The sequence below is a fragment of the Albimonas sp. genome (assembly GCF_055129145.1).
Genome location: NZ_JBSRTQ010000005.1, coordinates 1 through 57,671 on the forward strand (window position 1 = coordinate 1; position 57,671 = coordinate 57,671).

Below are 57,671 nucleotides of genomic sequence, written 5' to 3' on the forward strand. Positions count from 1 at the left end.
GTCGCCGGGGGCGGCCCGCGCGGCCCCCGGCGCTCCATCTCCGGCGATTTTCCTTGGCATACGCGCGGCGCACGTCCGGCGCACGGATGTCACCCCCCCATTTTCCGGCCCCGGCTTCGCCTTGACGCAGACGCCCCCCCGTGCAATCGGGGCGCCGCTGGTTGCAACGGAAGGGCGGATCATGGGTTTCAAATGCGGTATCGTCGGCATGCCGAACGTGGGCAAGTCGACGCTGTTCAACGCGCTGACCCGGACCGCCGCGGCCCAGGCCGCCAACTTCCCCTTCTGCACCATCGAGCCGAACGTGGGCGAGGTCGCGGTCCCCGACGCGCGCCTCAACGCCTTGGCCGAAATCGCGAAATCGAAAGAGATCATCCCCACGAGGCTGACCTTCGTCGACATCGCCGGCCTGGTGAAGGGCGCCTCGAAGGGCGAGGGGCTCGGCAACCAGTTCCTCGCCAACATCCGCGAGACCGACGCCGTCGCCCATGTGCTGCGCTGTTTCGAGGACGATGACGTCACCCATGTCGAGGGCCGCGTCGATCCGCTCTCCGACGCCGAGATCATCGAAACCGAGCTGATGCTGGCCGATCTCGAGTCCATCGAGCGTCGCCTGACCAACCTCTCCCGCAAGCTCCGCTCCGGCGACCGCGAGGCCATCGCCCAGGACCGCCTCCTGCGCGCCGCCAAGGAGGCGCTCGACGACGGCCGCCCCGCCCGCACGCTCGACATCGACGCCGAGGACGCGAAGGTCTGGGAGGGGCTGCAGCTCCTGACCTCCAAGCCGGTGCTATATGTCTGCAATGTCGAGGAATCCTCGGCCGCCACAGGCAACGCCCTGTCCGCGCGGGTGGCCGAGCTCGCCAAGGCGCAGGGCGCGCTTTCGGTGGTGATCTCGGCCGCGATCGAGGAGGAGATCGCCCAGCTCACCGACGAGGAGCGGGCCGAGTTCCTCGACGATCTGGGGCTGGAGGAGCCGGGCCTCGACCGACTGATTCGCGCCGGCTACGAGCTGCTCGGCCTGCGCACCTATTTCACCGTCGGCCCGAAGGAGGCCCGCGCCTGGACCATCCCCGCAGGCGCCCTCGCGCCGCAGGCCGCCGGGGTCATTCATGGTGATTTCGAGCGAGGCTTCATCCGGGCCGAGACCATCGCCTTCGACGACTTCATCGCCTGCAAGGGCGAGGCCGGCGCCAAGGAAGCCGGGAAAATGCGCGTCGAGGGAAAGACTTACCGCGTCGCGGACGGCGACGTGCTGCATTTCCTGTTCAACGCCTGACGCCGGCGACGCGCGCCCGGCTGCGGTGGCGGTCCGCCTGCATTAACAGGCCTTAAACCTCTGGAGACGATCCTGACTGCGGGTGAAGAGCAGGGGATCGGAACATGAGGACATCGAGCGTGGGACCCATGGCGATAGGTCTGGCGACGGGCGTGGGAGGCGCCGCGGCCGCAACGGCGTTCGGGGCGTCGGTGCTGGCCGCCTTCCTGGCCTACAGTCTGTGCGGGGCTCTGGGCGTCATGGTCTCGGGGCTGGCGCATGCCCGGATGGCGCAGGGCGCCCGCACGTCCGAGCCGCAGGACTCCGTCGCGACACGCGACCTGGCGCGCAGCCTGGGCTGAGCCTCGGCGCGGCCATGCCGCCCCTCCATGCGACCTGTCTGTTCCCGCATGTCTTCGGCCGGGTCTCAAGCCATCCGGGGACGTCGCCTTGATTCGCCGCCATCCACCGCCGCAGAAATGAACCCTACTCAGCGTCATCAACAGCTTGAACGCGATGGCCTCACCAGATCGGAGGATTTGCGGCGGCCACCGTTAACTTTAAATTAAGGATTGTGAGTAGCGTACCAACCATCGCCCCGAGGGGATGGTCTTGCCGGACCCCAGTCATCCGGCGAATTGCGTGGCGTTTTTCGACCCAACCTCTCGGAGCCCCAGCGGACCCAACCCATCCGCCGGGAAAGACATCACCCCCACCAAGACCCCAGACGGGCTCTGCGAAAGCAGGGCCCGTCACGTATCAGGCCATCAGGTTCCGACCCGTCGCGATCAGGACGGGCCTCAGGACAATCGCGGGGAGAGGAGGGCGCCGTGGTAGCCGCTGCCGGACTCGAACCGGCATGAGCGAAGCCCGAGGCATTTTGAGTGCCTTGTGTCTACCAATTCCACCAAGCGGCCACAGCCCGCCCGCTATATCCAATCCTCCGCGCGGTGGGAAGCGCCCGCACGCGCCTGAGAGCCCCCCTGCGGCGCAAACGCCCCGTCCTCCGGCGCGCGTGGACAGCGCCCCGCCGCGCGGCTAACCCTTCGAGCATGTTGCGCAAGCTCTACAACTGGGTCCTGCTCCAGGCCGAGGCCCCTTACGCCCTCTGGATGCTGGCCGCGGTCAGTTTCGTGGAAAGCTCCGTCTTTCCGATTCCCCCCGACGTGCTGATGATCCCGATGATCCTCGCCGCCCCGCACCGGGCCTGGCGGATCGCGGGCGTGTGCACCGTCGCCTCGGTCGCGGGCGGCGCGCTGGGCTACTACATCGGCTTCGGCCTGTTCGAGAGCTTCGGCCGTCCGGTGCTGGAGTTCTACGGCAAGGCCGAGGCCTTCGCCGAGATCAGGGACGCCTATAACGGCCAGGGCCTCTGGGCGGTGCTGATCGCCGGGGTCACGCCCTTCCCCTACAAGGTCATCACGATCTTCTCAGGGGTCACTCAGTTGAACTTCGCCGCGTTCATGGCGATGTCCCTCGTCGCCCGCGGCCTGCGGTTCTTCGTCATCGCCGCGCTGCTTCACCGCTACGGGGACGCGGCGCGCGACTTCATCGACCGCCGCCTGGGCCTGGTCGCGACCGTGTCGGTCGCGCTGCTCATCGGAGGTTTTGTGATCGTGAGATACGCCCTGTGACCGCTCCGGCCCGTTCCGCCGCCGCGCCCACCGACGAGACCCCGGTGCCCACCCTGCTCGCGGGGCTCGCCGCCGCGGGGTCGGCCGGGATGCTGGCGGGGGCCTTCGCCTTCCAGCATATCGGCGGCCTGCCGCCCTGCGAGATGTGCCTGTGGCAGCGCTGGCCGCATGCGCTGGGCATCGCGCTCGGCCTCCTGATGCTGATCCCGTTCCTGCGCGAGGCCCGGGCGCTGCGCGCCATCGGCGCCGTCGCCATGCTGGTCGGGGCCGGCATCGCCTTGATGCATACCGGCGTCGAGCGCGGCTGGTGGGAAGGCGTGACCGAATGCAGCGGCGGCCCGGGCGGGAACCTCAGCGCCGATCAGCTGCTGTCCGCGATCCGCGCGGCGCCCTTGGTGCGCTGCGACGACGTCGCCTGGTCGATGATGGGCCTGTCGATGGCGAGCTGGAACGGCATCGCCTCGCTGGGTCTGGCCCTGATCTGGATCGCCTCGCTGCGCCGCGCCTGACCGGCGCGGGCGCTCAGGGCTGCAGCTCCGCATCCCAGTAGAGATAGTCCATCCAGCTGTCATGCAGATGGTTGGGCGGGAACTTCCGACCGACATTCTGAAGAATGGCTGCGGTCGGCCGCCCCGGCGCCTTTTCCAGCCGCATCCCCGCCTGGCGCAGCGACCGCGAGCCCTTGCGCAGGTTGCACGGCCCGCAGGCGGCGACCACATTCTCCCAGGTCGTGCGCCCGCCGGCGGCGCGCGGCACCACATGATCGAAGGTCAGATCGCCCTTGGCCCCGCAATACTGGCAGTGGAATTCGTCGCGCAGGAACAGGTTGAAGCGGGTGAACGCCGCCAGCCGCGCCGGCTTCACGTATTCGCGCAGCACCACCACCGAGGGCAGCCGGATCTCGAGGCTGGGCGAGCGGGCGACCTCTTCATATTCGGCGACGATGGCGACGCGGTCGAGAAACGCCGCCTTCACCGCCTCCTGCCAGGGCCAGAGCGACAGCGGGAAGTAGCTCAGCGGCCGGAAGTCGGCGTTGAGCACCAACGCCGGGTGATCTTTCAGACGCGCCGGACTTCGCACGAACTGGGTGGTATACGGATCGTTCATCGATCAACAGCTCCCCCGTCCCGGCGATGACCCTGGCCCGAACGGGACGACCCGTCCCGGTTGGAGGCCCCGGTTGGATATATCGACTATATCTGGCGAATGACGCCGCGCAACATTCAAGATGAAGGGACACGACGTCGTCACCCCGCGCTGTCTAGCAGCGCGGGGTGACGATTTGACGACCAGAAAGCGTCAGGGGACAATCGGGAGGAGTCTCGGAGGAGCGGCGGCGACCGCTCAGTCCAGGCTGGACTTGAGCAGCCGCAGCGCCGCGATCAGCCCGTCGGGAGAGATCGAATGCGGCACGCCCGGGCAGGCGAGCGTCGCGGCCTCGATCCCCGCGGCGGCGAGCCCGGCGCGGGCCTCCTCCATCGAGGCGAACGGCACCACCGGGTCGGCCGTGCCATGAGCGAGCAGCACCGGCGGGCGGGATCTGATCTCGGCCGACAGACGCTCCGGCGCCAGCAGACGGCCCGAAAACCCGACCACGCAGGCGAGCTGCCTTTCGCGGCGCGGGGCCACATGCAGCGACATCATCGTGCCCTGCGAAAAGCCCACCAGCGCGATCCTGTCGGCCGGCACGCCCTCGGCCTCGATCCCGTCGAGATAGGCGTTGATCATGTCGATGGAGGCCGCCATGGACGCGTCGCGCTGCGCCTCGGTGCAGCCGTCCATCTGCGGGATCGGGAACCACTGGTAGCCCATCGGGTTCATCGAGGAGCGCTCGGGCGCGTTGGGGGCGCGGAACTCGACGTCGGGCAGGTGATCCTCCAGCGGATCGGCCAGCCCGATCAGGTCGGCCCCGTCGGCGCCGTAGCCGTGCATCAGCACCACCACCGCCTTGCGGTTTCCCGATTTGGCCTTCTTGATCGGTCCGGTCAGCTGTTCAGTCAAGTCACGCCCTCCCTGTCCTTGGCCACCCGGTAATAAGCCCACAGAACCCGCGCCGCCACCCCGCGCCAGGGCGACCAGGCCCTGGCCATCTCGGCGAAGGGCTTGGGCGTGGGGCGGGCGGGAAGGTCGAAGAGGATCCGCGCGGATTCCTGCAGCGCGAGGTCGGCGGGGGCGAAGACGTCGGCCCGGCCGAGCGAGAACATCAGATAGATTTCCGCCGTCCAGCGCCCGATGCCGGGAAGGGCCACCAGGGTCTCGATGGCGTCTTCGTCGGGAAGCAGGCGAAGCGCGGGATAATCCAGCGCCGCCTCTGCCAGCGCCCGCACATAGCGCAGCTTGGGGCGGGAAAGCCCGCAGGCCCGCAGCGCCTCGTCATCGAGCGCAGCCACCCCTTCGGGCGTCGCCGCGCCCGCCGCCTCCAGCCTCCGCCAGATCCCGGCGGCGGCGGCGACGGAAATCTGCTGGGAAACGATGGCGCTGAGCACCGCCGTGAACCCGTCGGCGCGCCGGCGCAGCGGTGGCGGGCCGGTCAGCGCCAGCGCATGGGCGAAGCGCGGCTCGTGGGCCGCCAGCCAGGCGGCGCCCTCGGCGATGCAGGCGTCGGTTTCGATGATGCGTCCAACCATGGCGGGCACCAGAGCCCGGGCGGCTCGGTGCGTCAAGCGCCGCCCGCCCCGGGGAGCGGGAGCCGCGCGCCGACCCGGGCGCCCACGGCGCCGAACCTCCCGCGCGGCAGAGCGCCGGAGCGCGCATGGCGCCGTCTCCCCGCCCCGGCCTTGACCCCGCCCCCCCAAAACGCTTCGCTCCGCCCCATGGCTCCCCACGTCGAACGCTTCGCGCCCTCGCCCAACGGCCACCTGCATCTGGGCCACGCCTGCTCGGCGCTGCTCGCCCATGACGCGGCCCGCGCCGCCGGCGGCCGCTTCCTGCTGCGCATCGAGGACATCGACCGCACCCGCGCTCGCCCGGCATTCGAGGCGGCGATCTTCGAGGACCTCGCCTGGCTGGGTCTGACCTGGGAGACGCCGGTCCTGCGCCAGTCCGACCGCGCCCCGGCCTACGCCGCCTCGCTCGAAGCGCTCCAGGCCCGAGGCCTGCTCTACCCCTGCGCCTGCACCCGCAAGGACATCGCCGCCGCCCTCGACGCCCCGCAGGAGACCTCGCCCGGCCTCGCCCCCGGCCCCGAGGGCCCCGACGGCGCCCCCTATCCCGGAACCTGCCGCCACAGTCCCCCGCCCGCGGACGCCCCCCACGCGCTGCGCCTAGACATGGCGGCCGCCATCGCCGCCCTCGGCGGCCCCGACGCGATCCGCGCCCTGCATTTCAACGAACGGGACGAGGGGCCGGACGGCGAGACCGGCCCCCAGGCCCTCGCCCCCGACTGGCTCGCGACCCGCTGCGGCGACGTCGTGCTGGCCCGCAAGGACATCGCCACGTCCTATCACCTCTCGGTCGTCATCGACGACGCGCACCAGGGCGTCACCCATGTCACCCGCGGCCGCGACCTGTTCTCCGCCGCCCCCCTGCAACGCCTGCTGCAGGCCCTGCTCGGCCTGCCCACCCCGGCCTATCGCCATCACCGGCTGATCCGCGACGCCTCCGGCCGCAGGCTCGCCAAGCGCGACCGCGACGCGGGCCTGCGCGAGATGCGGGCGGCCGGCGTCACTCCGGCGGAGATCCGGGCCCGCCTGGGCCTTCCCCCATCAGCCGCCGGATAGCCCCGGCCGCCAGCGGCAAGGTCAGCAGCACCGCGAAGATCCGCGCGAGGTGATGGGTGGCGACGAAGGCCGGATCCGCGTCGATGGCGATGGCGATCAGGCTCATTTCGGCGACGCCCCCCGGCGCGTAGGCCAGCAGCGCCGCGAAGAGATCGACCCCCAGCGCGGCATGGGCGGCGAAGGCGAAGACGAAGCTCAACGCCATCAGCACCACCGTCCCCAGCAGCGTCCACAACGCGGTCTGCGCGAAGAAGCGCATCGGCACGCCATGGAAGCGCGTCCCGATCGAGGCCCCCGCCACCATCAGCGCCACCTCGATGGTCCAGGCCGGCATGCCCCCCTCGATCACGCCCGGAAAGCGCAGCGCCGCCGAGGCGATCAGCGGCCCCAGCAGATAGGGTACCGGCCAGCCCATCCGCCGCAGCAGCAGGACCAGCGGCAAGGCCAGCGCCGCCAGCAGCGCGAAATCGGCCGCCGCGATCAGCCCGCCCGCATTGCTGGGCGTCCCCTCGGGCGGCGGCAGGCCGAGCCAACCAAACGCGATCAGCGGCGCCGCCATCACCACCAAGGCCACCCGCAGCGCGTGATAAAGCGCCACGCGACGCTCATCGGTCCCCATCTCCTCGGCGAAAAGCGCGATGGCGGTCAGCCCGCCGGGCAGCGAGATCAGCAGCGCCGTCCCCCCGTCCATCCCCGAAAACCGCCGGAACATCCGGAAGCACACATAGCCCCCCACCGGCACGTAGAGCACCGCGCCGAGCAGCGTCAGCGGCCAGCGCGCCAGATCGTCGGCGGAGGCGAAGGAAAAGCTCTCCCCCAGAAACAGCCCGATCACCGTCAGGAAAGCCATGCGGAACCAGACCGGCACGTCGATGGGCGCGCCGGCGAAGCTCGCCACCATGCAGGCGAAGATGGCCCCCAGCATCCAGGCCAGCGGCACGCCGGCCAGATCCGCCGCATAGCCCCCCGCAGCCCCCACGCAGAGCCCCGCCGCCAGCCGCCCGAGATTGCGGCGGGTCAGCCGGGCGGCCCAGATCTGGCGCAGCGTCGCGGGCTCTCCGCCCCGAAGCGCCGGAGCGGCGGCGGTCGTGTCCGACCCCTCCGCGCCGCTCACGCCTCCATGGGGGACAGGATCTCGACCTCCGCCCCGTCGCGCACCGCGGTGTAGTAACAGCTGCGCCGGTTGGTGTGGCAGGCGGGCCCCTCCTGCGTCACCTGCAACAGCAGGCAGTCGCGGTCGCAATCCACCCGCAGCTCCACCAGCCGCTGGCGATGGCCCGAGGTCTCGCCCTTGCGCCACAGCTCGGCGCGCGAGCGGGACCAGTAGGTGACCTGGCCCGTCTCCAGCGTCTCGCGGAGGCTCGCCTCGTTCATCCAGGCCATCATCAGCACGGTCCCGTCGGCCGCGTCCTGGGCGATGGCCGGGATCAGCCCGCGGTCGTCATAGCGCAGCGCGGCGGGGTCGAACTGGATGGGATCGGTCGCGATATCGGTCACGGGGGGGAGACCTCTCCGAAAGCTGTGACGGTCCCCGCCTTTTACACGCGCCCCGGCAGGGCTATCTAGAGGATGCGGGCGCGCAGCCCCCCACACGCCCGAGCCGGAGAGCGACGATGACCGACACCGCCGAACAGGACCTGATCGGGCTCTACTCCAAACGCATCCTGGCGCTGGCCGCCGACATTCCCCATCTGGGGCGGCTGGACGGGGTGCATGCGTCGGCCCGGGTCCGCTCGCCGGTCTGCGGGTCGACGGTCACCGTGGACTTGCGGGTCGCGGACGGGCGCATCGCCGATTTCGCGCAGGACGTGAAAGCCTGCGCGCTCGGTCAGGCCTCCGCCGCCGTGCTGGGCGCCCAGGCCATCGGGCTCGACCGCGAGACGCTGGCCCGCGGCCGCGACGAGCTGCGCGCCATGCTGAAATCCGCCGGCCCGGTCCCCTCCGCCCCATTCGAGGGCTACGAGGCGCTGATCCCCGCGCGCGATTACAAGCATCGCCACGCCTCGATCCTGCTGGCCTTCGACGCCGCATTGCAGGCCTTCGACGCGGCCTGAGCCGCCTGGCTCCGGGTTAAAAAAAAGCCGCCGCGACCCTTTTCGGGTGCGGCGGCAGTCGTGCGGTTTGGCGGATCGGCCTCCAGCCGACAGGCAGCGGGCAGGAGGCGCCGGACGAGGGGACCGGCATTGGGCAAGGGGATCCGCGCGCGACCGCAGGCGAACTCAATTCGAAGGGCGCGCGCCGTCAGGCGAGGCCGGTGGCGGCGAAGCCGAGCCCGATCAGGAAGATGATCGCGGCGAGCCCCAGCGCGTCTTCCAGCGCCTGCTCCGGGGCCTGTTCCATGGCGGAGGCGGCGAGACGGGCGATGGTTTTCATGGCGAGGCTCCTGTCGGCGAGGCGCTCGGATCAGCGCGGTTCAGGGGATGTTCTCGTTTTCGTTGCCATTATGTTCTCCTGATTCCCGAGTCGGGTCAAGAACGATAACGGAACATTAAGAGATCAAAGCCGAACATTAACCCTTGACGCCTCGGCAGCGATTCGCCGCCGACCGAGATCCCGGCCGCGCGCGCCGCTCGATCGGGGCGGCGAAAAGGACTGGGGGCGGGCGGATGGGGATCCCCGGTCGAGCGGGGCGCGCGCGGCGCCCCACCTGAAACTCAGCCGACTTTCAGAAGCCGCAGCGCCTCGTCGGCTTCCATCAGCCACAGCAGCACCCGCGCGGCCTCGCCTCTCGGGCCTTCAAGGCCCGGCTCCCGCGCCAACAGGAGCCGCGCATCGTCCTGGGCGACCTTCATCAGGTCGCCATGCAGCTCCATGTCCGCCACCCGGAAATCCGGCAACCCGGACTGGCGGGTTCCCAGAACGTCCCCCGCCCCGCGCAACCGCAGATCCTCCTCGGCGATCCGGAACCCGTCCTCGGTCTCGCGCAGGATCGATAGCCGCGCTTGCGCCGTCTCGCCCAAAGGCGGGTCATACATCAGCAGACAGGTCGAAGCGCCCTCGCCGCGCCCGACCCGCCCCCGCAACTGGTGCAGCTGCGCCAACCCGAACCGGTCGGCATGCTCCACCACCATGATCGTGGCGTTGGGCACGTTCACGCCGACCTCGATCACCGTGGTCGCCACCAGCAACCGGGCGCGGCCCTCCGCGAAGTCGGACATGGCCGCATCCTTGTCCGCGGCCCCCATCCGCCCATGCACCAGCGCCACGCCGTCGCCAAGCGCCGCGCGCAGCACGCGGGCCCGCTCCTCGGCCGCGGTCAGGTCGAGCGTCTCGCTCTCCTCCACCAGCGGGCAGACCCAATAGGCCTGCGCGCCCTCGTCCAGCGCCTTGCGCAGCCGGGCCAGCACCTCCTCGTAGCGCCCCGAGGACACCAGCGCCGTCGCCACCGGCTTGCGGCCCGGGGGCTTCTCGTCGATCACGCTCACATCCATGTCGCCATAGGCGGCGAGCGACAGGCTGCGCGGGATCGGCGTCGCGGTCATCACCAGCACATCCGGCCGCAGGCCCTTGGCCGAGAGGTCGAGCCGCTGGCGCACGCCGAAACGGTGCTGCTCGTCGATCACCGCGAGCCGCAGATCCTGGAACGCCACATCGGTCGAGATCAGCGCATGGGTGCCCAGCGCCACCTGCGCCCGCCCCTCGGCCAGCGCCGCCAGCTTTTCGGCGCGCGCCGCGCCCCGATCCCGCCCGGTCAGCAGCACCGGGGTCACGCCGGCGGCTTCAAGCAACGGCGTCAGGCTTTCCAGATGCTGGCGGGCGAGGATCTCGGTCGGGGCCATCAGCGCCCCCTGCCCGCCCGCCTCCACCGCCGTCAGCAGCGCGCCGAGCGCCACCAGGGTCTTGCCCGAGCCGACATCGCCCTGCAGCAGCCGGTTCATCCGCAGGCCGGACGCCATGTCCGCCGAGATCTCCTTCAGCGTCCGAACCTGCGCCCCGGTCGGCGAATAGGGCAAGGAGGCCAGCACCTTCCCCCAAAGCCGCCCGTCCCCCACCGTCGGCCGCCCGCGGTCGCGCCGCTGGCGTTCCCGTGCGATGGCGAGGGTCACCTGGTGGGCGAACAGCTCGTCATAGGCGATCCGCTCGCGCGCCGGCGCTCGGGGCGACACCGCCGCCTGCGTGGCGGGCCGGTGCAAAAGGTCCAACGCCCCGCGCCAGCCGGGCCAGTTGCGCGCCGCCATCAGGCCGGGGTCGATCCATTCCGCCAGCTCCGGCGCCTTCTCCAGCGCCGCAGCGGCGGCGCGGGCCAGCACGCGCTGACCGAGACCCTCGGTGGTCGGGTAGACCGGCTCGAAATCGGGAAGCTCGGCGGCCTCCTCCTCCGACAGGACATGCTCGGGATGGGGCATCTGGCGCACGCCTTCCCAGGTCTCGACCTTGCCGGAGACCACGCGCACCTCGCCGACCGGCAACAGCCGCTCCAGCCAGTCGGATTTGGCGCGGAAGAACACCAGGAAGAAGCCGGCGCCCGCATCCTCCACCACCACCCGGCAGGGCCCGCCGCGGCGCCGCGAGGGGCGATGCTCGCCGATGGTCACGCGCACCGTGGCCACCTCCCCATCCGGCACGCCGGTCAGGTCGGCGCGCAGGCGGCGGTCGGTCAGGCGCGAGGGCGGGTGCAGCAGCAGGTCGCGCACCCGGACCAGCCCCAGCTTCGCCATCAGCGCGGCGGTCTTCGGGCCGACCCCGTCCAGCGAGGTGACCTCGGCGAAGAGGGGGAAAAGAATCTCGGGGCGTCCGCGGGTGCTCATGGCGCGCAACATGCGATGCGCGCGCGCGCGGCGAAAGCCGGGATCGCCGCGGCAAGGCGGCCTCGCCCCCGCGCCCCGCCCGCGCTAACCATGGGCGGACCCGTCCGAAGGAGCCCCCATGCGCATCGCCCAGATCACCGACAGCCACATCACCGCCCCCGGAATCCTGTGGAAGGACCGCGTCGACATGGCAGCGGCCCTCGCCCGCGCCGTCGCCCGCCTGAACGAGATCGGCCCCGACCTAGTGGTCCATACCGGCGACATCGTCGATGGCGGGGGCGTGGCGCAATACGGGCTCGCAGCCGAGATCCTGTCGGACCTGCGCGCCCCGATCCGCCTGCTGCCCGGCAACCACGACGTCCGCGCCCGGATGCGCGCGGCCTTCAAGGGCCTGCCCGGAGGCGACTGGCTCAATTTCGAGGAGGCGGCGGAGGGTCTGCGCCTGGTCGGCCTCGACACGGTGGACGAGGGGCGCACCGCGGGCGTTTTCGATGCGCCGCGGGCGGCGTGGCTGGCGGGGGCGCTGAAACCCGGCGCGCCGACGCTGATGTTCGCCCATCACCCGCCCTGCCCGATGGGCCTGCCGTTCATGGACATTTTCGAATTCACGGGCTCGGAGCTGTTCGCGCGGACCCTCGCCGCCGCCCCGCCGCTGCGCATCGCCACCGGCCATGTCCACGCGGCGGCCGAGCGGCATTTCGCCGGGACCCTCGTCGCCGCCTGCCCGGCGGTCGGCGTGCAGATCCCGCCCGCCCGCCCCGCAGGCGCGCCTCCCGGCTTCGCGCTGGAACCGGCCATGATCCGGCTGCACGACTGGGACCCGACGCTCGGCCTGACGGTGAAGACCGTGCCCGTCGACGCCTTTCCCGGCCCCTATCCGTTCGAGACCGACCCGAACGCCGACTTTTCGGCGACGCCCCACGCCTGACAGGCGCGGGGCGCGCGCGCGTTCCGGTCGGCGGGCTCAGGCCCGACGGCGACGCGCGATCAGGCCCAGCCCGGCGAGGCCGGCGCCCAGCAGCGGCAGCGCCGCGGGCAGCGGCACGTCGGATGCGGCCGGAATGTCGTTCTGGCGCGCGCCGAAGCTGTAGGCGGTCTCCCCGGCGATGCCCGTCGCGGTCAGCTCAAGGGTGCGGTCATCGGTGAACGCCACCGTCATCGTCGCATTGGCGATGTCGACGCCGTTGTTGAAGAAGATCGTCCGGTAATCCAGCGTGTCGCTCGAACTGCCGTCGGGATCGATCTCCGCGCGCCACGTGGCGAATTCGCCCGCATCGAAATCGGTGAAGGTCAGCGTGAACGAGTCCGTGCCGACCAGATCATTGGCCGTGCCGCCGAACGTCAGCGTCGAGACGCCGCCGGCCGGCGCCACGCGATTGGTGATCCGGTCGAAGCGATAGGCCGGGTTGCCGATGGTGAAGTTGATCGACCTGATCCCGACGCCTGCGGCGGAGACGTTGTCCAGCCGGAACGTCGGGTAATCGCCGGTCGCCGTCGTAGTAATGATGTACAGATCGAAGCCGAGGGACAGCGCCGCCGCCGGCGTCGCGGCGACGCATGTGAAAATCAGCGCCGCCCCACTGGCAAGGACGCCCTTCGACATTGTTGACCGTGTGCTCACGTAAGAACCCCAGAAGAATTAGAGTGGAGGATGGCCGGCGGGCCCCATGTTTTCCGCGCGACGCCGTGTGCGATGTACAAGGTAATCCGCAGGAACGTGAGAGGCCAACTTGACCAGGTCGTTCACTTTTGCCCCCCGATTGAGGCGAACTCTGCAACAATTGAATTTATAAATCTCCATCTGCAACAATTCGTCCCCCGGGCCCGCCGCAGTATCAGAGCCCGACTCATAATTCGACGGGTCCTGCGTGGAAGCGCGCCAAGCGCCTGATCATAATGCGAATATGGGCGATCAGGAGCCACGCCTCGGCACTGGCGATGGAGGCTTCCCAGTCCTTCGCCAAGCGGCGGCATCGCCCGAACCAAGCAAATGTCCGCTCGACAACCCACCGGCGTGGCAGAACCTTGAAGCCGCGTGCGGCGTCGGAGCGTTTGATGATCTCAATGTGCCAGTCGCCCTTCAGGGCGCCGCGCAGCTTCGGCCCGGCATAGCCGCCGTCGGCGAAGACGTGGCGCAGCCAGGGCCAGCTTTTGCGGATCGAACGCAGGACCATCGGGGCGCCGTCGCGGTCCTGCACATGGGCCGGATGCACCACGGCGCCGACCATCAAGCCGAGCGTGTCGGTCACGATATGCCGCTTGCGGCCTTTGATCCGTTTCCCGGCGTCAAAGCCCCGCGGGCCGCCGCTTTCGGTGGTTTTCACGCTCTGGCTGTCGATGACGCCCGCTGAAGGGCTGGCTTCGCGCCCTTCCAGCTCTCGCGCGGCCATGACCATAAGATGGTTGATCGCGCGTAGCAGACCGCCGTTCCGCCAGTCGTAGAAGTAGCGCTGCACAGTCGTGAAGGGCGGGAAGTCCCGCGGCAGCAGGCTCCACTGGCAGCCGGTTGCGGCGATATACTGGATCGCGTTCACGACGTCGCGAAGGTCCGTCGAGCGCGGGCGGCCCAACCGGCGCGGATCGGGCAAAAGCGGCGCGATCAGGCCCCATTCGCGGTCCGTCAGGTCGCTTGAATAACGGCGGCCTCGCCGGGCATGATCCCGGCGAGCGGTCTCAGTCCAGGCCATCGGCGGCTCCATCCGGTCTCGCAAACGGACGGAATCACAACCTGCTGGGATCGCTCAACTCTTTTCGGGTTGGGCTCTCAGCCCTCATAGGCCGGCGCAGCGGGCGCGGGCGCGGCTCCCCAGGGACCCACCGCGACGGCGGAGATCGCGTTCTTGGGCGAGCCGTCGACCACCTTGTCCGAATAGGTCAGGTAGATCAGAGAATTCCGCCTGGCGTCCCAGAACCGCACCACCTGCAGGGTCTTGAACAGGATCGAGGTGCGCTGGCGGAACACTTCCTCCCCCGCCTTCAGCTCTTCCTTGAAGGCGATCGGGCCGGTCTGGCGGCAGGCGATGGAGGCGTCGGACGTGTCCTCGGCAAGCCCGAGGCTGCCCGAGATCCCGCCCTTGACCGCCCGGGACACGAAGCAGGACACCCCCTCGACCTTGGGATCGTCGAAGGCCTCGACCACGATCTTGTGATTGGAGCCGAGCAGCTTGAACGCGGTGTCGACCTCACCGACCTCCTCGGCCAGGGCGGGCGCCGCGAAGGCGGGCAGGACGGCGAGCAGGGCGAGAACGGGGGCGAGACGGCGCATGGGATCTCCGGCGTGAAGCGTGCGGGATTGCGCCCCTGAAGGTCGGGCGTCGCGGCGGATTTTCAAGGCGCGGGCCGGCGCGGCGCGCTCAGCCGGCGACGGCGCGCAGTCCGATCTCGGCGATGATGGCGCTGTAGAACACGAAGGTCGCGACCAGCACGAAGCCGTGCCAGATGGCGTTGTGAAATCGCAGGCTCTTGGCCAGGAAGAACCCGACGCCGGCCGTGTAGATGATGCCCCCCACCACCACCAGCCCGATGGAGACCGGGCTCAGCGGCTGCCCCCCCTCGCCGGGCCACATCAGCGCCAGCCCCGCCCAGCCGAGCCCGAGATAGAGCGGCAGCGACAGGCGCCGCATCCGCGCCGGCCAGAACAGCTTGCCCAGCACCGCGCCGAGCGCCGTGACCCAGACCGAGCCGATCACCCAGCCCATCCCCGCGCCCCCGACCAGCATGGCGAAGGGGGTCTGGGTGGCGGCGATCTTGACGTAGATGGCGGCGTGGTCGAGCCGTCGCAGCACCTCGCGCCAACGCTCGGTCGGGATCAGGTGATAGGCTGCCGAACAGCCGAGCATGGCGAACATGCCCACCGTGTAGATCGAGACGCCGGCCACCACCGGCGCCCTGCCGTCGAACACCACCGCCAGCAGGATCAGCACCGGCGCCGCCATCAGCGCCAGCGCGATGCCGGTGAAATGCACCGCGGCGTCGGCGATGCGCTCGCCCCGCGTGTAGTCGAAGGCGACCGCGGTCGGCGTCGCGTCCCGGGATGCAAGCGTTTCGGTCATGTTCTGCAAGATGGCGCCGCGTCGCGCGAAATCCAAGCGCCCCGCGCCGCGACGAACCCGCCCGACCGGCGCGTCATCGCCCCGGCTCGGTTGCCCGGCGCCGCGCCCGGGGCCATATAGGAACTCCTTTCTGCGGATCCGGAGACGCCCCTTGGAACAATTCGACGCTCTCGCCCTGTTCTCCCGCGGCGACGTCGTGCTCGGGATCGTGGTCGCGTTCATCGTGATCACCATCGTTCTCGGCGTCCGGATCGTGCCGCAGTCCGAGCAATACGTGGTCACCCGGCTCGGCAAATATCACCGCACGCTCGCCGCCGGCGTGAACCTCGTGGTCCCCTATCTCGACCGGGTGCATTCCAAGGTCTCCATCGCCGATCAGGTGGTGTCGGACGTGCGGCTCGACGTGGTCAGTCGGGACAACGTGGTGTTCTCCATCGAGCTGCTCTGCGTGTTCCGCATCGTGAAGGCGGAATACGCCGTATTCCGCGTCGACAACGTCAACGAGCTGGTGCTCGGCCTGATCAAGTCGCTGGTCCGCGCCGAGCTGGGCAAGGTCGAGCTCGATGCGGTGCAGCAGGAGCGCGAGAGCCTCAACATGGCGATCCGCGACGCGCTGGAGGAGGCGGCCGACGATTACGGCATCAACATCTCCCGCGCCGAGATCACCGATGTGGAACTGAAGCCCGCGACCGAGCGCGCCATGGGCGAAGTGCTGGAGGCCGAGCGTCAGCGCCGCGCCGCCATCATGCGGGCCGAGGGCGAGAAGCGCGCGGTCGAGCTGCGCGCCGACGCCGCCCTCTACGAGCGGCAGATGGAGGCGCAGGCCCTGCTGGTCACCGCCCAGGCCACCGCCGATTCGAACCGGGTGATCCGCGAGGGCATGGCCGACGGCGGCGCCGAGGCCGCCAAGTTCCAGATCGCCGAGCGTCAGATCGAGGCGTTCGCGAAGCTCGCCGCCTCGCCGAACTCCAAGATCATCGTGCTGCCCGGCGACGCCACCGATGGTTTCACCCGCGCCGCCACCATCCTCTCGAAGGACTGAGCCCCGTGCTGATCGACTGGCTGCGCGACCCCTGGGTCTGGGTGGGTCTGGGCCTGGCGCTGCTGCTGGCGGAGCTGGCGGCGCCCGGCTACGTGATGCTCAGCTTCGGGCTGGGCGCGTTCCTGGTGGCGCTGGGGCTGCCGGTCGCGGGCTGGCTGGGCGTGTCGCTCGCGACGGTCCCGATCCTGCCGCTGCTGCTGGCCTGGGCGCTGGCCTCGGCGGTCGCGGCCGGGCTGGTCTGGAAGTTCTGGCGCGCCCGCTCCCGCGGGACTGCGGACCGGGACGAGGACGTGAACGATTTCAAGAACCGGCTCTGACGCCGGCTTCGCCCGGTCATCGCACGAAAAAGGGGCGGTCGCCGCAGCGACCGCCCCTTTTTCCAGGCCCTGACCGGGCGCCCGATCAGCTGTCGAGGAAGCTGCGCAGGCGGCGCGACCGGCTCGGGTGCTTGAGCTTGCGCAGCGCCTTCGCCTCGATCTGGCGGATGCGCTCGCGGGTGACCGAGAACTGCTGGCCGACCTCTTCCAGCGTGTGATCGGTGTTCATGCCGATGCCGAAGCGCATCCGCAGAACCCGCTCCTCGCGCGGGGTGAGGCTCGCCAGAACCCGCGTGGTGGTGTCCTTCAGGTTCGACTGAATGGCGCTGTCCAGCGGCAGGATGGCGTTCTTGTCCTCGATGAAATCGCCAAGCTGGCTGTCCTCCTCGTCGCCGATCGGCGTTTCGAGAGAGATCGGCTCCTTGGCGATCTTCATCACCTTGCGCACCTTCTCCAGCGGCATCTGGAGCTTGGCGGCCAGTTCCTCCGGCGTCGGCTCGCGGCCGATCTCGTGCAGCATCTGGCGCCCGGTGCGGACCAGCTTGTTGATCGTCTCGATCATGTGGACCGGGATACGGATGGTCCGCGCCTGGTCGGCGATGGACCGGGTGATGGCCTGCCGGATCCACCAGGTCGCGTAGGTGGAGAACTTGTAGCCGCGCCGGTACTCGAACTTGTCCACGGCCTTCATCAGGCCGATGTTGCCTTCCTGGATCAGGTCGAGGAACTGCAACCCGCGGTTCGTGTACTTCTTGGCGATGGAGATCACCAGGCGGAGGTTGGCTTCCACCATCTCCTTCTTGGCCTGGCGGGCCTCCTTCTCGCCCTTCTGCACGGTCTGCACGATCCGGCGGAACTCGGGGATGTCGACGCCGACATGGTGGCCGAGCTGGCCGATCTCGTTGCGGGTCTCGTCGATCTTGTCGCGATAGCGCTCGATGAAGTTCGCCCAGCCCTTGCCCTTCAGCTTGGCCACGCGGTCCATCCACATCGGGTCGAGCTCGCTGTCCCGATACTCCTCGATGAACTGGCGACGGTCGACGCGCGCGGCGTCGGCCATCTTCACCAGCTGGCCTTCCAGCGTCATCAGGCGGCGGTTGATGCCGTAAAGCTGGTCGACCAGCGCCTCGATGCGGTTGTTGTGGAAGTGCAGCTCGTTGACCAGGATCACGATCTCGGTGCGCAGGCGCTGATAGTCGAGCTCCGCATGGGCCGAGAACTGCTTGGTCTCCGACAGGGCCGCCCCGATGCGGCTGATCTGCATTTCGCGCAGCTTCACGTAGTCGTCGGCGATGCGGTCGAGCTTGGCGAGCACGTCCGGCTTCAGCGCCGCCTCCATCGCGGCGAGCGAAAGATTGGCGTGCTCCTCCTCGTCGTCGTCGCCATCGGCGTCGCCGCGGTTCGGGATCTCGGCCTCGTCGTCGTCGGGGACGGCGGCGGGATCGGCGCGCTGGGCCACGGCTTCGGGCCCGGCCTGCACGGCGGCGGCGACGCCTTCGCCTTCCGCGGCCGCGACGACCTCCTCCTCCTCCTCGTCCATGGTGGCGCCGAAGGTGGTCTCGAGGTCGATGACGTCGCGGAGCATGATCCGCTCTTCGACCAGCTCATCGCGCCAGATGGTGATGGCCTGGAAGGTCAGCGGGCTTTCGCACAGGCCCGAGATCATCGTGCTGCGGCCAGCCTCGATGCGCTTGGCGATGGCGATTTCGCCTTCGCGCGACAGAAGCTCGACCGAGCCCATCTCGCGCAGATACATGCGCACCGGATCGTCGGTGCGGTCCAGACTTTCGGACGCGGTCGTCGCGACGGCGACTTCCTTCGAGTCGCTTTCCTTGGAGTCGTCGGCCTCGGCCTCCTCCTCCTCGACGACATTGACGCCCATTTCGGAGAGCAGGGACATCACGTCCTCGATCTGCTCGGAGCCGACCTGTTCGGAGGGAAGGACGCGGTTCAGCTCCTCATAGGTGATGAAACCTTTCGCCTTCGCCGACGCGATCATCTTCTTGACCGCGGCCTGGCTCATGTCGAGCATCGGGCCTGCGCCCTCGGTCTGCTCTTCTTCCTTGGAGTCGTCGATGTCCTTGGCCGCCATGCTGCTCCTCCGGATACGCCGCCCATCCATGCCGCGCGAATCGCTTGGCACGCTTCGGGCGCGGTCCTGACCTGCAATGATATAGGCGATTCGGCTACCGAATCGCCATGCCCCTGCCATCAATTTCGTCTGCGCGGGGCCTTCTTCCACGGTTCGGATGCGTGAAAGTCGCTCAGCCAGGCCGAGCGCTCCGCATCTCCTTCGTCCGGGGCCGCGTCCCGGCCATGCCTCGCCGCCTCTTCGCGCTGGAGCGACACATAAGCGAGTCGGTGGGCGATTTCACCTGCCGTGTCCGCGGAAATATCTTCGAGGGCCGCGCGGCCCTCGCCCGCAAGCGCCAGAAACCCGGCATGGCGGTCCAGCGCTTCGGCGAGCGCGGCCTCCGCCGCTTCGGGCGCGGCGCCGGGGCCGAGCGCCCTTGTCAGCGCCACGCCGCCGCAGATCAGGCCGGGGCGCGGGTCGACGCCCAGCGCCGCCGTCACCTGCGCCAGCATGGTCTCGGCCGGATCCTGGGCCTCCAGCGCGTCGGGCAGCGCGTCGAGCAGGGCGGCGCGCAAGTCGTTGAGGTCGCGATGGGCGAACCCGATTTCGTGCAAGGCCGATTCGTGGCGTTCGGCGGCGGCGGGGTGGTGCAGCGCGCCCCACAGGATGGCGCATTCGCGGATGCGCGCCTCGCCATGCGCGGCGCCGGCGCCGAGCGGACTGGCCCGGGTTTCCGCCGCCGGCCCTTCCGCGAAGCCGCCCATCAGGTTCCAGCGCCCGCCGCCCTGGCCGAATTTCCGCCCGCCCTTTCCGCCCTTGCCCCCGAAGCCGCCCTGGGACCGGAAGCCGCGACCGTCCTGACCGCCGCGGTTCTGGCCGCCGCCATTCTGGAAGCCCCCATTCTGAAAGCCCCCGTCCGGAGCGTAGCCCTGACCGCCGAAATCCCGATCATAGCCGCCATCGTCGGGACCGCGCCCATAATCCCGGTCCCGGTCCATGTCGATCTCGAGATCCCGCCCGAAATCCCTGTCGAAATCGCCGCCGCCCTGCCCGTTCGCGACGCGGCCGGGATGGAACAACGCCTCGCGCCGCTCGCGGAACGCCTCGCCGTAATGGCGGCGCAGGCCGGCGTCGGGGATCCGGCGCAGCATCTCGCGCAGATCGGCGTCGAGGCCCGCCCGACGCTCGGGACTGTCGAGCACCCGGCCCTCGGTCGCCGTGCGCCACAGCATCTCGACCAGCGGCAGGGCGGCGCTCAGCACCGCTTCCATCGCCTCGGGCCCGCTTTCGCGGATCAGGTCGTCGGGGTCGCGGCCTTCGGGCAGCAGGGCGAAGCGCAGGGATTTGCCGGGGCCGATCCTGGGCAGGGCCAGGTCCGCCAGCCGGCGCGCGGCGCGCAGGCCGGCCGCATCGCCGTCGAGCGCCACCACCGGCTCGTCCGCCATCCGCCAGGCAAGCTCCAGCTGGCTCTCGGTCACCGCGGTGCCGAGCGGGGCCGCGGCCTCGGCGAAGCCGGCGCGCACCAGGGCGATGACGTCCATGTAGCCCTCGGCCAGGATCAGCCGCCCGGCCTTGCCCGCCGCCTCCCGCGCCGGCCCGTGATTATAAAGGCTGCGTCCCTTGTCGAAGAGCTCGCTCTCCGGCCCGTTGAGGTATTTGGCCCGCGCCTCCTTGCTCAGCGCCCGCCCGCCGAACGAGATGCAGCGCCCCTGCGCGTCGCGGATCGGGAACATGATCCGCCCGCGGAACCGGTCATAGGGTTTGCCGCCGTCGTCGGGCCGGATCAGCATGCCGGCGCGCACCAGGTCGTCTTCTTGGATGCCCCTGGAGGCCATCGCCTCCGCCAGCCCGCGCCGCGCATCGGGCGCGAAGCCCAGCTCGAAGCGGTCAAGCGCGGCGGCGTCGATCCCCCGGCCCTTCAGATAGCGCTGCGCCTCCGCCGCCTGCCCGCCGCGCAGCATCATGCGGTAATGGCGCACGCAGGCCTCCATCGCCTCGGCCAGCCCCTTGCGGGCCTCGGCCCTGGCGGCGGCGGCGGGGTCGCGGGCGGGCATCGGCATGCCGGCTTCGGCGGCGAGCACCTCGACCGCCTCCATGAAGCCCATGCCTTCGGCCTCGCGCAGGAAGCTGATGGCGTCGCCCTTCGCCTGGCAGCCGAAGCAATAATAGAAACCGTCGCGATCCTTGACGTGGAAGGACGCGGTCTTCTCCTGGTGGAAGGGGCACGGGGCCCAGTAGTCGCCCTTGCCGGCATTGGTCTTGCCACGTTCCCACGTGACCTTCCGGCCGACCACGGCGGCCAGGCTCACGCGCGTGCGCAGCTCTTCGAGGAAACCCGGGGGAAGCGACATGCCCCAGTATCCCGCGGCGGCCGCGAGTCTTCAAGCGCCGCCCTGCGCCGCCCGGGTCGCAGGAGGCATGAGACGGGCGGCTGGGGCGGGCGATCCGACCGCGTCAGCGGGCGGGAGCCCCGTCCCCCGCCGCGCGCCTCAGGTCCAGAACGGAACGTCGCCGCCCGGCAGCGCCTGCCGCGCCCGCATCGGCGCGTCGTAGGGCAGGCCCGCCCCGTCGCAGAAATCGATCAGCAGCGCCTCGTCGGCCAGCAGGAAATCCAGCACGAAGCCCAGGAATTCCGGCTCCGCCGCCCGTTCGCGCAGCTCGCCTGCGTCGGTTCCCGACGCGGCGAGGAACGTCCCCAGCGCGTCGGGATCCTCCGCCAGCCGCCCCAGCGCCCTGATCCCGATCCGCTCCGCCGCGTCCTGCGTCATGCCCGCGCCCGCCATCGCCGTCCCTTTCCGTTCCAATCGCCCGTCGATCCCTCCGCCTTTCCCCGCGATCCCGCAACGGCGCATCGCATGACGTGACGGCGAAATTGACGAAGATGACGATATGCCGGCGCAGGCGTAACAACTCGTTAACGGTTCTTGCCGACATACTCGGGAGCGGCGGAGGACAGGCGCACGCGACGCGCCCGACCGTCCGCAGGACCTTGAACGGGTGGAGCGGCGGACCGGACCATGAGCGGCAGGATTCTCATCGCCGGAGGCGCGGCCACGCGGTTCCACAATCTGGCGGAGCGCTTGCGCGACGCCTATCTCGACGTCTCCGACGCGCCGGACGGGCGCGCGGCCCTCGCCATGGCGCGGACGCAGGAGCCTGACCTGGTGATCGCCGATTCGCGCAGCCCCGGCCTCTCGGGCCTGCATTTGTGCCGCGCGATCAAGGCCGACTTCGCGCTCGCCCATCTGCCGGTGGTGATCCTCGCCGACCGCGACGCAAGGGTCGAACGCCTGGCGGGGCTGGAGGCGGGGGCCGACGACTTCCTCTCGCTGCCCGTCGACGACCTCGCCCTGCTCGCCCGATTGCGCAACCTGATGCGGATGAAGGCGATGGTCGACGAGCTGCGCCTGCGCGAGGAGACGGCCCGCGCCCTCGGCCTGCCCGCCGCCCCCCGCCCCGCGCCTGAGTCGCCGGGCCCGCCCGCCCCCGGCCTGCTGCTCGCGGTGCTGCCCGATCCTGTCGCGGCCCGGCGCCGCGCCGCCCAGCTCGGGGCCGCGCTGGGGATCGAGTGCCGGCCCGTCACCGGCGACCGCGCCGCCATCGCAGCGGTCGAGGCCTCGCCCCCCGACCTGGTGCTGATCGAACCTGGAGAGGGCCCCGAGGCGCTGGAGGCGTCGCTGCGGCTGGTCTCGGCCCTGCGCGCGCGGCCGGCGACCCGCGGGTCGGGGATGGTGCTGGTGCTGCCGCCCTCGGCCGCCGGCTCGGCCCCGCTGGCGCTCGACCTCGGGGTGGACGACTGCGTGACCTCGCCGCCCGACCTGCCCGAGCTCGCCGCCCGCCTGCGCACGCTGCTGCGTCGAAAGCGCTTCTCCGACCGGCTGCGCGACGCGGTGCGCGACGGACTGCTGCTGGCCGCGACCGACCCGCTGACCGGCCTCTTCAACCGCCGCTACGCCGAAACCCATCTGGCCCGGATGCTGGAGCAATGCGCGAAGGCGGGCGAGCCGCTGGCGGTGATGATGCTCGACCTCGACCGCTTCAAGCGGATCAACGACGACCGCGGCCATGCGGCGGGCGACGCGGTGCTGCGCGGCTTCGCCGAGCGGCTGAAGGCGGAGGTGCGGGGCGCCGATCTGGTGGCGCGGCTGGGGGGGGAGGAGTTCTGCGTGGCGATGCCCGGCGCGGACGAAGGCGAGGCCCGCCGCGCCGCCGAGCGGGTGCGCGCCGCGGTGGCCCGCGACCCGTTCCCGGCGCCCGAGGGGGGGCCGATCCCGGTCACCGTCTCCATCGGCGTGGCGGTGATGCCGCCCGCACGCACGCCCCCGACCGAGCTGAATGCGGTCGCGATGCCGGCGTTCGATCAGACGCCCCCGACGCCGCCGGCCCCCGCGATTCACGCGCCGATGGGCATGGCCGAGCCCGCCGCCGCCTTCCTTCGCCCCCGCCCGGCCTGCGGCGGCGCGCCCGCCCCCGATCCGGTCCCCGACCCTGTCCATGCCCCGGCCCTCGCCGCCGCCCGGGCGCCGGCGGCGCCCGACGGCGCGGCGCTGCTGGCCCGTGCCGATCACGCGCTCTACGCCTCCAAGGCCGAAGGCCGGGACCGGGTGTCGCTGGTGCGATTGAGCTGAGCCGCCCTTCGCCGTCGGGTCCAAAGCGCCGCGTCGACCGTGCGCAGGCTGCGCCGTCAGGCCCACGGCGCATCGCGCCGGCGGCGCTTGCGGCCCCGGGGCGGGCCTCCCGCGGCGCGTCCCGGAGCGGAGGGCTCCGCGATTCGCTCGAAAACCGACGCCGGTTCCGCATATGGGCTCCTTCGCCGCGGCAGGCGAAGGGCCGCCCCGCGCGGTCCGACCCCGGACCTCCCGAGAGGACTTATCCCTGGCCGTCTCTCCGGCGCCGGCGGCGGCGCGGATCGGGCGCTAGACGGCGGCGGAGTCCGCGGAAGCCGCTGCTGCGGCGAGCACAAACGTCGCCGAACCTGGCGGGCGGGCTCCGCGGACGGCGGCGCCGGCAGGGCACGCATCGCTGGAGCAGGTCGAAGGGCAAGCGCCGCCGGTCGGGCCCATGTCGCGACCAACCGAAAGATCGCGAGGGGCCCGGGCGCATCGGCCTGCACGGAAAGACCCGGCGCCGGCGTCGCTCGACCAGGCCTCGCGGTAGCATTCGCGGCCTGACGCCCCCGCAAAAAGCCCCTTGAAAACCATTGGCGCCGAGGCCCCTCGCCGCGAAGGCGCGCGGCTCAGTCCTCGCCGCGCGGCCCGCGGTCCTTGTCGTGACCCCAACGCCCGGGCCCCCGGTCCTCGCGCAACGCCGCCGCGATCTCCGCGCGGCTCTGATCCGTCAGCCGCCCCGCCACGTCCACGAAGATCAGGTCGGCGAGCCCGCCGCTGGCTCGCTCGGCGTCGCGGGCGGCGACCAGCGCGGCGGCGAGCGCGTCCGGCTCGAATGGCCGCGCCTGCAACGCCACGGCGATGTCCCGCCGGGCGGCGACCAGGGCGCCGGCCATCCGCTGCATCTCGTCATGGCGCCCCCGGACCGCCTCGCGCGCCGCGCGGCGGTCGTCCGAGGGCAGTTCGCGGAACGCCCGCCACAGGGTGACGCGGTCGAACCCCGCCGGCAGCGACGCCCGGGGCGGGCCGCCATGGCGCAGGAACGCCCCCGCGGCGGCGCCGATCAGCAGCAGGTTCACGCAGACCGAGGCCGCCAGCGCCCAGCGCACCCAGCGCCGCCGGGGACGGGGCACGGCGGCGGCGTCGGGCGCGGTCAGGTCGGGTTCTTCGGTCATCGGGTCTCCTCCAGCGCCGACAGGTCGGGCAGCGCCGGCAGGTCGGGATCGGGCAGGAAATCGGCCTGCAGGAAGGCGGTCTCGTAGCTGTAGCCGGTGGTGAGCAGCGCGATGCTATCGGCCAGCGGCGAGTCGCCGGAATAACCGAGCGCCACGCCCATCGCGGCCGAGGCCGCGAAGGCCGCCGGCGCCCCGATCCGGGTCAGCAGGCCGGGACGGCGGCGCGCGGCCCCGGCGAGGCGCGGATCGCGCGCCGGACGGGACGCGGCGACGGTCCGCGCAGGGGCCGGAGCGACCGCCGCCGCCTCCATGCGGGCGAGGAGCCCGGGATCGAGCGGGGGCGTCGCGGTCCCGAGCTCCGCCAGCGCGGCGTCGAGCGCCGCCGCCGCCGCCTCGGCGCGGTCCGCGCCGGTCTCGCCCGCTTCGGCCAGCGCGTCGGCGAGCGCCGCCAGTTCCGCCTCCGTCATCCGCGCTTTCGCCGTCCGGGTCATCGCAGTCTCCTCGGGCGGGGTCGCGCCCGCCAAATCCATCGCGGCGCGGTCCGGACCGCGCCTCGCCCAATCCTGGTTCCGGGTCATGTCCCCGGCTCCCGCCCGGCGCCGACCGGGTCGAGGCCATGCGACAGGCCCAGCGCGTCTCGCCGCGCCTCCAGCCGCGTGGCCAGCGTGCGTCGGGCGCGGGCCAGCAGGCTCTCCACCGCCTCGACGCTCAATTCCATCCGCGCCGCGATCTCCGGATTCGAGAGGTCCGAGAAATGGCGCAGGGTCAACGCCACCCGCTGCCGGTCGGGCAGCGCCGCGATCTCGATCCGCAGGGCCGCGGCCCGGTCTTCGCCGGCCAGCTTAGCCTCCGCCCCCGGTGCGCCGTCGGGACGTTCCGGCGGCTCTTCGGACGACCAGCGGCGGCGGCGGCGCAGACGGTCGATGGAGAGGTTCGCCACCACCCGGTGCAGCCAGGTCCCCACCTGCGCCTCGCCCGGCCGCCAGACCGGCGCCTGACGCCACAGGCGCAGCATCGCGTCCTGGGCCACGTCCTCCGCCTCCGCCGCGTCGGACAGCATCGCCCGCGCCACCGCCACGGCCCGAGGCGCGTGGCGGGAGATCAGGGCCGAGGCCGCGGCGGCGTCGCCGGCGGCGAATCGCGCCATCAGGTCGTCGTCGTCATTCATGCGAGTCCCGTCGGGGGGGCCCGGAGGCGAGGCGGTTCGGTCGGCGGGCCGGCAGGCGGGGCGAGCGACGTCCAAAGCCATGTCGGATCCTCTCGGCGCGAGGCGCGGCCCGGCCGGGCGGCCCCGAAGGACCGCCCGGCCGCACCTCGCCACGTTCAGGGCTTCGCGTCCAGCTTCGGGGCGTGGGCCGGGGCTGGGCCGTGACGGAAGCCCGGGCCGCGCATGGCCTTCGCCTCCTCCAGGCTCACCGCGCCGTCGTCATCGGCGTCGAGCCGGGCGAACATCTCGCCCATCCGCTCCATCATCGGCGAGGCTTCGAATTCCGCGCGCGTCACCACGCCGTCGTCGTCCTGGTCGAGCATCCCGAAGAAGCGGTCGCCCCGCTCGCCGCGCGGGCGGTCGGGCCGGTCGCCCATGACGCTCGCGAGACCCATGCCCAGCTCCGGCTCGTCCACCCGCCCGTCGCCATCGGCGTCGAGCGCGGCGAAGTCCGGCGGCGTCATGTCCGGGCGTCGCGCCTTCATCCGCTCGCCCAGCGCCGCGTATTCGGCCGGGCTCAGCGCCCCGTCCTCGTCGGCGTCGGCGCGGCCCATCAGGCGCGCGGCCATGCGGCCGTGATCGGGGCCGCCGTCGTGGGCGTCGCGGTCGGGACCGTGACCCCAGCCCTTGCCGTCACGGGCGCCGTCAGGCCCCTTGCCGCCATGCGCCTCGCGCATCGCCTTCGCCGCCGCGTCGAACTCGGCGCGGGTCACCTTGCCGTCCTTGTCCGCGTCGGCGTCGTCGAAGCGCGACAGCATCCCGGCGCGCACCTCCTCGAGCGTCACGCCGCCGGAGCCGTCGGCGTCCATCTTCTCGAACATCCGGGCCTGGTCCGGCCCGGCCCCGTGAGCCGCGACCGGCGCGGCGGCGGAGGCGACGAGCCCGGCGCCCAGCGCGACCCCGGCGAGCAGCCGGGCGAGAGCGCGATCATTGATCTTCATGCGTCGGATCCTTTCCTGCATGGACGCGGCCCGCTTTCTTCGAGGCATTCGCCTCCGGGGACGATCCGGTCCCGGCCTCTTGCCGGTCTGCGACCGTCCCAAGCCGCGCGTCTTCCCCTGTTCAACGCCTCCGGTCCGGGTATCCGTCGCGGGCCACGCAGTTTTTCCGCGGAGTCGCGCATGACGTCGCGCCCATTCTTGCTGCACTCGCGAAGAAGAGGCGACACGCTGACGCAAGACGACGCGCGCACTGGAATGGGCGCGGGCCGTCGATACTTTCGCGATCATGACCCGCCCCGTCCGCATCATGCCCGAAACCACAGGGCTCGCCCCGACCCGCGCGGTCGCCGCCCCCGCGCTGGGGGCCGTAGCCATGAGCGCGTCGTCAGGTCCGAAGGGGACGGACGCCCCCGAAGCCGGCTCCCGCGTCGAGCCGACCCAGGGCGCCCACGCGCCTGCCGCCGGCTCGGAGGCGGAGCCGCGCGATGTCGGTCGTTCGGTGCGCCGCGGCTGGCGGCGGACCTGCCCTGCCTGCGGCGGCGGCCCGCTCTATGACGGCTATCTGTCCGTGCGCGAAACCTGCCCCGCCTGCGCCGAGCGGCTGGACCTGCACAACGCCGACGACCTGCCGACCTGGATGACCATCATCGTGGTCGGCCATATCGTGGCGCCGCTGATGCTGACGGTCTGGGACGTGTGGGATCCGCCGATCTGGGTGCACTGGACCCTGTGGCCGCCGATGGCGCTGCTGCTGTCGCTGTGGCTGCTGCCGCGCTTCAAGGGCATGATCGTCGGCCTGCAATGGGCCAAGCGCATGGCCCGCTTCGGGCGGCCCCGCAAGGGCTGAGCCCGCCGCGCCCTGGGGCGCGCTCCGCGCTTCCTTTTCCCTGCGCCCCCAGGCACGCCCCGCGCGCCCGTTTCCCCTCGCCCCAAGGCGCCCCCCGCGCGCCGTTTTTCCCTTCGCCCCGGGGGCGCCGCGCGCGACCTTCCCCCGCGTATGTCCGTCTGGACAGGGTTCGTCCCGGCGGGCAGAGTGAGTTTCGATAAGGAGCCCAGAATGTCCCCGACCCAGGAAACGCCTCAGGCGGCCGCCGCCTCCTCCGACAAACCAGCCCGCCCCGCCTCCGCCGTGCCCCGCGACGCCGCCACCGTGGTCATCGCCCGGCGCGACGGCGACCATCCGCGCGTGCTGATGGGCCAGCGCGGCAAGGGCGCGAGCTTCATGCCCGACAAGTTCGTGTTTCCCGGCGGCGCCCTCGACCCCGAGGACCATGACGCCCCCGAGGGCGCGCCGCTGCGCGCCGCCTGCCTCGCACGGCTGGAGAAGAAGAGCGCCGCCGGCCTCGGCCCGGCGCTCGCCCGCGCCGCGGTGCGCGAGACCTTCGAGGAGACCGGGCTGATCCTCGGGACCCCCGACGCCCGCGCCGCCGAGTTCATCGACGCGCATACCGACAGCTGGCGGGAGTTCTTCGAGACCGGACACATGCCGGCCTGCGACAGCCTCACCTTCATCTTCCGCGCCATCACGCCGCCCTACCGGCCCAAGCGCTTCGACGCGCGGTTCTTCCTCGCCGACGCCACTGCGCTCGCCGGCGATCTGGAGGACCTGAGCCGCGCGTCGGGCGAGCTCAGCCACCTGACCTGGCTGACCCTGCGCGAGGCCCGCGACCTCGACCTGCCGCTGATCACCGAGGTGGTGCTGGCCGAGGTCGAGGAGATCCTCAGCATCACCCCGGCGGGGCAGATCCCCGCCGACCGTCCCGCGCCCTTCTTCCACCACGAGAAGGACCGGTCGTTCTACGACGCGCTCTGAGCGCGTTCCGCCGCGGGCTGCGGCGGGCGGGGAGGCGGCGCGGGTCGATCCGCGCTTGACTCCTCGCCCCCCGCTTGAGAAAAGCCCGCTCCTAATGAATTCGTCGCGGGCGCCCTAGCGCCTACGGGAGCGTTGAGATGGCCAAGCCGACCACCGTGAAGATCCGCCTGAACTCGACCGCGGGCACCGGGCACTTCTATGTGACCAAGAAGAACAGCCGTACCATGACCGACAAGATGTCGGTTCGGAAGTACGACCCGGTCGTGCGCAAGCATGTCGAGTACAAGGAAGGCAAGATCAAGTGATCGCCGCCCCCTCGGGGGCGTGATCGACTGATCCCTTTCGAAAGCCCGCCGATCGATGGACCGGCGGGCTTTCGCGTGTCCGGATGCTGGGAGGGGTGCGGCGTGTGCGCATCGCAGCAGGCGGGTCGCCATCGCCGGACGCAGCTCCCCTGTGCGCCGGGCGCCGCGGCGCCGGCGGCGCGAGGTCAAGCCGCCCGCGGCCCCTGCCCCCTGTCCCGGCAACCCTGCCCCTCGCCCTTGCGCGTCCTTCGGAGACGCGCCGCGCACGAAAAAGGGGCCGGAGCTTGCGCTCCGGCCCCGGTTGGTTCCGCGCCCCGGAAGGTTGGATCAGTTCCGGTTGCCCATGAACTGCAGCAGGAACATGAACATGTTCAGGAAGTCCATGTAGAGCCGCAGCGCGCCCATGATGGCGCCCTTGCCCATGTAGGCCTCCCCCTCGGCGCCCATCTGGGCCATCCCGAGATATTCGTTCTTGATCGACTGCGTATCGTATGCGGTGAGGCCCGCGAAGATCAGCACGCCCAGCGCCGAGATGGCGAACTGCAGCGCCGACGAGGCGATGAAGATGTTCACGATCGACGCCACGATCAGGCCGATAACGCCCATCACGAGGAACGAGCCCATGGCCGACAGGTCGCGCTTGGTGGTGTAGCCGTAGAGGCTGAGGCCGCCGAAGGCGATCGCGGTCGCGAAGAAGGTCTGCGCGATCGACACGCCGGTGAACACCGCGAAGATGTAGCTGATCGAGGCGCCCATCAGCGCCGCGAACACCCAGAACACCAGCTGGGCGGTGGCGGTGCTCATCTTGTGGATCATGGCCGAGAAGCCGAAGACCACCGCGAGCGGGGCGAACATCACCACCCATTTCAGCGGCGAGCCGAAGATCGCCTGCAGAAGGGCCGGGGAGTTGCCGATGAAGAACGCGACGGCGCCGGTGATGACCATGGCGACCGCCATCAGCCCGTAGACGCGGTTCATGTATCCGCGCAGGCCCTCGTCGATCGCCGCCGATTGCGTTCCGGACCGGCGAATGGCGTCATACTGCTGCATGTGTCAAACCCTGTTCGTTCGTTGTTCCAAGCCGTCCGGCGCGCGTCGGTGCGACCCACGCCGGTTTGGTCCATCATATCGGAAAGCGCGGCCATGAGTTCAAGGTTTTTGACCTAGGGTCCCGGTCACGTCCTGCTTACTCGCGCGCGCGCAACACCTGGGCCGGCCGCACGCCCAGCGGACGGGCCGCGAAGACCAGGCCGGCGACCAGGCTCAGAGCGGCGCCGCCGGCGACGATGACCACCGCCGACACCGGCTCGAACACGTAGTCCGCGTCCATCACCAGCACCATCACCGCCCAGCCCGCGACCCCGCCCGCGACGATGGCCACCGCCCCCGCCGCGGCGCCCAGCAGCGCCGCGCGCAGCGCGAAACTGACCAGGATAGTGCGGCGCGAGGCGCCCAGAGTCTTGAGCACCGCGGCCTCGTAGACCCGGCGCCGCTCTCCGGCCGCCGCCGCCCCGATCAGCACCACGATCCCGGTCAGCAGCGTCGCCGAAGCCCCCCAGCGCGTCGCCGAGGCGAGCTCGCGCAACCCGCTCGCCACCTGGTCGATGGCCTCGCGCACGCCGATGGCGGTGATATTGGGGTAGGCGCCGGCCACGTCGCGCAGCAGACCGCCCTCGGAGCCCTCCTCGGCGTAGACCGTGGCGATATGGGTGTGCGGGGCCCCGGCGAGCGCGCCGGGGCTCATCACCATCAGAAAATTGATCCCCATGTCCCGGAAATTCACCACCCGGAAATTGGCGATCCGCGCGGTGATCTCGCGGCCCAGCACCGACACCGTCACCGTGTCGCCGATCTCGAGCCCGAGCCCCTTGCCGTGCTCGTCGGAGAAGGAGACCAGCGTTTCGCCGGCATAGTCCTCGGACCACCATTCGCCCTCGGTCAGCACCGTGCCGCGGGGCGGGGTCGCCGAATAGGTCACGCCGCGGTCGCCGCGCAGGATCCAGCGATAGTCCTCGGGCACCACAGCCTCCGCCGCGGGAACCCCGTTCAGGCGGGTGAGAATGCCGCGCAGCATCGGGGCGGTCTCGACCTCGGTCACGCCATCGTGCGCGCGCGAGGCTTCGAGGAAGCCGGGCAGCTGGTCGGTCTGCACGTCGACGAAGAAGAAGGCGGGGGCTTTCTCGGGCAATTCGTCGGTGATGACATGGCGCAGGTTCCAGTCGATCTGGCCGACGGAGGCGAGCACCGCCAGCCCCAGCCCCAGCGACAGCACCACGCCCGCCGTCTCGCCGCCCGGACCGCCGATGGCGCCGAGCGCCAGGCGAAGCGAGGGGCGCCCTCGCACGAATCGCGACCGCGCCGCGGGCCGCGCCAGCCGCGCCACGCCCATCGCCGCCAGCCACAGCACCACCAGCGCCCCGGCGACGCCGCCCGCGAAACCCAAAGCCACCTGCCAGATGCCCGAGAAGGCCGCCGCCGCGCCGACCAGCACCGCCGTCAGCCCGCCGATCAGCACGAGATAGGAGGGCCGCGGCCAGCCGCCGCCGCCCTCGCCAGATTCGCGGTAGAGCGCCGCCGCCCGGACCTCCCGCGCCCGCGCCAGCGGCCACAGCGCGAAGATCAGGGCGGCGAGCATCCCGTAGATCCCCGCCTCCCACAAAGGCCCGGCATAGACGTCGAAAAGCGCCGGCACCGGCAGGAGATCGCCCAGCAAAGGGCCCAGCGCCGCGGGGATCGCCGCGCCGATCCCCAATCCGATGGCCACGCCCAGCGCGGCGAGCGCCCCGATCTGGATCAGGTAGACCGCGAAGATCACCCGCCCCGACGCGCCCAGCGTCTTCAGCGTGGCGATGGTCGCGGTCTTGCGGTCCATGTAGCTGCGCACCGCCGCCGACACCCCGACGCCGCCCATGGCGAGCGCGGCGAGGCCGACCAGCACCAGGAACGCCCCGATCCGGTCCACGAAGCTGGAGACGCCGGGCGCGCCGTTGCGCCGGTCCTTCCAGCGCAGGCCGGATTCGGGGAAACGGGCGGCGGCCTCCGCCGACAGCGCGTCGAGATCCGCCTCAGCCGGCAGGCGCAGGCGGTATTCGCTGGAGAAAAGCGTGCCGGGGGCGAGCAGGCCGGACTGTTCCAGCGCCTCGATCCGCAGCAACGTGCGGGGGCCGAAGCCGAAGCCGCCGGCGGCCGCGTCCGGCTCCACCTCCAGCGCCGCGCGCAATTCGTAGTCGCCGCGGCCGAGCTTCACCCGGTCGCCGACCCTCAACGCCAGCCGGTCGATCAGCGCCGGGGCCATGACCACGCCCCAGACCCCGTCGCGTTCGCCCAGCGCGTCGCCCAGCGAGATCCCGCCGGAGAATTCGGCGGCCCCGTAAAGCGGCCAGGCCCCGTCCACGGCCTTCACCTGGGTCAGCGCCCGGTCCGCGCCGCCCTCGCGCGGGACCACGGCCATGGATCTGAAGTCGACCGTCTCCGACACCCGCTCGGCGACGCCCTCCATCCAGGCGCGCTCTTCCGGCTCGGCGAAGCGGTAGGTGAATTCCATCTCGGCGTCGCCGCCGAGAATGACCTGCCCCTGCTGGGCGAGCCCCTGCGAGATCGCCATGCGCACCGAACCGACCGCGGCGATGGCCGCGACGCCGAGCGCAAGACAAGCGAGAAACACGCCGAAGCCTTTCAACCCGCCGCGCAGCTCGCGGCGGGCGATGCGGAAGGCGACGGGCAGGATGGCGGGCGAGGCGCTCCGGTTCATTCCGCCGCCTCGGAAGCGGGGGCGGGCTCGCCCTCCAGAAGCCCGTCCGCGACGCGGATCACCCGGTCGCAGCGCGCCGCGAGCTCGGGCGCATGAGTGACCATCACCAATGTCGCGCCATGGCGGTCGCGCAGGCCGAACAGCAGCTCCATGATCGCCTCGCCGTTGACCCCGTCGAGGTTGCCGGTGGGCTCGTCGGCCAGCAGGATCTCGGGCCGCGGCGCGGCGGCGCGGGCGAGCGCCACGCGCTGCTGCTCCCCGCCCGAAAGCTGGCCGGGGTAATGGTCGAGCCGCGGGCCCAGGCCCACCGCGCGCAGCTCGTCCGCGGCGCGGTCGAAGGCGTCGTCCCGGCCCGCCAGTTCCAAGGGCGTCGCCACGTTCTCCAGCGCGGTCATCGTCGGAATCAGGTGGAAGGACTGGAACACCACCCCCATATGATCTCTGCGAAACTGGGCGAGCGCGTCCTCGTCCATCGCGGTCAGGTCCTGGCCCAGCGCCCGGACCACCCCGCCGGTGGCCTGCTCAAGCCCGCCCATCAGCATGAGGAGCGACGACTTGCCCGAGCCCGAGGGTCCGACCACCCCCACCGTCTCGCCGCGCGCGACCGTCAGCGTGACGCCGCGCAGGATCTCCACCCGCCCGGCGCGCGAGCCCAGCGTCAGCCGCGCGTCCTCCAGCGCGAAGGCGGGGGCGGTGTCGGCGGCTTGGGATCGCGTCATGCGGCGAGGTCTCCGGCTTGGGGCTGATCGCGGCCGCGCGGGTGAGAGCGCGCGCGCCTCCGGGGCATATGGGGCCGCGGCGCGCGGGCTCAAGGCGCTGGCCGGCGCGGCGCTGGTGGCTTTCACGCTGCATCCGACGCTTTCGGTCGCCCAGTCGGCGCAAGGGGCCGCGCCTCGGCCCGAGGCGCAATCCGGCCCGGTCACCCTTCTGGCGCTGGGCGACAGCCTGACCCACGGCTACGGCCTGCCCGAGGCGGAGGGCTTCGTGCCCCGCCTGCAGGCCTGGCTGCGCGAGCGCGGCCATGACGTGACCGTGATCAACGCCGGAGTTTCGGGCGACACCACGCAGGGCGGCCGGGCGCGTCTCGACTGGTCGCTGAGCCCGGAGGTCGATGCGGTGATCGTGGAGCTCGGCGGCAACGACCTGCTGCGCGGCATCGACCCCGCGACCAGCCGCGCCAATCTCGACGCCATCCTGACCGAGCTCTCCGCCCGCGGCCTGCCCGCCCTGATCGCGGGCCTCCCCGCGCCGCTGAATTACGGGGAGGACTGGAAGACCGAGTTCGACGCCATCTTCCCGGAGCTGGCGGAGGCGCATGGCGCGATCCTCTACCCGAATTTCCTGGCCGGAATCGGCGGGCTGAAGGACCGGGAGGCCGCCCGCGCGGTGATGCAGGAAGACGGCATCCACCCCAACGCCGCCGGGGTGGATCTGGTGGTGGAGGGCATCGGCCCGGCGGTGGAGGCGCTGATCGCGCAGGTCCGCGCGGCGGCGTCCGCCGACTGAGCCGATGATCCGCGCCTTCATCGCCCTCCGCCTGCCCGAGGCGCTGGAAGACCGGCTCGACGACCTCGCCTGGGATGTGGGGGAGGGGCGCCCCTCGGACCCTCTGACCTTCCACCTGACGCTCGCCTTCCTGGGCGAGCAGCGGGCGGAGGCGCTGGAGGACGTGGCGCTGGAGCTGGAGCGGCTGGACGCGCCCTCGCCCCCGGTGGAGCTGCGGGGATTGGGCGTGTTCGGGGGCGCGCGGCCGCGTTCGGCCCATGCGCTGGTCACGCCATCGCCCGGCCTGTCGGCGTTGCGCGATGCGGTGCGCCGCGCCTGCCGGCGGGGCGGGGTGGAGCTGCCGCACGCCCGGTTCACGCCGCATGTCACGCTGGTCCGCTTCCCGCCCAGCCTGCCGGCGGGCGAGGGTCTGGCGCGCTGGCTCGCACGCCACGCCGCCTTCGCGGCCGAGCCGTTCCATCCGCCCGAGGCGCTGCTGCTCCGCTCCGATCTCGGGCCGGAGGGGCCGACGCATACCGAGCTGATGGCGATTCCGCTGTCCCGGGGCCCCGGCGAGGACCCGCGCACGGTTTCGGCTGATTTTGGAAGCTGATTCGGATGAACTTCGGCCGGACCGCGTGGATTTGCGTGGAGAGCGACGTGGATCCCGCGCAGCGGGTCATCCTCGACGGGACGCATCCGCCCGCATCGCCGATTCGAGCCGTGAGGCAAGACCGCCGCCGCTTCGGTCAGCCCCGGCCCAGTCTCAGTCCCGGCCCAGTCTCAGTCCCGGCCCAGTCCCGGCGCGATACCCGCTACAGCCTGTGGGATGCGCGGGCAAGACCGCCGCGCATCGCCGTTCTCACATGCCTCAGCGCGCGTAGCGCCAGGCGAATTCGCGCCGCAGCCGCGCTTCTTCAAGCGTCAGCCGGACGTTCCAGCGCCCGATGCGCTGCGCCTTCAATGCCCTGCGCCAGGCGCTCATGCGACCGTTCATCATCCGCGCTCCTGTTCGGCACGACATCCCCGCGCGCACTAAACGGGCTTTGGGTTACCGAAATAATAAGGGCGCGTGAATTTCTCACGCGCCCGGTCTGCTATACTTGCAGGGATACCCGGTCAAGCCGTTGCGGCAGAGCCACAGCGCCGTGACTCAACGCAGGGTGGTGGACGTCTCCCAGAACGGCCGGTCGGCTTCGAACGACGCGGCGCCATGGTCGAGACCGATGTCGCGCAGCTGTTCGGGGGACATGCGGGCCAGGGCACGACGCTGCTTGGCGGTCTGGCTCCAGCGCGCCACGCGGGCGAGCAGGGTTCCGAAAGACACACCGCGGAGGGCGGTTGCCGAAACGGTCGGAGCAACAGTGTGAGTCATATTCGCCTCCATTCAGCTATCGTGATCCCGGAAAGTTCCGCATCACCGATGTTGATGCATATGCAGGAGCATGCTACGTTCTGCAAACGAATGGTTTTGACGCTGCGCATCACGGAGCTTGATATGACGCGGAACCTCGATCTCACCGCCCTGCGCAGCTTCGCGATGGTCGCGGAGGCCGGCGGCGTGACCCGTGCCGCGGCCCGTCTGCACCTCACCCAGTCCGCCGTATCCATGCAGTTGAAACGGCTTGAGGAGAACATCGGCCAGCCGCTGCTCGACCGCTCCGGCCGGGCCCCGCAGCTGACCTCGCAGGGCGAGCTTCTGCTCAGCTACGCCAAGCGCATGCTGACGCTCAACGACGAGGCCTGGGGCCGGCTCACGTCGCAGGCGTTCGAGGGTCAGCTGACGCTCGGCGTGCCCGCAGACATCGTGTTCCCGCATATCCCGCAGGTGCTCAAGCGCTTCGCCATGGCTTATCCGAGGGTCAAGGTGACCCTGGTCTCATCCTACACCCGTCGCCTGCACGCGCTGCGCGACCGGGGCGAGGCCGATCTGATCCTGACCACCGAGGCCACCCCCCGCACGGGGGGCGAGACGCTGGAACGCGCCCGCCTGGTCTGGGTCGGCGCCCATGGCGGCCACGCCTGGAAGGCGCGCCCCCTGCGGCTGGCGTTCGAGAACAACTGCATCTTCCGCGCCTCGGTGCAGGAGGCGCTGGACCAGGCCGGGATGGACTGGGAGATGGCGGTGGAATCGGAGACGACGCGGACCATCGAGGCCTCGGTCTCCGCCGACCTCGCGGTGCATGCGGCGATCGAGTCCGCCGTGGTCGACCGGCTGGAGGTGGTGCGCCACCACGGCGCCCTGCCCGACCTGCCCGTCTACCACATCAACATGTATCACGCCGACGGGCCGGAGAATCGCCTGACCCGCGAGCTGGCGCAGTTCGTGCGCGATTCCTACGCCTGCGAGCAGGAGGCGCTGATCGCCGCCCAATAGGGCCCCGGCGAGGCGTGGTCACCCCCAGGGCGTGACCACCACCTTGCCGGTCGCCTCGCGCGATTTCAGCAGCCGCAGCGCCTCGTTCGCGCCCTCCAGCGGCAGGATGTTGGAGATATGGGGCTTCAGCCGCCCCTCCGCGTACCAGGCCATCAGCTGGGCGAGGCTCGCCCGCAGAACCTCCTGCCGGAACGTGCGGTAGACCCCGATATAGAGCCCCAGCACGTCGATGTTCTTGACCATCACGATGTTGGCCGGGATCTGCGGGATGTCGCCGGAGGCGAAGCCGATGGGGATCATCCGCGCCTCCGGCCGGCAGGCCCGCATCGCCGCCTTCCACTGGTCGCCCCCCACCGGATCATAGACCACGTCGACGCCGCCAAGCGCGAGGCAGCGTTCCCGGATGTCCTCGGCCTCCGAATCGATCAGGTGGTCGGCCCCCATCCGCCGCGCGATCTCCAGCCGCTCGGGCCCCCGCGCGCAGGCGATGACCTCCGCCCCCATGATCTTGCCGATCTCCACCGCGGTCAGCCCGACCCCGCCGGCGGCGCCGAGCACCAGCAGACGCTCGCCCGGCCGCATCCGCGCCTTGTGGTCGAGCGCGAGATGCGAGGTGGCGTAGGCGATCTGGAACGCCGCCGCCGCCTCGGACGGCATCGCGTCGGGGACCAGGGTGCACAGGTCGGCGGGGGCGAGGCAGTATTCCGCGAACCCGCCCCCCGACATCGCCGCGACCCGGGCGCCGGGCGCGAGGCGCACCCCCTCGCCCACCGCGTCGACCAGCCCGCAGACCTCCCCGCCCGGGGAGAAGGGCAGCGGCGATTTCTCCTGATACTTGCCCTGCACCCGCAGCGTGTCGGCGAAATTCACCCCGCAGGCGAGGACCTTGAGCCGGACCTGGCCGGGGCCGGGCTCAGGCGCCGGGATCTCGTCGAGCACCAGGTCCGTGCCGAGTTCGTGCAGGCGCATGGCGCGCATCGGGCGGTCTCCTCCGGTCGCGGGTCGCGTGGCGCCCGGTCGGCGCCGGACGGGCGTTTCGCGCGCAGAGTGCACCGCCCGGCCCGCCCCGGAAAGGGGGCGGGCCGCAGTTCGGGTCAGGCGATGAAGTCGATCTCCACGGTCGCGGAGCTCGTGTGTTTGACTTCCCATTCGGTCTGGTAGCCCAGCGAATAGTGCATTTCCAAATGGTCGCCGGCCTGGATGGCGCTCCCCCCGTACGAGGCCTCGATCTCGAAGTCGCCATTAGGTTGAAGTATGATCCTGCCGCCATCGTCGAGGCCCAGGCGCGTCGTCGAGTCCCGGCCCCACATCGAGTAGCCATCGTCAGGGCCCGGACTGAAGATGAAGAACTGCAGCTCATCGCCGGGATTGGGGTCGTAGTCGGGGCCGAAGCCGTTGTCCGCGAAGAAGTTGCCGGTCATGGCCCCGCTCAGCGAGAACACGAAACGGTCGTCGACCGCCACCGGAGGATAGTCGGTCTCGTCCACCACCCCCCCGTCCACGCCGCGCACGGTGAAGGTGATCTCCGCGGGCGCCGAGGGGCGGGTTCCGTCGGTCAGCGTGTAGCTGACGGTAACGTCTCGGCTCTCGCCTTCGGCCAGATCATCGAAATCGCCGTCGGGATTGAACCAGAAATGACCGTCCTCCAGCATCCTGAGACGGCCGCCGCCGTCGAGATCGATGCTCACGCCCACATTGGCCTTCACGCCGTTCACCGAAAGAACCGAGACGTCCTCCCCTTCCGGGTCGTAGCCGTATTTCCCGAACCCCAGGACCGTGGTGTAGAGCGTCCTGTCCTCGTCGGTCGCGAAGTCGAAATCCGGGGCCACGGGAGGCGAATCCACACCCTCCACCCGCACGGTGACGGTGGAGACGCGGGTGAAATCTCCGTCGGTGGCGCGATAGGTGAAGGACGTGTCGCGGAATTCGCCGGGCTTGAGATCGTCGAAATCTTCGCCGGCGACGAACCAGAACCGTCCGTCGGCCATCAGCCGCACCTTGCCCCCGCCGGGCAGCTCGGCAAGCTCGCCCGCCGCGGTGGTCGAGCCGAGGAACTTGGTCACGGTCAGCTTGTCGCCGTCCGGATCGAGATCGCGGCCATGGCCGTTGTCGGCGAAGACGTTGCCCGAGGTGACCGCCCGCTCGTGGCTGTAGATGGTGTCCTCGCGCAGCACGGGCGCGTCGTCCCGGCCGGCGATGGTCATGGTCACCGTCGCGGTGTCGGTCTGGCCGGCGGCGTCGGCGATGGTGTAGTCGAAGCTGACCTGGACGCTTTCGCCGGCGCGCAGATAGTCGAAATCATCGGCGGTGTCGAACCAGAAGCGCCCGTCGGACATGACCCGCACCCGGCCTGCGGCCAGGTCGAACCCAAGGCCGACATAGCTCGCCTGCCCTTCGACCGCCGCCACCCGCAGCGCCTCGCCCTCGGGGTCGGAATCGATCCCGAAGCCGTGATCGGCGAAGACGCTGCCGCTGTAAAGCGCGTCCTCGTGGATGGCGATGGCGTCGTCGCGCGCGTCGGGCGGCGCGTCGGCCACAGCGAAGAGGCTCGACTGCGGCCCGAAGGCCAGCGGCTTGACGTCGGCGACGATGGTCATGGCATGATCCCCGCGCGGGCCGGCGTCGCGAATAGTCGCCGGGACTGCGCTCACCCGTGTTGAAATTTAGCGACTCACCCCCCCAAGGCGTCGCGATTCGATCTTAACAGGTCGTCGACCCTCCGGATACGCGACCGGCCTCGATCCCTCCGAAAATGCAGGAATCGCGCGCCTGCAAGTCCCCCCGAAAAGCAACGCGGGCGGCGGCGCCGCCGCCCGCGTTTCCTGCGCCCCCCCGCGCGGGGCGCGCCCTCAATCCAGCGGCGACTGGACCGTGATCAGCATTCGGGCGGTGTCGAAACCGCCAAGCCCGTCCGAAATCTCATAGGTCACGCTGGCGTCGACCGCGTCGCCCGGATCCAGATCCGCGAAATCGCCGTCGGGGTTGAACCAGAACCGGCCGTCGGCCAGCAGCCGGACCCGCCCGCCCTCGGCGAGGTCGAAGCTGGTTCCCACCAGCGCGGCCTGGCCGTTCACCGACACCACCTGCAACGCATCGCCGTCGGGGTCGTAATCCGCCCCGAAGCCGTTGTCGGCCAGCACGTTGCCGGACCGCACGCCCCCCGGCGCCGACGCGACCAGGTCGTCGGCCGCCACCGGCGCATCCTCCACCCCGTTCACCCGGATCGTCGCCGTCGCCGCCCGTGCGCCCGGCGCCCCGGTCTGGTCGCGCACCGCGTAGGTGAAGGCCACGTCGGCGGTCTCGCCGAAGCGCAGCATGTCGAAATCGCCGTCAGGGTCGAAGACGAAGGACCCGTCGGCCTGCGCCGTCAGCAGCCCGCCCGCCGCCAGATCCACCGCGACGCCGACATTCGCGGTCGCCCCCTCGATCCGGGTCACGGTCAGCGCATCGCCGTCGAAGTCGAAATCCGCGCCCGAGCCGTTGTCGGTCAGCAGCCCGCCCGCCAAGGCGTCGTCCGCATCCACCGCGAAAGCGTCGTCGGCCGGGATCGGGGCCGAGTTGGCGCCCCGCACCACGAAGGTCGCCGTGGCGGTGTCGGTCAGCCCGCCCGCCTCGGCGATGGTGTAGGTGACGCTGGTCGTCCGGGTCTCCCCCGGCGCGAGGTCGAGGAAATCGGCCTGCGCGTCGAAGCCGAACGTGCCGTCCGCCTGCACCCGGATCCGTCCGCCGCCGTCGAGGTCGACATAACCGCCGACCCCCGCCGCCAGCCCGTCGACCGCGACCACCGAGAAGGCGTCGCCCTCCGGATCGACATCGGCCCCGCCGCCCGCCGCGGTGAAGAGATGACTCACGAAGGCCGTGGCCCGCTCGGTCGGCGAGTAGCTGTCGTCGGCCGCGACCGGCGCCTGGTTGGTCCCGTCGACGCGGATCGTCGCCGTGGCGACCGAGCCGCCGGTCAGCGCGTAGTCGAAGCCCACCGTCTCGCTCTGCCCGACGCGCAGATGGTCGAAATCCCCGTTCGGGTCGAAGACCATCGTCCCGTCCGCGCTCACCACCACGAAGCCGCCGCCCGCCAGCGCCACCGGCTGGCCGACGCCCGCCGCAGCCCCCTCGACCGAGACCACGACCAGCGCGTCCCCGTCCACGTCGACATCCGGGCCCGCGCCGTTGTCGGCGAAGACCGAGCCTGCGACCCCCGCCGCATCGGTCGCCACGAAAGCGTCGTCGGCGGCGACCGAGGCGTCGTCGACCCCCATCACCGTCAGGGTCGCCGTGGTCGGCGCCGCGGCCTTGGCGTTGAACTGATCGGCCACGGTGTAGGTGAAGCTCACCTGGCGGCTCTCGCCCGCGGCCAGATCGTCGAAATCGCCGTCGGCGTCGAACCAGAACGCGCCGTTGGCGTTGACCCTGAGCCGGCCGCCCTCCGCCAGATCGAGCGACCGGCCCACATTGGCAGCGACGCCTTGCACCAGGGCCACATGCAGGACCGCGCCGTCGTCGGGGTCGCGATCCGCGCCGGCGCCGTTGTCGGCCAGCACGTTGCGGGAGAAGAGCGCGTCCTCATCGGTGACGAAGGCGTCGTCGACCCCCACCGGCCGGTCGTTGCGCCCTTCCACCGTGATCGTCGCCACGCCCGTGTCGGTCCCGCCATGCGGATCGGCGAGGGTGTAGCCGAAGCTGACCGTCGCGGTCTGCCCGACGCCCAGATGCCCGAATTGCGCGCTCGGCGCCTCGAAGCGGAACGTGCCGTCGGCCAGCACCCGCAGCTGCCCGCCGCCGGCGAGCGCGATCGACTGGTCGATGTTCCCCGCATCGCCGTCGACCGCGACCACGCTCAGCGCATCGCCGTCCGGGTCGATGTCCGCCGCGCCGCCATTGGCCGCCAGCAGCGAGCCTTCGGTGGTCGCGCCTTCGGCCGCGAGGATCGCGTCGTCGACCGCCACCGGCGCGTCGTTTCGGCCCTGCACCTCGACATGGACCGTCGCCGTGGCGGTGGCGCCGTGGCTGTCGGCGACCATGTAGTCGAAGCTGACCGTGCGGCTCTGGCCCACGCCCAGATCCTCGAAATCCCCGTCGGGGTCGAACCAGAACCGGCCGTCGGCCAGCACCCGCGCCCGACCGCCGCCCGCCACGTCGAAGCCGGTGTCGACGTCGAAGCCGCCGGCCCCGATGACGTGGAGCGCGTCGCCCTCCGGATCCCCGTCCGGACCGGCGCCGTTGTCGGCGAGCACGTTGCCCGACGCCGTGCCGTCCTCGTGCCCCTGCACCGCGTCGTCCTGCGGCGTCGGTGCGTCGTTGCGGCCCGCGATCGCCAGCGTCACCGTCGCGGACGACACCGCCCCGTGCGGGTCGGAGACCTGGTAGTCGAAGCTGTCGGTCCCGGTCTCGCCCTCGGCCAGGGCATCGAAGGCCCCGTTCGCCTGCCAGTCGAACGTCCCGCCGGCCAGCAAGGTCACCGAGGCGCCGGAGGCGAGCACGACGGTGTCGCCCTCCGCCATCGCCGTCCCCTCGACGCCCCGGACATGCAACGCGTCGCCCGTATCCGGGTCGGTGTCGTTGAGAAGCACCGAGCCGGTGATCCCGCCCGCGTCCTCGTCGACCGCGAAGCCGTCGCCGGCGTCGGCGGCGGGGGTGGGCGCGTCGTTGCGCCCTTCGACCGTCACCGTGACGGTGGCGTCGGTCTGCGCGCCATACGGATCCTCGATGGTGTAGTCGAAGACCACCTCGCGGGTCTGGCCGACCCCCAGATCCTCGAAATCGCCATCGGCCACGAAATAGAAGCCGCCGTTGGCCAGCACCCGGATCCGGCCGCCGCCGGCGAGGTCGATGGCGGTGTCGACCAACCCGGCATCGCCCTCGACCGCGACCACCGCGAAGGCGTCGCCGTCCACGTCGAAATCCGCCCCCGCGCCATTGTCGGCGAAGATCGAGAAGAAGCTGACCGCATCCTCATGGCTGGTCAGCGCGTCGTCGCGGGCCGTCGGCGCGTCGTTCACGCCGTCCACCCGCACCGTGACCACCTGGTCGGCGCGCCCGCCGCGGTTGTCGCCGAGCGTGTAGCCGAAGCTGACCGTGCGGCTTTCGCCCACGCCCAGATCCTCGAAATCCCCGTCCGGGGAGAACCAGAACTGGCCGTTGGCGTTGACCCGGACCCGGCCGCCTTCGGCGAGGTCGATGGACTGGCCGACATGGGCCGCGAGTCCCTCGACCCGGCTCACCTTCAGCGTGTCGGCCTGGTCGATGTCGTAATCCGCGCCCGACCCGTTGTCGGCCAGCACGTTGCCGCTGCGCAGCCCGTCCTCGCGGACGAAGGTCGCATCAGCCTGCGGACGGGGCTTGTCGTTGCGGCCCTCGATCGTGACCGTGACCTGGCCCTCGTCGGTGGCGCCGTGGATGTCGGCGACGGTGTAGGCATAGGACACCTGCGCCGTCTGCCCGACCGAGAGGTGGTCGAACTGCCCGGTCGCCGCGTAGAACCGCGCCGTGCCGTCCGCCAGCACCCGCAGGAGCCCGCCGCCCGCGAGCGCGATGGCATTGCCGACATCGGCCGCCGACCCGTTGACCGCGACGATGGTCAAGGCGTCGCCCTCCACGTCGAAATCCGCCCCCGCGCCGTTGTCGGCGAAGAGCGAGACCACGCTCAGCGCGTTCTCATGGGTGCGGATCGCGTCGTCGCGCGCCGCCGGGGCGTCGTTGCGCCCCGCGACCTCGACCGAGACCGTGGCCGTGTCGGTCGCGCCATGTTCGTCCGAGACGGCGTAGGCGAAGACGTCGGTCGCGGTCTCGCCCTCCGCCAGCTGCTGGAACTGGCCGTTGGCGTCGTAGAGGAACACGCCCCCCGCCTGCAGCGTGACAAGCGCGCCGGAGGCGAGCGTCGCGGTCTCGCCCTCCGCGATGGCCTGGCCGTCGACCTCGATCACCGACAGCACCGCGGTCGCGTCGGGGTCGAGGTCGTTGGCGAGCACCGAGGCGAGGAGCCGCGCCTCGTCCTCGTCGCCTGCGAAGGCTTCGCCCGCGTCGTCGCCCGCCACCGGCGCGTCGTTCTCGCCATGGACCACGAACGCCACCGTGGCCGTGTCGGTCAGCCCCTGCGGATCGGCGACCGCATAGGTGACCGAGACGGTGCGGGTCTCGCCGACATTGAGGTCCTCGAAATCACCGTCGGCGCGGAAATAGACCTTGCCGTCGGCCTCGATCCGCGCCCGCCCCCCGGCCTCCAGGTCGAAGGACTGGCCGACCAGGCCTGCGTCGCCGTCGACCGAGACCACCTTGAGCGTCTCGCCCTCCGGGTCCGTGTCGTCCGCGCCCGGATCGGGGAGGATGACATTGCTCGAATACACCCCTTCCTCGCGCACGTCGAAGCGATCGTCGACCGCATCGGGCGCGTCGTTGCGCCCCTCCACCGTCACGGTGACGGTGGCCTGGTCGGTCTGACCGCGGCCGTCGTCGATGGTGTAGGTGAAGACCGCATCGCGGCTTTCGCCGAGCTGCAGGTCGTCGAAATCGCCGTCGGCGGAGAAATAGAAGGTCCCGTCCGGGAACATCCGGATCCGCCCGCCCGCGACGAGGTCGAGCGCCACGCCCACCGCCGCCGCGTTGCCGTCGACCCGGCTGACCCGGAACGCGTCCCCGTCCGGATCGGCGTCGGCGCCCGAGCCGTTGTCGGCGAAGGCGTCGAAGAGCGCCACCGCGTCCTCGTGGATCGTCACCGCGTCGTCCTCGGCCACCGGCGGCAGGCTCGGCGCGTCGTCGTTGAGCACGGTATGGGTGGCCGCGCCCGCGGACGGGTTCACCGTGTAGCCGGGGCGCGAGACGGTCCCGAGCGCCAGCGTCAGGGTCTCGTCCGCTTCCGCCGCCTGGTCGCCGATCACGTCGACGCGGATGATCTTGCGGATCTCGCCCGCCGCGAAGCTGACCGAGCCGGGGATGACCGAGGCGACGTCGCCGTCGGTCAGCGTGCCGGTGCGGGTCAGCGAGACGGTCAGCGGCGCGTCGGGGTCGCCGGCGCGGTCGATGACGAACCAGATCGGGGTCGCGCCCGCATTCCCCTCGGCCGCGGAGGTCGCGGCCTGGGTCGCCGCGCCCGGCAGCGCCGGATCGGTGAGGCTGGCCGCGATCGACAGCGTGCCGCCGAGGTCGTCGTTGACCACGGTATGGGTGGCCGACCCGCTGCCCGCCGAAACCGTGACGTTGTCACGATCCGTGCCGGCAAGGGTCAGGGTCAGCGCCTCGTCCGGTTCCATCCCGTAGTCGCCGCGGACCTGGACGCGGAAGCTCTGCTGGGCCTGGCCCGACAGCATCACGATCTGCGCCGGCGGCAGGGTCACGACGTCCGCCACATCCACCAGGCCCGAGCGGTCGATGCTCACCGTCACGTCGCCGGTCAGGTCGCCCGAGCGATTCACGGTGAACCACACGTCCTTCAGATCCACGTCGCCCTCGGCCGCGGCGCTGTTCGAACCGGGCTCGAAGGCCTTCCCGCCCGGCGAGACCAGCCCGACGCCGATGGAGACGATGGAGGGGTTCAGCACCACCTCCGTCACCGTCACCGCGACCGTCGCGGTGTCGGTCCCGCCCTTCCCGTCGGAGACGACGTAGGCGAAGCTGTCCGGCCCGTTGTAGCCCGGCGTCGGCGTGTAGGTGATCACCCCGCCCGCGCCCAGCGCCGCCGTGCCATGGGTCGGCTGCACGATGCCGGTCACGCTCAGCGCGTCGCCGTCGGGATCGACGTCGTTGGCCAGCACCGAGATCGCGACCGACCCCTCCTGGGCCACCGACACCCCGTCGTCGACCGCGACCGGCGCGCGATTGATCGCCTCGTAACGCACCGTGTAGGTCTGCGACCCGCCGGCGTCGTTGTTGTCGAGGATGTGCAGCACGTATTCGTAGGCCGGCCGGCCGGCATCGGGGAAGGTGCGGTCGGTGACCCACCAGTTGGCGGGGTCGAGCACCTTGCCATCGCTGTCGCGCACGATCTCCACCACCCGGAATTCCCCGTCCGAGGGTTCCAGCAGCGCCGCGTAGCTCCAGCCCGAGGTCATGGTCGCGGTGACCTGAATCTCGGTGTCGAGGGCGTCCGGCGCCCCGTCGGCGACTTCGCCGGTGGCCTGGGCCACGGCGTGGATCGACCCGTCGGAGGAGTAGAGCCTGTCGGGCGTCCCGAAGGCGTCGCCATCGTCGTTGACCAGGAAGTCCGGCAGCCCGTCCCCGCCCGGCACGTCGATCTTCACCTGACGGATCAGCTCATGGATCCGGGTTTCGGTGATCAGCGACAGTTCCTCGATGCCGAGCCCGTTGAGATGGCGGAATTCGACCGAGTAGTTCTCGAAATGCCCCTGCAGGCTGGATTGCAGCAGCCAGGTCGCGACCTCGATGTCGCCGGAGGCCACGTCGCCGAAATCGGCGGTCAGGGTTTTGGTCGCGGGCGCGCCGTTGACCGAGGAGCCGATGATCTCGAATTCGACCAGCAGGCCCTTCTCGTTGTCGATGATCTCCGGCTGGGCCGAGGTGATGCGCAGGTTCCGCGCGTCGCCGCCGCCGGAATTGGAGACCATGAGCGCGAGCTGGAACGGATGGCTCGGCTCGACCACGCCCTCGGTGAACGGGTCGTCGGAGAACACGTCGCGCTGCCAGAAGTAATCCAGCTCGAGTTCCGCCTGCGGCTGCACGGTCACCCGCTCGCGCGCCAGCGGGATTTCGATCACCGCGCCGTTCTCGTTGTAGCCCAGCGTGCCGGTGACGAAGTAGTCGGTCGGGCTTTTCGGGGCGGCGAGGCGCGAGGGGATCAGGGTGAACTCGGCCGAGCCGGTTTCGCCCGCCGCGATCACGCCGGCGCCGTCGATGCCGGTGAGGTTGCGCAGGATCGGGTCGTCGATGCCGAAGACGTTGGTGGCCACCAGATTGCCGGCGGCGTCGCGCACCTCCAGCGTCAGGGAGATGTCGGTGATGTCCTCCACCGTCAGGTTGACGATCTCCAGCTCCGCCAGGAACGCCTGACGGGTCATCACCGCGTCCTGGGTGATGCGGATGCGGACCTCGGCGCAGACGCCGGCGGTCGAGGCGATCTGGCCCGCATAATCGTAGACGGAGTCCGCGATCACGGTCCCCAGCCCGCGGTCGTCCAGACCGTCCGCCTCGCTCACCAGCGGGATCAGCGCCGAAAGGATCTCGTCCACCCGCGCCCCGTCGACGATGCCGGCGCCGGCCGCGTCGGGATCGGTGACGCCCGATTGCAGCGCGGAAAGCGTGTCGTTCCAGCGGTCGGCGAGGTCGTTGACCGCTTCTTGCGTCACCGGCGAGGGCAGGACCAGGTTCAGGAGGTCCGCGCGCTCGGCCCCGTCGATCACCTGCTGGGCGCCGGTCCCGCCGATGGCCGCGGCCAGCGCGTCGAAGAAGGCGTCCGCGCCCGGCGCGCGACCGGTGATGTCATGCCACAGAGGATCCCCGAACAGCTCGTCGATCAGCGCGACGGTCTGCTGGACGATCTCGCTCGACAGCAGCCATTCCGCCTCCAGCGCCGTGCTCGGCTCGAAGAAGGGCGAGGTGCGGGCGTAGGCGTAGTCCCACCAGTCGACCACATGCAGCAGGTCGTCGATGTCGCCGGCGAAGGCCGGCAGCAGCTCGGTCAGCTTGGCCATGGCGCCGAGCGTGTCGCCGCCCTGGAACCGGGCGAGGATGCTGTCGGCCCCGTCGAAGGTCAGCATGCCCACCAGCGCGTCGAAGGCGTTGCCCTCGGGGATCGAGGTCAGCGAGGCGTATTCGGCCGCGTCCCCGTCGCAAAGGTCGGTGATCTGCAGGACCGGCACGTTCGGCGTGATCGAATAGGGGTCGCCTGTTCCCGTGCCGCCCCCGCCGCCGCCGCCGCCCGGTCCGGTGATGCCGCCGAAGAAGCCGCCGCCACCGCCGCCGAAGCCGAAATTGCCCGCGCCGCCCTGGCCGCAATTGCCCTCCACATTGGCGAAGGCGATGGGGATCGCCTTGTGCACGTCGAAGGGGCCCGCGTCGAAATCGTAGGTCAGCGAGCCCTGCAGCTGGCAGGGGATCGAGCCCGGCGCGTCGCCGCCGTCGATATCGTCCACCCGGCGCACGGTCACCGGCAGGGTGATCGAGCTGCCCGCCTCCAGCAGCGCCAGCATGTCGACCGGCACTTCGAACGTGTAGAGCGGGTGGGTGGGCAGGTTGAGATTCACGTTCTCGACCTGGATCAGGCCGTGATTGGTGACGGTCATCTCGACGATCATCGACTCGCCCAGATCGTCGACCCGGCTCAGGTCGATGACGTTGGGCGAAAGCACCACCACCGGCAGCGGCACGTTGGTCTGGAAATCGGCCTCGACCACCACCTCGTAGCGGTCCTCGATCTCGATCTCGGTGACCGACCAGTAATACTGCACCGTCTCGCGCGACAGGAAGGCGTCGATCACCCGCGGCTCGCCGGCCTCGAGATAGATCGTCGCCTGATAGCTGGAATGCTGCGCGGCCTGGACGCGAAGGTTGTAATAGCCCTCCGGCAGGTCGGGCACCGTCACCGTCCCGTCCACATCCATCGAGGCGTAGACCACCGCGCCGGTCACCGCGTTGGTCAGCGTGACCGAGGCGTCGTCGACCTGCGGCGCGCCCTCGGCGAAATAGGTCAGCTCGTCGACGATGTTGAGGGTCAGCGAGCCGGTGTCGTCCTCCACCGCGGTGAAGTCGAAGCCGATGTTGACCACGTCGCCGCCATCGGCCTCGCGCACCTGCAACGCGCCCATATAGGCGAGCAGGTCGAGATTGTCGCCGGGCAGCAGCGACAGGATCACCGTCGCGCTCTCGCCCGCCGCCAGCGGCCCGATGAAGGGCGACGAGGCGACCGAGAGCCAGGGCAGGTTCGGCAGGATCACCGTGATCGGGGCCGAGATCGCGGACCCGGTATTGGTGATGTCGAAGGACACCAGCTCCTGCTCGCCCCGCACCATGAAGGCGCGCAGGCTGGCCACGCTGGCCTCGAGATCGGCGCCGGACGGGACCACGTCCACCCGGATCGCGGTCTGGGCGACGCCCGCCTCGGCCGAGGAGACGGTGAGCACCGCGTCGGCGAAATCCTCCGGCGCGTCGCCGGGGATCTCCACCTCGAAGCTGACGGCGATCGAACCGTCGCCGTTCAGCGTCAGGCTCGACGCCTCCGCCGATCGCAGCCAGCCCGCGGGCAGGCCGGAGACGGTGACGTTGAGCAGCGAGATGTCCAGATCGCCGAGGTTCTCCAGCGTGAAGGTCAGCGTCTCGGACGTCCCGAGGATCACCTCCTCCACCGCCGCGTGCTGGGCGAAGGTCATGCCGTAGAAATCGACGCTGGCCTCCGGGCTCGGCTGCTCGACCGGGTTCTCGGGGTGATGGGCGGTGAAGTTCACCGTGCCCGCCTGGCCCTGCAGGACCGAGAAGTTCAGCGACCAGTTCCCGTTGACGTCGGTGAGCGCGGTGGCCTGGCGGACCACGCCGTCGAGCTCGGCGTCGATGGTCACGAATTCGAAGGCCATCCCGGCCCCCGACGCGGCGTCGAGCGCCTGACCCGACAGCTGGATCACCTGGCCAGAGATCGCCTCGGCGACCGAGGCGGTCAGGGTCGCGCGGAACCGCGCCTCGACATTGCCCACCGCCGAGACGCCGACATTGTCGCTCTCGTTCGACTCGGCGATGACGTCGGCGCCGTCGGTTTTGACCAGCAGATAATAGTCGCCCGGCACGTCGGGCAGATGCACCGACACCAGCCGGTCGTAATGCGCGCCCGAGGGCAGCTGCCCGGTGAACTCCACCACCCGCAGCAGGTCGTCGCCGGCGTCGAGCACCATGTCCCGCGACAGGTAGATCCGGTCCTGGAAATGGCTGGTCGCGTCGACCGCGCCCTGATTGGTCACGGTGTAGCCGACCTGCACCCACTCGTCGGTGCGCCCGCCCGCGAAGGAGACGTCGGAGGCGACCAGGTTCACGTCGCCGTCCGATCCGCGGATGGTGACGGTCGCCGTGGCCGTATCGGTCCCGCCATGCCCGTCGGAGATGGTGTAGTCGAAGCTGTCGGTCGCGCTCTGCCCTTGCGCGAGCCCGTCGAAAGCGCCGTTGGGGTCGTAGATGACCTGGCCGTCGGCCCCCATCGTCACCCGCGCGCCGGAGGCGAGCAGGATCGGGGCGCCGATGGCCTGGCCGTTCACCTGGGTGACGACCAGCGCATCCCCGGCGTCGGGGTCGACGTCCTCGCCCGGCCCCGTGCTCGGGGTCACGTCGAAGGCGACCGTCGCGCCCTCGTCGGTGGCGGCCACGTCGTCGGCCGCCACCGGCGCGTCGTTGCGCCCGGCGACGTCGAAGGTCGCGGTGGCGGTGTCGAAGCCGCCGCGCCCGTCGCTGACGGTATAGGTCAGCGTGGTCTGCGCGCTCTGGCCCGCCGCCAGATGGTCGAAGTCGCCATCGGCGTTGAAGGTCACCCGCCCGTTCGCATCGACCCGCGCCCGGCCGCCGCCGAGCAGGTTGATCCCCTGCCCCACGAAGCCCGGCTGGCCGTTGACCGAGATCACCGTCAGCGGATCGCCGTTCGCGTCGGCGTCGGCGCCCGCGCCGTTGTCGGCGAAGGCGTTCAGCACCGCGCCGCCCATGTCCTCATGCACCTGGAACAGGTCGTCGCGCGCGTCCGGCGCGTCGTTGGTTCCGCCGATGGCGATGGTCACCGTGGCGGCATCGGTCCCGCCATGCCCGTCGGAGACGGTGTATTCGAAGCTGTCGGTCGCGCTTTCGCCCCCGGTCAGACCGTCGAAGGCGCCGTTGTCGTCATAGGTGAAGGTCCCGTCCGCGTTCAGCGTGACCAGCGCGCCGGAGGCGAGCGCGGTGGGCGAGCCCAGCGCCCCCGTCGACCCGTTCAGCGCCACGACCGAGATCGTGTCGCCCTGGTCCACGTCGCTGTCCACACCGGACCCGTTGTCGGCCTTCACCTGGCCCGAGACCGTGGCCCCGACCGAGGTCGCGAAGGCGTCGTCCTTCGCGTCGGGGGCGTCGTTGACCCCGGTCAGCAGCACGTTGACGGTGGCGAGGTCGGTCAGCCCGTGCGGATCAACGATGGTGTAGGTGAAGCTGTCGGTGCGCTGCTGGCCCGCGCTCAGCGCCTGGGCGCCGGCGGCGGCGGTCGGGTCGTAGAAGAGCGCGCCGTCCGATTGCAGCGTGACCGTGGCCCCCGAAGCGAGCGTCACCGTCGCGCCGACCAGCGCGGCGGAGCCGTTGACCGCCGCCACCGTGAACGTGTCGGTCCCGTCCGGATCGACATCGGCGCCGGAGCCGTTGTTGTCGAAGACATTGTCGGAAAGCGTGGCGTCCTCGTTGGTCGCCAGCCCGTCATTGCGGGCGTCGGGCGCGTCGTTGCGCCCGGCGATGGTCATCGTGACCGTGGCGGCGTCGGTCTGCCCGGTCCCGTCGACGAGGGTGTAGGTGAAGCTGTCGGTCGTGCTCTCGCCCAGCGCCAGGTCGTTGAAGGCGCCATTGGTGGCGTAGTTGAAGGTGCCGTTGGCATTCATCCGCACCGCGGCGCCCGAGGGCAGCGCGATCAACTCCCCTATGGCGGCGGCCGAGCCGTTCACCGCGGTCACGCTCAGCGCATCGCCGTCCGCGTCGCTGTCCGCGCCCGCGCCGTTGTCGGCGAAGGCGTTCAGGCCTACGGCCGTCTGATCCTCATGCACCGTGAAGACGTCGTCGCGCGCCACCGGCGCCGCGCCGGCGCCGCGGATGGTGACGGTCACCGTGGCGGTGTCGCTGAGGCCATGCGGGTCGGTCCAGGTGTAGTCGAAGCCGTCGGTGTCGCTTTCGCCCGAATTCAGGCCGTCGAAAGCCCCGTTCGGGTCGTAGCTGAACGTGCCCGAGGCGTTGAGCGTCACCAGCGCGCCCGAGGCCAGCACGATCTGCTGGCCGATGTCGGCGGGGACGCCATTGATGGCGGTCACCGTCGGCGCGTCGTTCGCGTCCGGGTCGTCGTCGGCGCCGGCGCCGTTGTCGACGGTCACGTCGCCGTTGAGCACGCCGCCCTCGCCGACCTCCACCGCGTCGTCGCGCGCCGCCGGCGCGTCGTTGAGCCCGGTGACCGTGATCCGCAGCCGGCCGACATCCGTGCCGCCATTTCCGTCGGACACGGTGTAGTCGATGAAATCGACCACGCTCTGCCCCTGGGCCAGCGCCTCGAACGCGCCGCTGGGATCGTAGCTGAACGAGCCGTCGGCGTTCAGCACCACCTCTCCGCCCAGCGCCGTCGCCGTCGCCACCCCGACCGCGAGCGCCGAGCCGCCGACCTTGGTGACCTGCAGCGTGTCGGACGCGTCGGGATCGGCGTCGTTGGTCAGCACGTCGCCTGCGGCGCCCGCCGCCTCCGTCGCGGTCGCCGCATCGTCGAGCGCGGTCGGGCCGTCGTTGCGCCCGGTGATGGTCAGGGTGACCGTGGCGGTGTCGGCGCCGCCGTTCCCGTCCTCGACGGTGTATTGGAAACTGTCGGTGGTGGTCTCGCCCAGCGCCAGCGCGTTGAAGGCGCCGTTGCTGGTGTAGTTGAAGGTCCCGTTGGCGAACATCCGCACCGCGGCGCCGGAGGCGAGCGCCACCAGATTGCCGATCGCCCCGATGGCCCCGTTCATCGCGGTCACGCTCAGCGCATCGCCGTCCGGGTCGCTGTCCGCGCCCGCGCCGTTGTCGGCGAAGGCGTTCAACCCGATGGCCGTCTGATCCTCATTCACCGTGAAGGCGTCGTCGCGGGCGTCGGGCGCGGCATTGTCCACGCCGACGGTGATCGTCGCGGTGGCGGTGTCGGTGGCGCCATGCTGGTCCGACAGGGTGTAGTCGAAGCTGTCGACCCCGCCCGACGGGAACGCCCCGTTGGGATCGTAGCTGAACGAGCCGTCCGCGTTCAGCGTCAGAAGCGCACCGGAGGCGAGCGTGATCTGCACGCCGATATCCGCCGCCGCGCCGTTGATCTGGGTGATGCTCAGCACCGCGTTCTGGTCGGGGTCGCTGTCGGCGCCGCCGCCCCCGCCCGCGATCACGTTGCCGGTGAAGCCGCTGTCGGATGCCGCCGCGAAGACGTCGTCCGCCGCGTCGGGCGCGTCATTGGTCCCGGTGATGCGGAAGGTGACGGTGGCGGTGTCGCTCAGCCCGCCGTCGTCAGTGATCCGGTAGGTCAGCGTCTCGGTCGCCACCTGGCCCTGGCCGAGATGGTCGAAGACGGGGCCGTTGGCGTAGTCGAAACCACCGTCGGCGCGCAGCGTCACCGTGGCCCCGGAGGCGAGCGTGATCTGGCTCCCCACCAGGCCCGCGTCGCCGTTGACCTCGGTTACCGTGAACGGATCCCCGCCCGGATCGTAGTCCACGCCCGGGCCGTTGTCGTCGAAGACGCTGCCGAAGGCGGAGCTGGCGTTTTCGGAGAAATTGATGGTGTCGTTGCGCGCGACCGGCGCGCCGTTGGCGACGCTGACCTCGAAGCTGTCGACCTCGACCGCATTGGCCTCGCCCGAGCGGTCGTCGACCGTCACGGTGACGGTGTAGACCCCCTCGGCCGCGTAGACATGGCTGATCTGCGGGGCGGAGGCGCCCGAATTGAACACCACCGGCGCCGAGCCATCGCCGTAATCCACCGTGATCTGGCGGGTGTCGGGGTCCGGATCTTCGAGGGTCAGGTTGCGGGTCATCGCCTGACCCTCGGTGACCGAGGCGTTCGGCCCCGCCTCCAGCCCCGGCGCGTCGTTGACCGGGGCGACGGTGATGTTGGCCGCGACCACGTCGGACGAGAACGTCGTGCCGTCGGACCCGGTCCACAGGAAGCTGTCGATCCCGTTGAAATCCTGCTGCCCGATATAGGTGAGGTTCCCCGCCAGCAGGTCGGCGCGGCTGATCTCCTGCCCCGGCGTGACCGGAGAGCCCGAGATGCTGAGCGTGCCGTCGGTGGGCAGCGTGCCGATGCGGATCGCCTGCAGGGTCTGACCCTCGGCGTCCGCGAAGCCCGCGTCGAACACCGCGGCGTCCAGCACGATGACCGCGTCCTCGTCGCCCGAGGCGCTGACCGGGGAGACGTCGGGCGCGTCGTTGCCGTAGATCTGCACGGCGATGGAGCCCTGCCAGATCACCGCGAAGCCGCCCCCCGGGATCGCCGTGATGTCGGGGTTCAGCTGGTTGCCCGTGGTCGTCGAGTTCACCACGAACTGGCTGTCGAGCCGCGCGCCCCCGGCGTCGTATTGCTGCGCGAAGACGCCGTAGCCCGAGCCGTCGGCCCCGCCGTGATCGGACCAGGCGATGACGAAGCCGCCATTGTCCGTGGCCGCCACCGCGGGCCGGTTCTGGGTGGCGAAGCGGATGTCGTTGACCCGGAACTGCTCGGTCACGCCCGAGCCGTCGGGGTCCACGATCCGCGCGTAGATCCCGCCGTTGCTCTGGTCGGCGACGTCGTCGGTCCACACGAAGACCAGGTTGCCGTTGTCGAGCTGCGCGACGCTGACCTCGGACTGGTCGTCGGCGGTCAGCTGGTTGACCTGGAATTCGCCCCCCGCCTGCGCGCCGGCCGCGTCGTAACGCTGGGCGAACACGCCGTAACGGTCGCCGTCGGCCGAGCCCGTCGACGAATAGCTTTGCCAGGTGACGAGGAATCCGCCGTCGTCGAGCGCGATCGCCCGCGGCGCGGTCTGGGTCGACAGCGTCTCGGTGTTGATCACGAATTCCGAGCCGCCGGCCCCCGACGTGGCGAAGATCCGCCCGGTGATCCCGTAATCGGACCCGTCGCCCGACCCGGCCGAGGTGTAGGCCGCCCACACCGCCACGATCTCCCCGCTCGCGAGCTGGGCGATGTCAGGCAGCTGCTGGACTGAGGAGGCGTTGAGCTCCACCGGCGTCTCGCCCGTCGCCGCCCCCGCCAGCGCAGCCCCGCCCATGTCGGTCGCCACGCCCGCATCCGAAAACCGCCGCGCCGTCACCCCGCTGTCGTTGTCGTCATACCAAACGGCGACGAAGCCGCCGTCGTCCAGCGCCTCGATCCGCGCCTGATGCTGGCTGCCCGAGGCCTGGACGTTGATCTGGAATTCGTCGGTCGTCTCGGCCGGAAGGGCCGTCCCGTCGCGCGCGACCGGATTGCCCAGCGCGTCCATGCGCTGGCCGTAGACGCCATAGCCGGACCCGTCCTGACCGCTCGACACCCAGATCGCCATCAGGTCGCCGCCCGCCAGCGTCACGATCTGCGGGTCGAGCACCGAGCCCGCGAAAGTCGCGACGGGGCGCTCCTCGCCCACCGGCGCGGCGGCGTCGGAGGTGGGCGTGATGTTGACCTCGACCACCACCGGGTCCGAGGCCCCGCCGTCGCCGTCGGTGATCTGGATGCGCAGCAGCCGCTGCTCGATCGGGTCGTCGGAAACGTTGCGATAGGTCAGGTTCTCGACCAGCAGTTCCACCGCCGCCGCATCCGCATTGGCGTTCAGCGTGATCTCGAACGGCCGCCCCGCCTGGCCGTTCTGCGCGATGGTCCCGACCACGACGCCGTCGACCGACACGGAAGTCCCCGAGATCGAGATCCGCGGCCCCTGCCGCAGGCCGAGCTGGTCCTGGGTCAGGTCGTCGGGCGCGTTGATCTGGTCGATCAGGGGCGCCGAGGCGATGATGTTGGACACCAGGATCGAGCCGCCGTCGAAATCGGCGGAGTCCGGATCCGAGACAGCGACCGCCCCGTTGGCGTCGATCAGCTGGGGGATGCCGTTGAGCAGATCCTCGTCATAGGTGACCGAGGCGTCGACCCCCTCCAGCACCGGGTCCCCGCCCAGCGCGAAATCGGCCGGATCGCCGAAGATGCGGCCGATCACGGCGGCGGTGGCGTCGCCGGAGAGCCCGCTGTCGTCGGTGAAGGCGGCGACGATGGCCCCGCCCGCCAGCCGCGCCGCGCCGGCCTGGTTCTGCGTGCCGGCGGTATGGTCATGCAGGCGGACCGGATCGTCGATGCGCAGGCCGTCGGCGTCGAACTGCTGCAGGACCACGCCGCCGGAGTCGCCCGCGACGGCGCCGCTGTAGATCACCGCGAAGCCGCCGCCGTCCATGGCGATCACCTCGTCGGGGAACTGGTTGCCGTTCACCGGGTCGTTGACCAGGAATTCCTCGCCATGGCGGGCGCCGTCGGCGTCGAAGATCTGCGCCCAGGACCCGTAGAGGCCGGAGTTGAACCGGTCGTCCCCTCGCCCTTCCCAGACCACCACGAAGCCGCCGCCGTCCAGCGCCTCGACCTTCGGGTTGAATTGGTTCCCCCGCTCATAGGCGTTGACCTGCACCTTGCCGCCGATCAGCGACCCGTCCGCCGCCACCCGCTGCAGGAACACGCCGTAATCGGACGCGCCCCCGGTCTCGGCCTGATAGTCGGCGTAGACGATGGCGAAGGCGCCGTTGCTCAGCGTCGCCACGTCCGGGGCCTGGCCGTTATAGCCCGCGGCCAACACTTCGATCGGGCCGCCGACGCGGGCGCCGGTGGCGTCGTAGCGCTCGGCCACGATGTCGTAGTCGCTGTCCGACCCGTCATAGACCCGCCGCACCACGACGACCCCGCCGCCGGGGATCTGCGCGCCGCCCGCAGGGATCGCGTCCATCGCCGGGCGGCCTTCGGCGCGGTCGACGCCGTCGCCGACCACGAATTCCGGGGTGGCCGGCTGGCCGAGGCCGTCATAGACCCGCATCATGGCGTTGGCGGACAGGCCGTTGACCTGGCCGGACGTGTCCGACCAGACCACCGCGAAGCCGCCGCCGGGCAGCCCTTCGACCGAGGCCTGGGACTGCCCGCCGAACGTGGTCTGGTTGACCAGGAACTCGCCGCCCACCGGCGCGCCCGACGCGTCGTAGCGCTGGCCGAAGACCCCCGGCGCCCCGTCGCCGGTCGCGTCCTGATTGACCGAGGTCCACACGATCACATAGCCGCCATCGGCCAGCGCGCCGACGTCGGGATCCTGCTGGGCCCCGGCGGCGAAGCTGTTGACCCGCGCCGCCTCGTCCACCGCCACGATGCCGTCGATCTGCGGGGCGATGGCGATGTTCGCCAGATGCAGCACCTCGCCGCCATCGCCGTCGGTCAGCCGCAGCGCCAGCTCGCGCACGGCCTCCGGCGCGTCGGAGGCGTTGTCGTAGCTGATCGCGCGCAGGAGCTCGCGCATCCGCACAGGCGTCGCGCCCGCGGTCAGCGCCAGCTGCAGGGGTGCGCCGTCCTGCCCGTCCGACAGGATCTCCGCCACGACCACGCCGTCCACCGACACTTCGGTTCCCGCGACCGAGACCCGCCCGTCCGCGATGATCCCGATCCGGTCCTGCCCCGCGCCGTCGGTCGGCCGGAACAGCTCCTGCACGACGTCGGAGTCGAGGATCTGAACCAGCAGCTCCCCGCCCGCGAAATCGGCGGAATCCGGGTCCCCCAGCGTCGCGTGCGGCGCGATGCGCTGCGGGCCGAGGTCGAAATCCGCCTCCTCGAATTCCATCGCGACCGGGACGCCGGCCAGCGCCGGCGCGGCGCTGTCATGCGGAGCGGCGGCGGGATCGAAGATCCGCTGGAACACGCCGGAGGAGTCGCCATCGCCGGCGCCGGCCGACGTCTCGGAGGTCCAGCCCAGGATCACCGTGCCGTCCGGGCGCACGGCCACGTCGGAGAACTGCTGCGTGCTGGAGGTCTCGACCGTCGCCGCAGTCTCGCCGTCGACGCGCGACCCGTCAGCGTCGTAGCGCTGCATGAAGACGCCGTAGCCCGACCCGTCGGCGCCGCCGGCGTCGGTCCAGGCGATCACCCAGCCGCCATCGGGCATCGCCGCGAGGCTCGGAGCGAACTGCTGGGAAGCGGTGGTGTCGTTGACCTGCGCCTCGTCCGACTGGGCCGCGCCCGCGGCGTCGAACTTGCGCATGTAGACCGCGGAATTGCTGGAATCCTGCCCCTCGGTCCGCCAGGCCACGACGAAGCCGCCATCGGCGGCAGCGATGACGCGGCCCTCGCTCTGCGTGCTCAGGCTGGTCTGCGCCACCTGGAATTCGCCGCCCAGCGCCGCGCCCGCGTCGGAGAACAGCCGCGCGAAGACGCCCGCGCCCGAACCGTCGCCCGCAGCCCCCGAAGTCGCCGAGGTCCAGGTGACCACGAAGCCGCCGCCCGCAAGCCAGGCGACCGAGGGGTCGTCCTGCGTGC

41 protein-coding genes and 1 tRNA gene (1 of these 42 running past the window's edge) are annotated in these 57,671 nt (G+C 71.0%); 16 read left to right on the forward strand and 26 right to left on the reverse strand.

Annotated features, from left to right (window positions below):
* Window positions 1–181: 181 nt before the first annotated feature.
* Together ychF and ACTB72_RS01630 are read left to right on the forward strand one after the other, a co-directional pair.
* Window positions 182–1,279: a redox-regulated ATPase YchF gene (gene ychF, locus ACTB72_RS01625; RefSeq protein WP_463035232.1), complete on the forward strand. Its 1,098-nt coding sequence runs from the start codon at window positions 182–184 to the stop codon at window positions 1,277–1,279.
* Between the two features lie 128 nt (window positions 1,280–1,407).
* Window positions 1,408–1,620, forward strand: coding sequence for a hypothetical protein (locus ACTB72_RS01630; RefSeq protein ID WP_463035233.1), 213 nt, complete (start codon window positions 1,408–1,410; stop codon window positions 1,618–1,620).
* A gap of 469 nt (window positions 1,621–2,089) precedes the next feature.
* On the opposite strand, the gene ACTB72_RS01635 is transcribed toward ACTB72_RS01630, so the two are convergent.
* A tRNA-Leu gene (locus ACTB72_RS01635) sits at window positions 2,090–2,175 on the reverse strand.
* A gap of 135 nt (window positions 2,176–2,310) precedes the next feature.
* Here ACTB72_RS01635 and ACTB72_RS01640 point away from each other — a divergent pair.
* Together ACTB72_RS01640 and ACTB72_RS01645 are read left to right on the forward strand one after the other, a co-directional pair.
* Entirely contained in the window at window positions 2,311–2,892 is a 582-nt protein-coding gene (locus ACTB72_RS01640) for a YqaA family protein (protein WP_463035234.1), read from the forward strand.
* Window positions 2,889–3,401, forward strand: coding sequence for a disulfide bond formation protein B (locus ACTB72_RS01645; protein ID WP_463035235.1), 513 nt, complete (start codon window positions 2,889–2,891; stop codon window positions 3,399–3,401). Before ACTB72_RS01640 ends, ACTB72_RS01645 begins: the two co-directional genes overlap by 4 nt.
* 13 nt (window positions 3,402–3,414) lie before the next feature.
* On the opposite strand, the gene ACTB72_RS01650 is transcribed toward ACTB72_RS01645, so the two are convergent.
* The 3 genes from ACTB72_RS01650 to ACTB72_RS01660 all read right to left on the reverse strand — a co-directional run bounded on the left by ACTB72_RS01650 (window position 3,415) and on the right by ACTB72_RS01660 (window position 5,519).
* Window positions 3,415–3,999 carry an HNH endonuclease gene (locus ACTB72_RS01650; RefSeq protein ID WP_463035236.1) on the reverse strand — a complete coding sequence of 195 codons (585 nt, stop codon included), beginning with the start codon at window positions 3,997–3,999 and terminating at the stop codon, window positions 3,415–3,417.
* Window positions 4,000–4,236: 237 nt separating this feature from the next.
* A complete protein-coding gene (locus ACTB72_RS01655) occupies window positions 4,237–4,893 on the reverse strand; it encodes an alpha/beta hydrolase (protein WP_463035237.1) in 657 nt (218 codons plus the stop codon).
* Window positions 4,890–5,519 (reverse strand): DNA-3-methyladenine glycosylase family protein, encoded by a 630-nt coding sequence (locus ACTB72_RS01660; RefSeq protein WP_463035238.1) that lies wholly within the window; start codon window positions 5,517–5,519, stop codon window positions 4,890–4,892. The genes ACTB72_RS01655 and ACTB72_RS01660 overlap by 4 nt, the downstream gene beginning before the upstream one ends.
* A gap of 186 nt (window positions 5,520–5,705) precedes the next feature.
* Between ACTB72_RS01660 and gluQRS the strand changes: the two genes are divergently transcribed.
* Complete coding sequence (gene gluQRS / locus ACTB72_RS01665; RefSeq protein ID WP_463035239.1) at window positions 5,706–6,611, forward strand: tRNA glutamyl-Q(34) synthetase GluQRS; 906 nt, start codon at window positions 5,706–5,708, stop codon at window positions 6,609–6,611.
* Here gluQRS and ACTB72_RS01670 read toward each other — a convergent pair.
* Both ACTB72_RS01670 and hisI read right to left on the reverse strand, forming a co-directional pair.
* Window positions 6,556–7,725 (reverse strand): AbrB family transcriptional regulator, encoded by a 1,170-nt coding sequence (locus ACTB72_RS01670; RefSeq protein WP_463035240.1) that lies wholly within the window; start codon window positions 7,723–7,725, stop codon window positions 6,556–6,558. The two genes, gluQRS and ACTB72_RS01670, sit on opposite strands and share 56 nt — an antisense overlap.
* Window positions 7,722–8,084: a phosphoribosyl-AMP cyclohydrolase gene (gene hisI / locus ACTB72_RS01675; protein ID WP_463035272.1), complete on the reverse strand. Its 363-nt coding sequence runs from the start codon at window positions 8,082–8,084 to the stop codon at window positions 7,722–7,724. The genes ACTB72_RS01670 and hisI overlap by 4 nt, the downstream gene beginning before the upstream one ends.
* A gap of 140 nt (window positions 8,085–8,224) precedes the next feature.
* Here hisI and ACTB72_RS01680 point away from each other — a divergent pair, with 140 nt between their 5' ends.
* The gene (locus ACTB72_RS01680) at window positions 8,225–8,665 is read left to right on the forward strand and encodes an iron-sulfur cluster assembly scaffold protein (protein ID WP_463035241.1); all 441 of its coding nucleotides are present in this window, start codon (window positions 8,225–8,227) and stop codon (window positions 8,663–8,665) included.
* 187 nt (window positions 8,666–8,852) lie between these two features.
* On the opposite strand, the gene ACTB72_RS01685 is transcribed toward ACTB72_RS01680, so the two are convergent.
* Window positions 8,853–8,984: a hypothetical protein gene (locus ACTB72_RS01685; protein ID WP_463035242.1), complete on the reverse strand. Its 132-nt coding sequence runs from the start codon at window positions 8,982–8,984 to the stop codon at window positions 8,853–8,855.
* A gap of 281 nt (window positions 8,985–9,265) precedes the next feature.
* Window positions 9,266–11,359 carry an ATP-dependent DNA helicase RecG gene (gene recG, locus ACTB72_RS01690; protein ID WP_463035243.1) on the reverse strand — a complete coding sequence of 698 codons (2,094 nt, stop codon included), beginning with the start codon at window positions 11,357–11,359 and terminating at the stop codon, window positions 9,266–9,268.
* A gap of 118 nt (window positions 11,360–11,477) precedes the next feature.
* Between recG and ACTB72_RS01695 the strand changes: the two genes are divergently transcribed.
* Complete coding sequence (locus tag ACTB72_RS01695; RefSeq protein ID WP_463035244.1) at window positions 11,478–12,287, forward strand: metallophosphoesterase; 810 nt, start codon at window positions 11,478–11,480, stop codon at window positions 12,285–12,287.
* 36 nt (window positions 12,288–12,323) lie between these two features.
* Here the strand turns inward: ACTB72_RS01695 and ACTB72_RS01700 are convergent, their stop codons facing one another.
* From ACTB72_RS01700 to trhA, 4 genes are all read right to left on the reverse strand, one after another.
* Entirely contained in the window at window positions 12,324–12,962 is a 639-nt protein-coding gene (locus ACTB72_RS01700) for a VPLPA-CTERM sorting domain-containing protein (RefSeq protein WP_463035245.1), read from the reverse strand.
* Between the two features lie 244 nt (window positions 12,963–13,206).
* Entirely contained in the window at window positions 13,207–14,046 is an 840-nt protein-coding gene (locus ACTB72_RS01705; protein ID WP_463035246.1) for an IS5 family transposase, read from the reverse strand.
* Between the two features lie 77 nt (window positions 14,047–14,123).
* Entirely contained in the window at window positions 14,124–14,624 is a 501-nt protein-coding gene (locus ACTB72_RS01710; protein ID WP_463035247.1) for a CreA family protein, read from the reverse strand.
* An 88-nt stretch (window positions 14,625–14,712) separates the two neighbouring features.
* A complete protein-coding gene (gene trhA, locus ACTB72_RS01715) occupies window positions 14,713–15,447 on the reverse strand; it encodes a PAQR family membrane homeostasis protein TrhA (RefSeq protein WP_463035248.1) in 735 nt (244 codons plus the stop codon).
* 115 nt (window positions 15,448–15,562) lie between these two features.
* Between trhA and ACTB72_RS01720 the strand changes: the two genes are divergently transcribed.
* On the forward strand, window positions 15,563–16,453 hold the full coding sequence (locus ACTB72_RS01720; RefSeq protein WP_463035249.1) for an SPFH domain-containing protein: 891 nt from the start codon (window positions 15,563–15,565) through the stop codon (window positions 16,451–16,453).
* A gap of 5 nt (window positions 16,454–16,458) precedes the next feature.
* Window positions 16,459–16,770: a hypothetical protein gene (locus ACTB72_RS01725; RefSeq protein ID WP_463035250.1), complete on the forward strand. Its 312-nt coding sequence runs from the start codon at window positions 16,459–16,461 to the stop codon at window positions 16,768–16,770.
* 85 nt (window positions 16,771–16,855) lie between these two features.
* Here the strand turns inward: ACTB72_RS01725 and rpoD are convergent, their stop codons facing one another.
* From rpoD to ACTB72_RS01740, 3 genes are all read right to left on the reverse strand, one after another.
* Window positions 16,856–18,862: an RNA polymerase sigma factor RpoD gene (gene rpoD, locus ACTB72_RS01730; RefSeq protein WP_463035251.1), complete on the reverse strand. Its 2,007-nt coding sequence runs from the start codon at window positions 18,860–18,862 to the stop codon at window positions 16,856–16,858.
* Window positions 18,863–18,981: 119 nt separating this feature from the next.
* The gene (gene dnaG / locus ACTB72_RS01735; protein WP_463035252.1) at window positions 18,982–21,195 is read right to left on the reverse strand and encodes a DNA primase; all 2,214 of its coding nucleotides are present in this window, start codon (window positions 21,193–21,195) and stop codon (window positions 18,982–18,984) included.
* Between the two features lie 138 nt (window positions 21,196–21,333).
* Window positions 21,334–21,612, reverse strand: a complete 279-nt coding sequence (locus tag ACTB72_RS01740; protein WP_463035253.1) for a DUF3572 domain-containing protein — start codon at window positions 21,610–21,612, stop codon at window positions 21,334–21,336.
* Window positions 21,613–21,861: 249 nt separating this feature from the next.
* Here ACTB72_RS01740 and ACTB72_RS01745 point away from each other — a divergent pair, with 249 nt between their 5' ends.
* Entirely contained in the window at window positions 21,862–23,472 is a 1,611-nt protein-coding gene (locus ACTB72_RS01745; RefSeq protein WP_463035254.1) for a diguanylate cyclase, read from the forward strand.
* Window positions 23,473–24,080: 608 nt separating this feature from the next.
* On the opposite strand, the gene ACTB72_RS01750 is transcribed toward ACTB72_RS01745, so the two are convergent.
* The 4 genes from ACTB72_RS01750 to ACTB72_RS01765 form a co-directional block, all read right to left on the reverse strand.
* Entirely contained in the window at window positions 24,081–24,626 is a 546-nt protein-coding gene (locus ACTB72_RS01750; protein ID WP_463035255.1) for a periplasmic heavy metal sensor, read from the reverse strand.
* Window positions 24,623–25,117 carry a hypothetical protein gene (locus tag ACTB72_RS01755; protein WP_463035256.1) on the reverse strand — a complete coding sequence of 165 codons (495 nt, stop codon included), beginning with the start codon at window positions 25,115–25,117 and terminating at the stop codon, window positions 24,623–24,625. Before ACTB72_RS01755 ends, ACTB72_RS01750 begins: the two co-directional genes overlap by 4 nt.
* 83 nt (window positions 25,118–25,200) lie before the next feature.
* Entirely contained in the window at window positions 25,201–25,794 is a 594-nt protein-coding gene (locus ACTB72_RS01760; RefSeq protein WP_463035257.1) for an RNA polymerase sigma factor, read from the reverse strand.
* Window positions 25,795–25,949: 155 nt separating this feature from the next.
* Window positions 25,950–26,774 (reverse strand): hypothetical protein, encoded by an 825-nt coding sequence (locus tag ACTB72_RS01765; RefSeq protein WP_463035258.1) that lies wholly within the window; start codon window positions 26,772–26,774, stop codon window positions 25,950–25,952.
* Window positions 26,775–27,060: 286 nt separating this feature from the next.
* On the opposite strand from ACTB72_RS01765, the gene ACTB72_RS01770 reads away from it, so the two are divergent.
* The 3 genes from ACTB72_RS01770 to rpmG all read left to right on the forward strand — a co-directional run bounded on the left by ACTB72_RS01770 (window position 27,061) and on the right by rpmG (window position 28,892).
* Window positions 27,061–27,621 (forward strand): DUF983 domain-containing protein, encoded by a 561-nt coding sequence (locus ACTB72_RS01770; protein ID WP_463035259.1) that lies wholly within the window; start codon window positions 27,061–27,063, stop codon window positions 27,619–27,621.
* Between the two features lie 210 nt (window positions 27,622–27,831).
* Complete coding sequence (locus ACTB72_RS01775) at window positions 27,832–28,587, forward strand: NUDIX hydrolase (protein WP_463035260.1); 756 nt, start codon at window positions 27,832–27,834, stop codon at window positions 28,585–28,587.
* Between the two features lie 137 nt (window positions 28,588–28,724).
* Window positions 28,725–28,892, forward strand: coding sequence for a 50S ribosomal protein L33 (gene rpmG / locus ACTB72_RS01780; protein WP_092683826.1), 168 nt, complete (start codon window positions 28,725–28,727; stop codon window positions 28,890–28,892).
* A gap of 327 nt (window positions 28,893–29,219) precedes the next feature.
* Here rpmG and ACTB72_RS01785 read toward each other — a convergent pair whose 3' ends face one another.
* The 3 genes from ACTB72_RS01785 to ACTB72_RS01795 form a co-directional block, all read right to left on the reverse strand.
* The gene (locus tag ACTB72_RS01785; protein WP_463035261.1) at window positions 29,220–29,942 is read right to left on the reverse strand and encodes a Bax inhibitor-1/YccA family protein; all 723 of its coding nucleotides are present in this window, start codon (window positions 29,940–29,942) and stop codon (window positions 29,220–29,222) included.
* 136 nt (window positions 29,943–30,078) lie between these two features.
* Window positions 30,079–32,643 (reverse strand): ABC transporter permease, encoded by a 2,565-nt coding sequence (locus tag ACTB72_RS01790; protein WP_463035262.1) that lies wholly within the window; start codon window positions 32,641–32,643, stop codon window positions 30,079–30,081.
* Window positions 32,640–33,362, reverse strand: a complete 723-nt coding sequence (locus tag ACTB72_RS01795) for an ABC transporter ATP-binding protein (RefSeq protein ID WP_463035263.1) — start codon at window positions 33,360–33,362, stop codon at window positions 32,640–32,642. The genes ACTB72_RS01790 and ACTB72_RS01795 overlap by 4 nt, the downstream gene beginning before the upstream one ends.
* 115 nt (window positions 33,363–33,477) lie before the next feature.
* Here ACTB72_RS01795 and ACTB72_RS01800 point away from each other — a divergent pair, with 115 nt between their 5' ends.
* Both ACTB72_RS01800 and thpR read left to right on the forward strand, forming a co-directional pair.
* A complete protein-coding gene (locus tag ACTB72_RS01800) occupies window positions 33,478–34,149 on the forward strand; it encodes an arylesterase (RefSeq protein ID WP_463035264.1) in 672 nt (223 codons plus the stop codon).
* A gap of 4 nt (window positions 34,150–34,153) precedes the next feature.
* The gene (thpR, locus tag ACTB72_RS01805; protein WP_463035265.1) at window positions 34,154–34,741 is read left to right on the forward strand and encodes an RNA 2',3'-cyclic phosphodiesterase; all 588 of its coding nucleotides are present in this window, start codon (window positions 34,154–34,156) and stop codon (window positions 34,739–34,741) included.
* A gap of 540 nt (window positions 34,742–35,281) precedes the next feature.
* On the opposite strand, the gene ACTB72_RS01810 is transcribed toward thpR, so the two are convergent.
* Window positions 35,282–35,455, reverse strand: coding sequence for a DUF1127 domain-containing protein (locus ACTB72_RS01810; RefSeq protein ID WP_463035266.1), 174 nt, complete (start codon window positions 35,453–35,455; stop codon window positions 35,282–35,284).
* Window positions 35,456–35,626: 171 nt separating this feature from the next.
* On the opposite strand from ACTB72_RS01810, the gene ACTB72_RS01815 reads away from it, so the two are divergent.
* Window positions 35,627–36,505, forward strand: coding sequence for a LysR family transcriptional regulator (locus tag ACTB72_RS01815; protein WP_463035267.1), 879 nt, complete (start codon window positions 35,627–35,629; stop codon window positions 36,503–36,505).
* 18 nt (window positions 36,506–36,523) lie between these two features.
* On the opposite strand, the gene ACTB72_RS01820 is transcribed toward ACTB72_RS01815, so the two are convergent.
* The 3 genes from ACTB72_RS01820 to ACTB72_RS01830 form a co-directional block, all read right to left on the reverse strand.
* The gene (locus tag ACTB72_RS01820; RefSeq protein ID WP_463035268.1) at window positions 36,524–37,483 is read right to left on the reverse strand and encodes an NADPH:quinone oxidoreductase family protein; all 960 of its coding nucleotides are present in this window, start codon (window positions 37,481–37,483) and stop codon (window positions 36,524–36,526) included.
* Between the two features lie 116 nt (window positions 37,484–37,599).
* Window positions 37,600–39,102 (reverse strand): Ig-like domain-containing protein, encoded by a 1,503-nt coding sequence (locus tag ACTB72_RS01825; protein WP_463035269.1) that lies wholly within the window; start codon window positions 39,100–39,102, stop codon window positions 37,600–37,602.
* Window positions 39,103–39,354: 252 nt separating this feature from the next.
* Window positions 39,355–57,671, reverse strand: the 3' portion of a protein-coding gene (locus ACTB72_RS01830; protein WP_463035270.1) for an Ig-like domain-containing protein. The gene runs 9,718 nt beyond the window's last position; only the last 18,317 of its 28,035 coding nucleotides appear in the window; its start codon lies off the right edge, out of view — the gene reads right to left on this strand; its stop codon occupies window positions 39,355–39,357.

Excerpts from the sequence above, each read along its gene's own strand:
- ACTB72_RS01790 (WP_463035262.1), bottom strand. The coding sequence starts at position 32,643 with ATGAACCGGAGCGCCTCGCCCGCCATCCTGCCCGTCGCCTTCCGCATC.
- ACTB72_RS01700 (WP_463035245.1), bottom strand. The coding sequence starts at position 12,962 with ATGTCGAAGGGCGTCCTTGCCAGTGGGGCGGCGCTGATTTTCACATGC.
- ACTB72_RS01660 (WP_463035238.1), bottom strand. The coding sequence starts at position 5,519 with ATGGTTGGACGCATCATCGAAACCGACGCCTGCATCGCCGAGGGCGCC.
- gluQRS (WP_463035239.1), top strand. The coding sequence starts at position 5,706 with ATGGCTCCCCACGTCGAACGCTTCGCGCCCTCGCCCAACGGCCACCTG.
- rpmG (WP_092683826.1), top strand. The coding sequence starts at position 28,725 with ATGGCCAAGCCGACCACCGTGAAGATCCGCCTGAACTCGACCGCGGGC.
- ACTB72_RS01825 (WP_463035269.1), bottom strand. The coding sequence starts at position 39,102 with ATGACCATCGTCGCCGACGTCAAGCCGCTGGCCTTCGGGCCGCAGTCG.
- ACTB72_RS01750 (WP_463035255.1), bottom strand. The coding sequence starts at position 24,626 with ATGACCGAAGAACCCGACCTGACCGCGCCCGACGCCGCCGCCGTGCCC.
- ACTB72_RS01775 (WP_463035260.1), top strand. The coding sequence starts at position 27,832 with ATGTCCCCGACCCAGGAAACGCCTCAGGCGGCCGCCGCCTCCTCCGAC.
- ACTB72_RS01685 (WP_463035242.1), bottom strand. The coding sequence starts at position 8,984 with ATGAAAACCATCGCCCGTCTCGCCGCCTCCGCCATGGAACAGGCCCCG.
- thpR (WP_463035265.1), top strand. The coding sequence starts at position 34,154 with ATGATCCGCGCCTTCATCGCCCTCCGCCTGCCCGAGGCGCTGGAAGAC.
- ACTB72_RS01770 (WP_463035259.1), top strand. The coding sequence starts at position 27,061 with ATGACCCGCCCCGTCCGCATCATGCCCGAAACCACAGGGCTCGCCCCG.
- ACTB72_RS01765 (WP_463035258.1), bottom strand. The coding sequence starts at position 26,774 with ATGAAGATCAATGATCGCGCTCTCGCCCGGCTGCTCGCCGGGGTCGCG.
- ACTB72_RS01705 (WP_463035246.1), bottom strand. The coding sequence starts at position 14,046 with ATGGCCTGGACTGAGACCGCTCGCCGGGATCATGCCCGGCGAGGCCGC.
- ACTB72_RS01640 (WP_463035234.1), top strand. The coding sequence starts at position 2,311 with ATGTTGCGCAAGCTCTACAACTGGGTCCTGCTCCAGGCCGAGGCCCCT.
- ACTB72_RS01650 (WP_463035236.1), bottom strand. The coding sequence starts at position 3,999 with ATGAACGATCCGTATACCACCCAGTTCGTGCGAAGTCCGGCGCGTCTG.
- ACTB72_RS01695 (WP_463035244.1), top strand. The coding sequence starts at position 11,478 with ATGCGCATCGCCCAGATCACCGACAGCCACATCACCGCCCCCGGAATC.
- ACTB72_RS01710 (WP_463035247.1), bottom strand. The coding sequence starts at position 14,624 with ATGCGCCGTCTCGCCCCCGTTCTCGCCCTGCTCGCCGTCCTGCCCGCC.
- ACTB72_RS01745 (WP_463035254.1), top strand. The coding sequence starts at position 21,862 with ATGAGCGGCAGGATTCTCATCGCCGGAGGCGCGGCCACGCGGTTCCAC.
- ACTB72_RS01740 (WP_463035253.1), bottom strand. The coding sequence starts at position 21,612 with ATGACGCAGGACGCGGCGGAGCGGATCGGGATCAGGGCGCTGGGGCGG.
- rpoD (WP_463035251.1), bottom strand. The coding sequence starts at position 18,862 with ATGGCGGCCAAGGACATCGACGACTCCAAGGAAGAAGAGCAGACCGAG.
- ACTB72_RS01630 (WP_463035233.1), top strand. The coding sequence starts at position 1,408 with ATGGCGATAGGTCTGGCGACGGGCGTGGGAGGCGCCGCGGCCGCAACG.
- recG (WP_463035243.1), bottom strand. The coding sequence starts at position 11,359 with ATGAGCACCCGCGGACGCCCCGAGATTCTTTTCCCCCTCTTCGCCGAG.
- ACTB72_RS01820 (WP_463035268.1), bottom strand. The coding sequence starts at position 37,483 with ATGCGCGCCATGCGCCTGCACGAACTCGGCACGGACCTGGTGCTCGAC.
- ACTB72_RS01815 (WP_463035267.1), top strand. The coding sequence starts at position 35,627 with ATGACGCGGAACCTCGATCTCACCGCCCTGCGCAGCTTCGCGATGGTC.
- ACTB72_RS01680 (WP_463035241.1), top strand. The coding sequence starts at position 8,225 with ATGACCGACACCGCCGAACAGGACCTGATCGGGCTCTACTCCAAACGC.
- ACTB72_RS01785 (WP_463035261.1), bottom strand. The coding sequence starts at position 29,942 with ATGCAGCAGTATGACGCCATTCGCCGGTCCGGAACGCAATCGGCGGCG.
- ychF (WP_463035232.1), top strand. The coding sequence starts at position 182 with ATGGGTTTCAAATGCGGTATCGTCGGCATGCCGAACGTGGGCAAGTCG.
- ACTB72_RS01795 (WP_463035263.1), bottom strand. The coding sequence starts at position 33,362 with ATGACGCGATCCCAAGCCGCCGACACCGCCCCCGCCTTCGCGCTGGAG.
- ACTB72_RS01760 (WP_463035257.1), bottom strand. The coding sequence starts at position 25,794 with ATGAATGACGACGACGACCTGATGGCGCGATTCGCCGCCGGCGACGCC.
- dnaG (WP_463035252.1), bottom strand. The coding sequence starts at position 21,195 with ATGTCGCTTCCCCCGGGTTTCCTCGAAGAGCTGCGCACGCGCGTGAGC.
- ACTB72_RS01755 (WP_463035256.1), bottom strand. The coding sequence starts at position 25,117 with ATGACCCGGACGGCGAAAGCGCGGATGACGGAGGCGGAACTGGCGGCG.